Origin of the sequence: Bifidobacterium subtile (assembly GCF_000741775.1) — a bacterium.
Taxonomy (GTDB): domain Bacteria; phylum Actinomycetota; class Actinomycetes; order Actinomycetales; family Bifidobacteriaceae; genus Bifidobacterium; species Bifidobacterium subtile.
On record NZ_JGZR01000003.1, the window covers coordinates 345803 to 403473 of the forward strand.

Here is a 57671-nt window from a genome sequence, read left to right on the forward strand (position 1 = left end):
CATCGACCTCGCAGAGGTCTATCTCGCTTATGTGAGGCGTTATTTCATTGGCCCTTCGAGTATCAAGCGGCCACAATCGCCATCTTTGGCCAACGATAAACACGGCAGTAAAAAAGGAGCGCCTCACATAAGCGAGATAGCGAATCGCGAAGGCATATTCTGCATGCATATACCACGGATTCCATCGGAAATCCTTAACACGCGCCGATTGTACATACGCCCGTTACACAATGTCGGACGCGATTTTACCTGCGCCCGATAGTCTAAGCCCATGATCCATACGACGGGCGTAGGGCGGGAGCCCCGGCAAAGGTTGGTATAGGATATGTCACTGGACGATCAAAGTAGAGGACTTGGTATGGCACAGACGGCACAGAAAGCGAGAATCACTCCGTTGGAGCACTTGGTTAAGGTTTTGCGATTGGGCGAACCCTCGCAGTATCGCGGCCATACCTATATCAACGGCGAAAGCCTGTACTTCCCTACCGGCCGGGTCTATGGCGGACAGGTCATCGCGCAGTCGCTGATCGCCGCATCCAAGACGGTTGTCCCTACGCGTCTGCCGCATTCGATTCATGGATATTTCATCACTGCCGGCGACACCCGCCAGGATCTGCTCTTCGACGTGGAATCGCTGCGCGACGGACGCTCTTTCTCGGCACGCCGAGTGAATGTGACGCAATCCCAAGGCGCGATTCTCACCGCCATCGCCAGCTTCCAAGAGCAGGGGCAGTCGGGCGTGGAGTTCGCCGACCCCATGCCGCAGGACATTCCCGGCCCCGACGAGCTGACAAGCGCGAAGGAGCTGATGACGCCTTACGCCAAGCAGTCGCCATTCGCGAATTACTATGCTGAGAAGTCGCCATTCGACATTCGCCACATCACGCAGACCATTATGCTCAAGGCCGACGAGCATAGCGCCGAACATGACTCCGGCAAGCAGATGGTGTGGATGAAGGTCGATGGCACAGTCGACGTGCCGCAGGTTTTCCATCGCGCGATGCTGGCGTTGGGCTGCGATCAGGTGATGATGGAGCCGGTGCTGCGCCGCGCGGGCTTAAGCATTTCGACGCCGGGCATATCCTATGCATCCATCGACCATTCGATGTGGTGGTATCGCGACATCGACATCAACAACTGGCACCTCTACGTGCAGGACACGCCCACCGCCGCACACGGTCGCGGCCTGGGCAATGCCAAGGTATACACGCAGGACGGCGAGCTGGTGGCCGTCATGTCGCAGGAGGCGATGATTCGCGTGCCCACGGAGGCGTAAATACAAGCAAACAGCACACAGCACAGTTGAGCCATGAAGAGCAAAACCGGCTGAACCGTGAAGCGAAAATCCTGCGGGCTTTTCGTAGGCGAGGCGAGCGGCCGCTAAAGCCGCGAAGGTCGGCGCCCACGGCACGGTCGTCCTGCAGGTGAGGCGTGGTCCCGCCAAGGGGCTGAAGGCAACAACGGAGTTCACGCTCTCACCCTGCAAGTCACGCTACCGTCACAACTCCCGCAGCAACCTGACCCCTATGTGGGTTTTGCATCGTTTGAGCGCAGTTATACGTCACAACTCCCGCACTAACTCAACTCTCCTGCGGGGAATGCGATGTTTCCCTGCGTTCAAACGTCACAATTCCCGCCCCAACCCCATTATCATGCAGGGAATGTGATGCATGGCTGGCTGGAAAGCGTAACTCTCGCATAGCATTCGTTATGGTGTGGGAATTGCGCATCAGCCAAGGCTCTCACCGTTTGCCGGTGCAATTCCCACGCCAGCCACGCTCTTCCCGTACAAAAAACAACGCGATCGACTTCCAAACCGTTACATTTCGTACAGTAGCCGACTACTGCTCGACCGAACGATTAGCAGTCGGCTGCGCGAATCCGCGCCGACGGCCTGCCCCAGTCAGCTTGGGATGCTCGGGGCCCTCACTCGGCGGCAGCTGGCAGAGATGCTCGCCAATGATGCCGACCACCATGTCCGCCAGACTCACCGCGCCAGTGACCGCGCATTCGAGTATCGCCTCGGAGAAGAATGAAGCCTGGGCATGCGGCAGACTGGCCAGTATTTGGCCGCCGTACCACCCGGCAAGCGCCGCGCCCGCCAATCCCAGCGCCTTGGCCAACACGAGCGTGTACACGGCTTTCATCGGATCGAATACGCTGGAGCGTTTCGCCGGGTCGGTCGTGGCATATTTATGCACCTGCCACGCCAGTATCATCACTGCGACGCCGAGCATCGCCAGCAGCACGGCGACGAACCACGGTGCGCCGATCAGCGACAAGTCCATGCGCTCGCCGTATTTGGCGATGCCCGCGCCTGCGGCCAAGCCGAGCAGCAGGGCCAAAAGGTAATACCACCATGGTGTCCGGCGTGCTTTCATTGCGTCTCCCCGATAATCCAGTTGTCGGACAACATCCCTACCTGCATGGCGTCAGGCGCTAGGGCCAGCAGAAATGACACGGGTTTTCCGCCAAGGTTCGCTTCGGGGTCCATATCCAGCCACGGCGCAAGCACGGCTGCGCGGCTGCGCGCCTCAGGCCAGGGTACCGTGCAGTCCGCGTCGTCGAACCGCACCCCTTCCATATCAACGATATCAAGCTCGATAGCGCCCTCATGCGCACGGCGCAGCGCTTGCAGCGTGGCGGCAAGCGGCTTCGGAGAAAGGGTCGTGGTCAGCTGCAGCACAGCGGACATGGCGTCCGGGCCGTCGAGATTGCTGACATGGTACAACGGCGAAATGCCTTCGATCTGCGTGCCGGGAACGGCATCAAGCAAGACCACAGTCGAGCGAAACAGACGCTCGGCGTCACGACTCCTGCTGAGCATGGCGATGACAGTACGCCGGGCAGTAGGCATGCCGGTCCCGGGAGCAGTCGCAGCATCGCCTGATTCGCCGAATGGAGCTGAAGCCGCATCGGCAGGAGCCTCGGCACAAACGTCATCGCCCAAAGTGTCGGCATCGCGTGTTCTCACGCTCGCAGAGGTCGATACGGCAGTGATGGGGACGTCGGCAAACGTGATTGCCGAAGCATTGTCCGCAAAGGGGACGCTCGCATCGTTGCGAGAAGCCGCAGCAGCCGGCGCATCCGCACGAGACGAAGCGTTCGAATCCGGCCGCATCAGGCGTTCGGAGGCCCCATGCAACACGACATCCGCGTGGACATGCCCGCGCAGCCAGTCGAGCCGCTCCTTGCCGAGTCCATCAAACGTAAGCCGAACTTCGGCGCGAACGTCTGTCCTCAGAGCATCTCCGGGATGAGCGCCATCATGTCGAACGGCCTCTGCATCATCCTGAACGGCACGAACGCCACGAACGCCATGAACGCCGAGGGGCGTGCCGTTGTCCGACATGCCCCTCATATGTTGTGCTGAGTCGAACGACACGACTCTACTCCCCCGGCTTCATGCCGACCGAACGCTTAAGCGATTCGGGAATCGGAACCGGCGGGAGATCCGAATCCGGCCGATTGCTGTCCGAAAGCCACTGCTGGCGTTCCGGCGCCTTCTTCAGCGCCGAGAAGATCTGCGCGAGCTCCTTGGCATCCAGCGTCTCCTTGACGAGCAGCTGACGCACCAGCTCGTCAAGCACCTCGCGGTTCTCGTTGATGATGTTCCACGCCTCGGTGTGCGCGGTCTCGACAAGGCTCAGCACCTCGTCATCAATGACCTGCGCGGTCTGGTTGGAGTATTTGCGCGGCTGCAGACCGTCGAAGCCCGCAGCGGAATCGTCCTGGTCCTCCCATTTGATGGCGCCCAGCTTCGTGGAGAAGCCGAATTCGACGACCATCCTGCGCGCGATCTGCGTGGCCTTCTCGATGTCATTGGACGCGCCGGTGGTCGGATCGTGGAAGACGACCTCCTCGGCCGTGCGCCCGCCCATCGCATACGCCATTTGATCGAGCAGCTCATTGCGCGACTGCGAGTAACGGTCTTCGGTCGGCATCACGGCCGTGTAGCCCAGCGCGCGTCCGCGCGGCAGAATCGTCACCTTGGTGACCGGGTCGGTGTGGTGCAGCGCCGCCGCGACCAAGGCATGACCGCCCTCGTGGTAGGCGGTGTTGCGCAGCTCGTTGAGCGCCATGCCTTTCGACTGACGCTTGGGGCCGGCCTGCACGCGGTCGATGGCCTCGTCGATGGCGCGGTCGTCGATGAGCTGCGCGCCGGCGCGGGCGCACAGCAGCGCGGCCTCGTTGAGCACGTTGGCCAGATCCGCGCCCGTGAAGCCCGGAGTGCGCACGGCGATAGCGTGCAAATCGACGCCCGGCACGAAGGGCTTACCCTTGGCATGGACCTTGAGGATCGCCTCGCGGCCTTCCAGATCAGGCGCCTCCACGCCCACCTGACGGTCGAAACGGCCGGGGCGCAGCAGTGCGGGATCGAGTACATCGGGGCGGTTGGTGGCCGCGATGATGATCAGATTGGTGTCGTTGTCGAAGCCGTCCATCTCGACGAGCAGCTGGTTCAGCGTCTGTTCGCGCTCGTCGTGCCCGCCGCTCATGCCCGAACCGCGCTTGCGTCCGACGGCGTCGATCTCATCGATGAAGATGATGGCCGGAGCGTTCTTCTTGGCTTCTTCGAACAGGTCGCGCACGCGCGAAGCGCCAAGACCGACGAACATCTCGACGAAGTCCGAGCCTGCCATCGCGTAGAACGGCACGCCGGCCTCGCCGGCGATCGCGCGGGCGAGCAGCGTCTTGCCGGTTCCGGGAGGGCCGTAGAGCAGCACGCCGCGCGGGATGCGCGCGCCGAGCGCCTTGTACTTCGACGGATCCTTGAGGAAGTCCTTGATCTCCTGCACCTCTTCGACGGCCGATTGCTCGCCGGCCACGTCGGCGAACTTCGTCGTGGGAGTCTGGCCTTCGAGCAGCTTGCCGTTGTTGCGGCGGCCGCCCATGCCGAACATGCCGCCGGCCTCGCCGCCCGTCATCTGGCGCATCATGAACCACATCAGCCCCACGAGCAGGACTATCGGCAGCACCGACATGATCAGGCTCGACCAGATGCTGGTCTCCTGTATGCTCACGGTCCAGCCCTTGGACGGCTCGGCCTGCTGCACCAGCTTGCCGATCGCGGCATCCTGGGAGGAGGTGTAGTAGAACTGCACGTCCTTGCCGTAATTATGCGCCCGATTGCCGTTGGAGGCGTCAACGCTGAAATCCTTGTTCAGCGTGAGCTTGACCATCTGGCGATTGTCGACGATTTCGGCGTAGGTGACGGTATTGCCGCGCAGCAGCTGTATGCCGTACTTCGAATCGATGGTCTGCGAACCCTGGCCCGCGACCATCTGGAACGCGGTCAGCGCAAGCAGCACGAGCACGGCGACCCACAGCCACGGGGACTGCCAGAAGGGGCGCTTGCCGCCTGGGCCGCTGCCATTGCGGAAGGGGTTGCCTAATGGATTGTTGCCGTCGTTGCGACGGTTGGGGTTGCCGGGCGGCGGCGTCTGCGGCGCCTGAGGGAAGCTCATGCCTGTTCTCCTTGGTATACTTCCACCTTGAGCACTGCGATCGAATCAAGGTTGCGGAAGCGCTCATCGTAATCCAGTCCGAATCCGACCACGAATTCGTCTGGGATCTCGTATCCCCTGTATTTCACGTCAACGTGGACCTCATGTCGAGAGGGCTTCTCAAGCAGCGCAAATATCTCCACGGAAGCCGCACCTCGTTTGTTGAGTTCATCGACGAGCCATGCCAGGGTATGACCGGAATCTACGATATCTTCAACGATGATAATGTGCCGGCCGCGAACATCGCGCGACAGATCCTGCCGAATGGTGATCGTGCCTTGGCTGACGGTGCCTGAGCCGTAGCTCGACAGGCTCATGAAATCAAGCTCTGCTGGAATGCTCAGCGCCTGGGAGAAAGCCGCCATTGTGTTGATGGCGCCTTTGAGCACAGCGATAAGCAGCGGATTCTTGCCGCGGTAATCCCGGCTCACCTGCTGAGCAGTCTCCGTGATTTTGGATTCGATTTGGGCTTTGCTGACCAGCTCGTGGTCGATTTCATCTGAGACATCAGCGATTTGCATGAGCACCATCTTGGCACAGGCGAATGACGTGTTTCTTGCGAATCGCTGTGTATCCGCTGGGAAGCGAGACAGGACCCTGTCCATGCCAATCGGAGATCAAGCGATCGATGGCTTCGACATGGCGCGAAGAGGCCGCGATACCCAATGCGGACAGTCCGTGCGCGATGACGCGCCGTCGTATCGCCGCATGCTCGCCGCGCAGCACGTCAACCGACCATGCCAGCGCAGGCGTCGAATCGGCAGGATCGGGGGCAGAGTTGCGGGAGGCGCCTGATGCCGGCTCGAGCACGGCTGCAGCGGCTGCAGCGGCACCAGCCTGTGCGCATGCGGGTCCGGAAAGCACCGCGGACGCTGCGACGTGATCCGCCTGCATATCCAGATATTCCTTGTCGAGAGCCGCCGTCTGCGCCATGGCTGCCAAATGCGACACTATGTCGCTGCCGGAGAAGCGCCGCAGATACGGAATCAGACTATGCCGGACGCGCGAGCGCAGAGGAAAATCAGCCGGCAGCTCCTCGTCGGCGTCAAAACCGTCGCCATTGCTCGGGTCATCCCACCACGACAGCCCCAAATCCTGGCAGATGCCCGTGGTCTGCTCGCGCGTCAGTGACAACAGCGGCCTCGCGAAACGCACGGCGTCCAAGATGAACGACTGCGGCATGCCCGCCAGCGCATCCAGCCCGCCCGAGCGCAGCAGATCGATCACGATGGTTTCGGCCTGGTCGTTTTTGGTATGCGCCAGCAGCACGGCCGAAGCCCCGCAGCGCTGTGCGACCGCAACGATGGCTTGGTACCGGGCCTGCCGGGCGGCGGCTTCGACGCCGCCGCCAGTCTCTTCGACATGCACGCTCCGTACGGCGACCGGGTCCAAGCCGAGCCGCCTGCAGCGTTGCGCGGCCTGCCGGGCGATGGCATCGGAGCCTTGCTGCAATCCGTGATCGACGATCACTGCTCCGCAACGCACTCCGAAGGATGCGCAGACTGTGCGGCTCAGCGCAGCCAAAGCCATCGAATCGCGTCCGCCGGAGCAGGCGACCAGCACCAAGGGGGCCGTGTTCTCCGGCTCATGTTCGCCATGCTGGGCGAACCGTGCGCCCTGCCGCATAATGCCGAGCCGCTCCAAAGTCTCGCGCACGCATCCGGTTCCCGCTCGCAATCGTGAGGTGTACGTCATCAGATCACAGCCCTGCCAGATCGCCTATGAAGGAATCCACGTCGGATTTCGCGGCAATGATATCGTCGGGATCATTGACGATGACGGCGAAGGCGAGCGTGCCGCCGCCGCTGCGCGAGACATTGCCCGCCATAGCGGTCACCGCGTCGAGGCTGCCGGTTTTGACGCGCAGCAGGCCGGCTGCGCCTGCGTTGTCCAGCCGATCGCTGGCAGTGCCCACCAATCCGGGGATGGAAAGCCCCTCCCCCGCGGCGGCCGCACCCGTTGCCGTAAGATTATGCGCCTGCACAGCGGCCAAGGTTCTGGCGGTAACGCGCGAGCCGGGGCTCAGACCGCAGGAATCGGCCATGGTCGACCCGGCCAGATCGATATGCAGGCGTTCGAGCTCCTCCCGAACCGCCCGTACCGCGCCCTGCGGAGTATTCTCGCGTCCCGCCTTAAGCGCTACGAGCCGCCCGAATTCCTCAGCCAAAGTGTTGTCGGAGTGCCGCATCATGAAGGCCATCACTTCGCTCAGCGTGGCGGAACTCACCGAAGCGAGCGGAGAGAGGCCCGCAGGCGTCGCCGCGGCGGCGACCGAACCGCGTACGGCGATGCCTTGCTGCTTGAGCAGCGTGGCGAAGAGTCCTGCCGCATCCGCAGCCGTCCGCTCGGACATCGGCGGGTAGCCCTCGAAGCTGTCAGGATCTGGCGCAACGCCGTCCGGCCATGTTCTGCCGCCGTCCACGGCCATCGATGAGATCGGCGTGTAGTACACATTGTCAGGATTGTTCTGTGCGATGTCTTTCGGAGCGCGTGCCGCACCGAAAAGCGTGTCATCATACGCCAGTGCAACCGTGCCGATGCCGCGCTGGCGCAGCCCCTGCGCGGTTTTCTGGGCCAGTGTCGCCAGCCCGGCGCGGCCGTTGATATGCTTCGGGTCGCTCGCGCCCTTGCCCAGCAGCATGTCGCCGTTGCCCTTCAGCGTTACGGTGACTGCACCGGAGGAAGGCTGATTGAGATAGGTTTCGGTGTTGAAGGTCGCTCCCATATCGAGCGATGAAGCAGCGGCGAGCGCGGTCAGGGTTTTCAGCGTCGAAGCCGGTTCACGCGGTATCCCGGCGTTGCGCTGCGCGACAACCGAGCCATGCTGGTCGGCGATCGCAATGGAATATTGCGTGCCGACCCCATCAGCCGCGGCGAAACGATCGAGCAGCGCGTTGGCTTTGCTGGCGTCGATCGGCGCATTCGGCTCGGCCTTCCCCGCAACGACGGCGCCTGCGGGAAGCGCGGCGAGCGGGGCGGCCTGGCTTTCGAGTTCCGCCGTGTCCGCAGTGAGCAGACCAGGAGCGACACCGGCGACATCGGCGACGATGTAGCCCGCCGCCAGCAGCACGGTGGCAAGCGAGGCCACCACGACAGTGATGATGCGTCGACGCTGGCCTTTGGAGGTGAGCCCTGCGATTCCGGCGACAGGCCTCATATGCCCGGCATCATCCCCAGCATGCTCAATCGGCTGCTCCTGCCCCACTGGCGTCTGCCTCCCTCACGCTGTTTGTTGCTGGTTATTCGCGCTGTTCGCGCGATGTTCCCACGCGATTTTGCGGTTTTACATCATGGTCATGTCATACGCCATGCCATCATATATGCTGTCCCGGCCCTAGCGCCCCTTTTGGGCCTCTTGGCACGAATCAGCGGCGCAAAAGGGGCATGGAACCGCAAGACGCAGGGCAGTCGCATGCATAGGCCGCGTGATACTAGGCAGCGGACCCCAGGCAACTCATTTCTGCAGCGAGGCGAAGGAGTCGAGTGTCGCGACGATTTTGAGCATCCGCGCATCCATCGCCTTGCCGCCCAGCCACACGCCCAGCACAAGCGCCACCACGCCGTTGACCACGCCGACCGGACCGATAAGCCAATACTGGCTCCAGTTGCCGCTCACCAGCAGAATCACCGCGCATGCAATGGTCGGCAAAGCGACGACTGCGGTTCCCAGCATGGTGGCGAAGGGCATGAGGCTCTGGGCCAGCGCACGGCCTTGCGGCGAGGAGAACGGCTTGTCGATCGAAGCGACCGGATATATGAGCACGCAGGAGAGGACCTCCGCAAGCCCCAGTCCGCCAAGAGCAAGGGCGATCGAACCGCCGAGGAATGCGCAGGCGGTGGCCCAGCCTTGCGAGGTTCGCCAGTCACCGGTGAATATCATGATGGCGATGCCCAGCACCAGTATGTAGCCCACGATAAGCGTGCCGTAGACGCGCACCCGGCCAAGACGATCGTCAAGACCCCGAACGCCGATGGCGGCCTGCATCGCGAATCCGCGCCCATCATAGGACAGCCCATTGCTTTCGGCAAGGTTCAGGAAAAGTCCTCCCCACAGGATTGCCTGCCAGATGACGGCCGAGATGCCATGGGCCTGCAACGCGAAGACAACCACGAAGAACAGCGGCATCAGCAGCATCAGCGCCTGCCTGGGGTCACGCTTGAGATTGGTGAACAACCGTGCGGAGACGGCTCCCGACACCGAGTCGGGCATCCATCCGAAGGCTCCGACGCCCTTGACCTTAACGGCCCCCAGACTCGACTCGGAGGTCAGGCGATCGCGGCGCAGGCACCAGGTGCAGCCCATGAAGCACGCCACGCAGGTGGCTGCCAGAACGATTATTCTGCCCAGCAGCGCGATCCAGTTGCCGGCATAGGCGTCGAAGGGCAGCTGAAATGCGGCGCCAAGCGGCGTCCATCCGATGACGGATGCCGCCATGTCATACGTTTGCGGGTCGAAGGTACGCGAATTCGACGAATTGAAGATGATGTTCGGCAATTGGAACACGGAGATGAATGCGAGCATCGCCACGATGTAGAACGCGCTTTTTCCCCGCTTGGATCGCACGAGCGTCGTGGACAGGGCGATTACCAGCTTGGACAGGCTCATCATCGTCACTACCGCCAGCGGCGCGGCGACAATCTGCACGATGACCACGGCTGGCCCTGTCCAGCGGTAGGCCAGCGACCACAGCAGCAGCGACACCACGCCCACAATCGCGGGAATGCCCGTCATCCCCGACACCAGCAGACCCGCCTGCAGGTCGCGGTCCCTGATGCCATACAACGCGAAGCGCTGAGGCCCAAGCGTCGAGCCTTCGCCGATAAGCATCAGCTGCATGAAGATGACGAACACCGTGAGGCTCATGCCCGCCAGCACGACCACCGGCTGCATGATGCCGGTGAACCATGAGTCCGAGGCCTGCGCGGAAACGAACGACTGCGAGCCCAAGGACCATGCGGCGGCGCCAACGCCAATGATCAGGCCCAGCCCGAGAACGGCTGAAATGACGTAGCCGACGGTCTGCCAGGCGGATTTGCGCAGCGTCGCCATGGTCAACGCCCAGCGCAGCCTGACGATGGTCGCTACGGTATTTGTCGTTGCGGAGTTCATTGCGACCCACCGTCCTGCGCCTGTGGCTGCTGCGGGGCAAAGGGCCGCGCATCAGCGGACTGCGGTTGCACGCCGGCTGTATCGCCGCCGTTGAGCCATGCCAAGTGCGCCGCGCTATGCCGACCGCCGACCAGCTGCAGGAAGCGATCCTCCAGGTCCTCGCCCGCAGCGACCTGCGCGATCGTACCTGCCGCGCAGACCTGCCCTTGGTTGATGACCGCGACATGCGTGCACATCCGCTCGACCAGCGCCATCACATGCGAGGAGATGATGACCGTGCCGCCCGTCTGCGCGTATTCGACGAGGATGTCTTTGAGATTCGCGCTGGACACCGGGTCCACGGATTCGAAGGGTTCGTCCAGCACGAGGATGCGCGGACTGTGGATCATCGCCGATGCCAGGCAGATCTTCTTCGTCATGCCCGCGGAATAATCGGAGACGATCGTGTTCGCCGCGTCGGCAAGGTCGAAGGCCGTGAGCAGGTCGCCGGCGCGCTGCGTGACTTCGGCCCGGGCCATGCCGCGCAGCATGCCTGCGTAGATCAGCAGCTGCATGCCGGTGAGCCGGTCGAATATCTGGTCGGGCTGCGGCATCACGCCGATGATGCGCTTGGCGTGGTTCACGTCGCTCCACACATCATGGCCCAGAATCATCGCGTTCCCTGCATCGGGCACGAGCAGTCCGGTGACCATATTGAGCGTCGTGGTCTTGCCTGCTCCGTTGGGGCCGACCAGACCGTAGAAGGAACCGATCGGGATGTCCAGCGCCAGTCCATTAACGGCTATTTTGTTGCCGAAATGCTTGAACAGGCCACGGATAGACACCGCGGCGTTCGCATCCGGCGGATATGGATTGGCAACAGGGTAAGCATTGTCAGGCTGATACGGGTTGCCTGTTGCGAAGTCATTGCCGGGTTGGTACGGGTTATCCGAGGCATATGACGCATATGGATTGCCCGCCGGATAGTTCGCCGCGGCGGGACGCTGTGCGTCGAGATCGTCGAGCGGTCTGACGGACGGCCCGCCTGCTGACTCGCCGGTCGATCCGTTCACGAACCCGTCGTATGCTTCCTGATTCGGCTCATTGGGTAGCGTCCCTTGCGCGAATTGTGCTTCCTCGGTCATCGTCGGCATCCCCCGTCCAGTCGAAAAATCGACAGATCGTTGCTATTCGTCTCCATGCCAACCATACCAGCAGCGCATTAACTGCCTTGCTCTGGCCAGAGCCGCATAGGGTTAGGCGTCCGCGGCCTCCTCGCCATGGTGGACGATCGGCTTCCACTCGGCTCTTGAGAACATGGCCTGGAAGGAGATCGGCACATAGCTGAACATGTAGATCGGGAAGCTGAGCACGTAAGCGAACAGCTCCTTGTTCGTGGCTCCGATATGATCGCGCTCGACCAGAATCGTGAGCGCCGCGATGAGCATCATGCCCAGCACGCCGAGCACCGCGCCGCTCAGCCATCCGGTCAGCGCCGCCAGCTGGCTCGTCCACGTGACGAAGCCGAAGGCGGCGAACAGGCAGCCGAGCAGCAAACGCGCCACGGTGAGCACTGTAAACGGGCAGACCAGCAGCGTGAAGTCGACGGCCGAGAAATCACGCTCCCGCACCGCGCGCTGGATGAGCGCCGGGCCATAATACCGGAAGACCTGCAGGAAGCCCTTGCTCCAACGCAGGCGCTGACGCCAGCTTTGATTGAACGCCACGGGCTGCTCGTCGTAGAGGATCGCGGTGCCGCAGTAGCCGATGCGGTCGCCGTGCAGCACCGAGTCCATGGTGAATTCCAAGTCCTCGGTGAGCAGGTGGAATTTCCAGCCCTTGTTGCGCTGCATGATCTCGCGCGAGAACATGAATCCGGTGCCGCCCACGTGGCAGCTCGACCCGAAGACCATGCGCGAGTTGTTGAGGAAGCGCGATTCGCGGATGAACCACAGGGCCGAGCCGGAGGAGACCCAGTTGTCGGAGAGGTTGACCGAATTGCGATAGCTCGTCAGGATGCGGAAGCCCGCGTGGAAGGCCTTGTTCATCTCCTCGATGTAATGCTTGTCGAGCAGGTTGTCGGCGTCGAACACGAAGTAGGCGTCATAGTTCTCGGCCGCGCCTGAATCGATCATGTGGTCGAGCAGATAGGTCAGCGCGTAGCCTTTGCCGATCAGCTTGTCGTCGAAGCGCTCGACGACGTTGCAGCCTTTGGCGCGCACGACCGAAGCCGTGTCGTCCGTGCAGTTATCGGCCACGAGCCAGATGTCGACAAGCGCTGCCGGGTAAGTCTGCGCACGAATCGAATCGATGAGATTGCCGATGACGTGCTCCTCGTTGCGCGCCGAGATCAGGACGGCGTAGCGCTTGTCCATGGGCGCGGCGGGAAAGCCGATCTGCTTGGAGAACATCCCGGCGAGAATGCATATGATCTGGTAGACCAAGCTGGCGCCGCCGAGTATCAGCATCAAAATGTCGAGTATGGTGAGCAGAACCATCAGCGCCACCTGCTTCTCGGGTTGTCGTCGGAGGCATCAGAGCCTGAATCGGCGGTATCGGAATCAGGGTTATCGGAGGCCGGGGCGCCGGCGTCAGCCTGCGATCCAGCAGCCTGCGACTCGGCGGCAACCCGCGCCCCGGCATCAGCCTTCGATTTTGATTCCTCGCCGCTTTCGCCGGATGCGCCGGCTGATTCGTTTTCATCGGCTTCAGTGCCGCGAAGGGCAGCGCTCCGAGGACTCTTCGAGAGCACGCCCTTGGGGATGGCGACAGTCTTCGACTCCTGAGAATCGTGAGAATCGTGATCGCCGGACATGCGATACAGCTCCTCCTGCAGTTGCCTCAGATCGTCGTTCATCGGCACACGCGCACTCGTGCCGCGGGCGGCCCGAGGTATGCGGCTGCTCACCGGCCGGATGACATGCTCGTTGAAGGCTTCGGCGCCCTCCACGACCTTGGACTTGCTCACCGGCTGCGGATCAGACATCAGCGGAGAATCAACCAGCTCGTAGCGTTTCGTGTAGACCTTGAAAATAGCCTGGATGCTGGCCGTGATGGGCAGCGCGAGAAAGGCGCCCAATGCGCCGAACATCGCGCCGAGCACCAGCACCGACAAGAAGGCGATGGCGGGGTTGAGATCCATCGTGCGCTGCGAGACCTTGGGCGAGAGCAGGAGATTCTCGATCTGCTGGTAGACGGTGATGAACACGATCACGCCCACCGCGTACGGAATGCCGTTCGAGCTCCATGCGAAGATGACCGGCAGCGCGCCGCCGATATAGGTGCCTACGGTAGGCACGAACTGCGAGACGATGCCGCTGAACAGCGCGAGCGGCAGCCAGTAGGGCACATGGATAAGCGCGAGGAAAATCGCCGTGGCCGTGGCGTTGAGCACCGCCAGAATCGTGCGAGAGAACAGGAAGCCGGAGATCTGGTCCTGCACCACGGTCCAGCCGAGCAGGAACCGCCGCTGCGCCACCGGCGACATCCACTGGCATAGGCTCCGGCGCATTTTGGGGCCTGCCGCCGAGACATAGAAGGTCACCATGAGGATGGTGAGCGCATTGAGCAGGAAGCTGAAGAAGCCCACCGTGGTGGTAAGCGCCTGACCGGCGAAATCCGTGACCCACGAAGTCTGCACGTTCTTGAGTATCTCGTTGCCCAAGCTCTCCATCGCCGGCAGCTTGAACGACGTGTGCTCGGCAATGAGCTCGGCGATCTGGTCGTACAGGCCGGGCAGCCCTTTGACCATGGAGAGGACCTGCTGGACGAACATGTTGCCGAACAGCGCGAGCAGGGCGATCACGACCACCATCAGGCCGATCAGGCCAGTCGCGGATGCCGCGCCGCGCTTCCAGCCGTGCCGAATCATGCGCGTCACCAGCGGCTCGATGGCCAGAGCGATGAAGAGCGAAACGACGATGTCGAAGACGATGAACTCAACCTTGCCCCACGACTGCCATACGAAATACGACAGGAACACGGCTATGGCCGTATAGAGCAAGGCCCTGCCCCACCAGTCCGGCGGGCGGCGCGAGTCGCCCTTGGACGGGAACACGGAGGCTAAATCGATCTTCTGATCGTCTTGGGAAGTCATATGACACATTTTACAATCAGGGGCGTAGTCGGCCAGCGGCGGTCGCCGGCAATTGGCGGTTTGCCGCCAAGCGTCCCAGCGTCCGCGCCGCACCCAGACGTCGTGTAGGCAACGCCCTCTATTGTTAATGCCTATGCTGAGTGTTTCGATCGTCATACCCGCATGGAATGAGCAGGACCGCATCGTCGACTGCCTGACCAACGCCACCCGCCAAAGCGTCGCCCCGCACGAGGTCATCGTCGTCGACAACCGCTCGAGCGACGACACCTGTCGCATCGTCGAGGGATTCATGGCCGAAAATCCCGAGGCACCGGTGCGGCTGCTGCATCAAGACAGCGAACAGGGTCTGATTCCGACGCGCAACTACGGGTTCAACCATGCCACCGGCGATGTACTCGGGCGCGTCGACGCGGACTGCATGCTCAAGCCCGACTGGGTCGAAGTGGTCGCCGGGCTCTTCACCGACGACCCGGCGGCGATGGGCGCCACCGGACCAGTGACGTACTACGACATGCCCGCCAAGCATATGGCCTTCCGGGGCGACGACCGCGTGCGGCGCAGCACCTACCGCGCCGACGGCGGGCAGGTGCTGCTGTTTGGCTCCAATATGGCAGTTCGCACGAGCGCATGGAAGGTCATCGCCGGTCAGGTATGCCGCGACCCGGACGACGTAATGCACGAGGACATCGACATCTCGCTGCATCTGCTCGACAACGATATGAAAACCGTCTACTCGCGCAAGATGATCTGCGCCATCTCCGCGCGGCGAATGGACACTTCGCTGATTTCCTTCCGCAATTACATGAAACGTTTCAGGAACACCTTCGCTGCGCATCCCGATCACTGGCGCCGGCACAAAACCGAACGCGCGCTCATCTCCCTGTACCCCGGGCTGCGTCTGCTCTACCCGGTGTATCAGAAATATCTGGACCTGTTGGACGTCAATCCCGCCGAGCGCATCTGGCTCGGCGAGCAGATCGAACTTGCCGAGCGCGAAGGCGAGGATCCGGACTGAACAGCGCCTCCCATGCCTTGAGCGGGGCGAATGGGATGCGGCCAACTCAATACTGACGCCGGAATCCGCCCATTTCTCCTGCCATTTCAGGGCACTGACGAGCTTTCGGCGATCACTGCGCCAAGACACGATCCAAGACACGCAGGTATGAGACAACTCACATTTCAGTCAATCAGGCTCGCTAATATGGTCGGCGTCCCATAACACCTATGGAAGATACTGATATGGCAGAAAAAGTGGCATTCGTGACCGGTGGCGCCCAAGGCATTGGCGAGGCTATCAGCAAGCGTTTGGCGAAGGACGGCTTCGCCGTGGCGGTCGTCGATCTCAACGTCGACAAGGCGGGCGAAGTGGCCCAGGCCATCACGAGCGATGGCGGCGAAGCCATTGCCATCAAGCTTGACGTCTCGGATCGCGACGCCTTCTCCGCAGCCGTGGACGAGGCCGCCGAGAAGCTCGGCAGCTTCGACGTGATCGTCAACAACGCCGGACTCGGCCCCACCACCCCGATCGACACCATCACTCCCGAACTGTTCGACAAGGTCATGCACATCAACGTGGCCGGCACCATGTGGGGCGTGCAGGCCGCCACCCGCAAGTTCCGCGAGCTGGGCAAGAAGGGCAAGATCATCAACGCCGCCAGCCAGGCGGGCGTCGTCGGCAACCCGAACCTCATGCTGTACTCCTCCACCAAGTTCGCCATCCGCGGTCTCACGCAGGTCGCCGCCCGCGATCTGGCCGCCGAAGGCATCACCGCGAACGCGTACGCCCCCGGCATCGTGAAGACCCCGATGATGCTTGACATCGCGCACCAGGTCGGCAAGAACGCCGGCAAGGACGACGAGTGGGGCATGAGCACCTTCTCGAAGGATATCGCGCTGGGCCGCCTGTCCGAGCCCGAGGATGTCGCCGCGGCCGTGGCGTTCCTCGCGGGTCCCGACTCCAACTACATCACCGGCCAGACGATCATCGTCGACGGCGGCATGCAGTTCCACTGAGTTCGAGCCGCTGGGCGTCGGCGGGGTTGGCATTCCAACGAATCCAAACCCCGCTGAGCGGCAGACCGGATCGGCACGGCGAATGCGATTTCGCCGTGCCGATCCGGTCTCAACAGCAGATGAACCCCCGTTTCGCGTTTCCTGACTCATAGTCGGGAGGCGCAAAGCGGGGGTTCGTCCATGTGTACGGTGCCTATGGCCCGGTGCCGCGCCGCAACCGCAGCGCCCTCACATTCCGCTCTCGATCTCCTCCTCGCAGCGTACGTTTCCCTACATGCTTATGAGATCCGTATTGGAAAACGTACGATACCGGCTGCTCAGCGTACGTTTTCCGATACGAACCTTGTCGGCGTGACATATAGCGTACGATGACTCGGCGCAACCCGCTCCCGCTCGCACCTCCACGCACATTCGTCAGCGAAGGACCTTGGGGAAATGTGTATCTCGCTTGTGTGAGGCGTTATCGGGATGCCACGGAGGTCTATCTGCGTTATGTGAGGCGCTATTTCTCGGGGAGTCGGGTATCGGACGGCCCAAAGCCACCATTTTCCGGCGGCGATACTTAGGGTGCTGCGGTTTTAACACCTCACGTAACGCAGATAGACCTCCGCAAGGCTAAGTTAACGCCTCACATAACGCAGATACCCGTCCGAATCATAAAACCGTACACAACAAGACATGGAATTCTCGAATTGACCGAATACCCCTAGGGGTATATTATGCCATTATGAGCACAACAACGATCACCGCGCAGAACCTGCGCGAGACCATTGCCAATCACCCCACCGTGCTGCTCGATTTCTGGGCGTCATGGTGCGGCCCATGCCGCATGTTCGGCCCGATTTTCGAGCAGAGCTCGATCAAGCATCCCGAAGTCCTGCATGGCAAGGTGGACACCGAAGCCGAGCAGGAGCTCGTGGCGCAATTCGGCATCGCCAGCATCCCCACGCTCGCGGCCTTCCGCGACGGCATCCTCGTCTTCCAGCAGCCCGGATTGCTCGCGCCCGCCGCACTGGACTCCCTGATCGATCAGTTGTCGCTGCTGGATATGGCTGACGTGCGCGCGCAAATCAGCGCCCAAGCAGACAAGCAAGAGCAAGCTGCCCAAACAGCCCAAGCGCAAACCGCCGCACAAAACGACGCGCAGCAAGGAGCGCGGCCATGAGAATCGTCATCATCGGAGGCAACGCCGCAGGCATGAGCTGCGCGGCCCGAGCCCGGCGCAACGACGAAAGCGCGGAAATACTCGTGCTGGAACGCGGCGAGCACGTTTCATATGCCAGCTGCGGCCTGCCCTATTATGTCGGCGGCGAGATCACTGAGCGCGAAGACCTGCTCGTGCAGACACCGCATTCGCTGTCCGCCGTGCTGAATATCACCGTACGCACCGGCAGCGAAGTCGTCGCCATCGACCCAGATGCACATACCGTCGAGGTGAGCACAACGGCCGGTCAGGAAACCGTCGCGTATGATGCCCTCGTACTTACTCCCGGCGCAAAACCCTTCATCCCAGACATTCCGGGAATAGGATCATCGTTTGTCAGTACGCTGCGCACGGTTCCGGACGCCGACCGCGTCACGGAACTGGCACGCAATGCTACCTCTGCTGTAGTGCTGGGAGGCGGTTTCATCGGCCTTGAGACTGCCGAAGCCCTCGCCACCCGCGGTTTAGATGTTCATGTCGTCGACCTCGCCGGTCATATACTGCCGATGATGGAACCGGAAATCGCCGCACCGGCAGCCGACCAGCTGCGCGAACTCGGCGTGCAGCTTCACACCGGCGTAAGTGCAACGAGCATCATCGAACGCGTTGCCGACGGCGAAGCTGTTGACGACACGGTTGACGGGAACACTGGCAATACCGACGACAGCACGAACGACAACGGCAGTGCCGGCAGGGCTGACACCGGCAAGATTGTGGACAGCGGCATTCCCAACGGTTCGCATGCGGTGGAGCTTTCGAATGGCGATATGCTGCCCGCCGATCTGGTGCTCGTCTCCATCGGCGTGCGCCCCGACGCCGCCATATTCGAAGCCGCCGGGATACGCTGCGATCGCGGCGCCATCGACGTCGACGAGCACGGCCGGACCTCGATGCCGGGCATCTGGGCGGCTGGCGACGCGACGCTGTCCACGGATTTCGTTACCGGAGCCAAGCGTCCCGTAGCGCTGGCAGGTCCGGCGAATCGAGCTGGCAGACTCATCGCCGACGACATCTGCAATCCGAAAACCGCGCGACCCATTCCCGCGACGCTCGGCACTGCAATCATCCGCATCGGCAAGCTTGCCGTCGCCCGCACCGGAGCCGGATGCGGGGATCTCAATCGGGCAGACATACCTTTCCATGCGATTCATCTGGAAGCCGCGCAGCACGCCGGCTACTTCCCCGGTGCCGCAGCAATGCGGATGCTGGTGCTGTTCGGCGATGACGGTCGGCTGCTCGGCGCGCAGATCGTCGGCGGCGAAGGCGTTGACAAACGCATCGACGTGTTCGCTGCGGCGATACGATCCGGCGCTGCGATTGACGATCTCATTGACGAAGATCTCGCTTACTCCCCTCCCTTCGGCCAAGCGAAGGACCCGGTGAATCTGGCCGGCATGCTCGGCGAGAATGTGCTATCCGGCAAACTGCGCCTGTGGTATGCGCAGGAGCTTGCGAATGTGGTTCGCACCGACTTGATTCTTGACGTGCGCAACCCTGCCGAATTCGCCACTGGCCATGTGCGCAGGGCGCTGAACATCCCGCACACCGAAGTTCGAACCCGGATGGGCGAGATTCTTGACGCAGCTGCCGGGCGGCCTATCGCCGTGATGTGCGCTTCGGGCAAGCGCTCGTACTTCGCCTACCGCATTCTGGTGCAGCATGGACTTTCGGCGCGCAATCTTTCAGGCGGCATGCACGTGCTGCGCGATGCGCTCGGTGACAGCGCACTTACAGACAGCTCGCTGTTCGAGTCTCCCAATCAAGCAGACCAAGCAGACAGCACAGATTCGCACAGCGTATCTGCGCACGAAGGAAAGGCACACGCATGAGCAGCACCACAACAAAGAAGCCCGAGAATCCGCAGCGCGCCGTGCTCAACCGGCTGAAACGGGCGCGCGGCCAGCTTGACGCGGTTATCAACCAGGTCGAGTCAGGCGGCTCCTGCCAGGATGTGGTCATTCAGCTTTCGGCAGTGTCACGCGCCCTCGACCGCGCCGGATTCCTCGTCATCGCCTCGGCGATGCGCGAGTGCCTCGCGCCTTCGAATAAGGAGAATGGCGAGCAACTTGAGCCGGCCGAGGGCAGTGAGTCGATTCGTGACGATGGCGCGACGCATGACAACGCTGCGCAAACCGAAAATCGTGAAGAACGAGAATCGAAGAACACCCATCTCACCGCGGATGAAATCGAAAAGCTCTTCCTTATGCTCGCGTGATCTGCTGCGTAATCACCGGGCTGGCAGCTTTCCCCACAAATCATAAAGCCGCCATCGTCCAAGTCAGCCATCCAACTATCCAGCTGCTGACCAAGCACCCGTCACCAGCAATCCACCAAACGACAACCAGACAACCCAATAATCCACAATCCGCCAATCAGCCAATCAACTAAACGGCAACTCATCAACCCAACAACCCATCAAATCTAACTAACCAACGCAAAACACCCCCAACGAACGGAGCAATATCATGTGCCATGCGGTCACCTGCAAGGTCTGCGGCAAAACCACCTGGTCCGGATGCGGCCAGCACATCGATCAGGTGCGACGCAGCGTCCCCGCCTCGAACTGGTGCAACGGCCGCCACACCCAAGCCGAAATCAACGCCTCAAAATCAAACGCCGGCTTCTTTCAACGCCTCTTCGGCCACTAAGCCAACAGTTGCGGCTCGCGCGTCTTGCAGTGCAGCGAACATGCCTAATTGCGCGTTCGCGCTGCGCTGCAAGGCGTCCGGTTATGACTGTGGTGTGCCATGCTGGAGTAAGTACGAAATGCATGCGCGATCGATGTATGGCTAGCGGATACCATGCGTCCAGCACGAAGTCGAAGCCTGCAGCGCGTACGACCGACGCCCAGCCGCACACGCCCAGCGGCCGAACGCACAAGGAGGCAGCGATGGCAATCTTTCAGCGCGGGACGCCTCTCGACGCAGAGCAGGCGAAGCTCGATCGCAAAGAGGCCCGGTTTCTCGCCAAGCGGCGGCAGTCGAAAGAATCGCCGCTCAACCAGCTGCTGGACGACAAGGTTCCAGACAAGCTGCGCGACACCTTGGATGCGGCGTTCGTCAAGGCCTTCAATCTGATATTTTCCAAGGGCTCGCCAGTCATCGACAAGACCTACAACGCGGATAAGGCACGGCGCGAGTATCAGGTCAACAGTCTCATGGCCGACGACGACGCGAGCAAACGCAATCTCAGGCAATTCTCCAGGCAAGCCAACGGCTCGGCTCGGGTCAATACTGTCGCCTCGACCGCTGCCGGAGTAGGCCTCGGCGTGCTCGGCATCGGCATTCCCGATATTGCGCTGCTGGTAGGTACGATGCTGCGCAGCATCCATCAGATCGCCCTGCAATACGGCTATGAGCATGACAACGATGCAGAGCGCTATTTCATTCTCCTGCTTATCGAAGGCTCAGTCGCCCACGGCGAGCACCTCGACGAGATCGACGCCGATGCCAACGCCTTCATCCATTATCACGCGCTTCCCGATGGTTATGACGCCTCGGAGCAGATTCGCGGCGCGGCATCAGCATTGTCGGACGAGATGCTCTACATGAAGTTCCTGCAAGGCATTCCCATTGTCGGCGCTGTCGGCGGCGCATTCAACGCCATCTCCATGCATAACCTAACCGCTTACGCCAATCTGAAATACCACAAGCGCTTCCTGATTGGTCGGCGGGCAGAGCAGCTGGCCTAAGCGGTGCAAGGGATCCGGCACCTCACCGGCGCTTGACAACCAACAAACGCTACAACACAACCTTCAAAAATCATGCGTCATGCTGCGGCGAACAGCAGAAAGCAGAGCTTATGCGTGATCTCTTACCTCATGGCCCGCACCATGAATAAGCTCAGAGATCTCCCTGCGATAGACGTTGAATTCCACCGAGGTGCTATCGCGGTTCTCGCCAAGTTCGATGGTCTCGACTTTTTTGATATTACCCGCCACACCATTCGCCGCTCCGTCGGCCATCACTACGACGCGGTCGGCCAAGTACACGGCTTCCTCGATGCTGTGGGTTACAAACAGAACGGTGATGCCCAGCTCCTTCTGTATCTTCGAAAGCTGGTTCTGCAGCTGTTCGCGGGTCAGAGCGTCAAGTGCGCCGAAAGGCTCATCCATGAGCATCACGGCAGGCGTGTTCGCTAGGACCCGGGCTATCGCGACACGCTGCTGCATGCCGCCGGAAAGCTCGTGAGGGAACTTGCGGGCGAAGAGTTTGAGCCCTACAAGATCGATGTATTTGCCGACCAGCTTCTTCACTTGGGATCGGGGATACCCTGCCTCCTTAGGCCCGTAGGCGATGTTCTCCTCGACAGTGAGCCACGGGAACAGACCATAGTCCTGAAACACCACACCGCGATCCGGCCCTGGACCGCTCACTTCGGTGGTCTCCACGAGGATTTTGCCTTCTGTGACGCTTTCAAAGCCTGCTATCATACGCAGCAAGGTGCTTTTTCCGCAGCCCGATGGGCCGACGATCGCCACGAACTCACCTGAATCAATATGGAGGTCCACGTTTTTGACGGCGTAAGTGCCGCCGCTGTACTGCTTGCCGACATTCTGTATATCAATCATGCCAGCATGACGCTGAATTGTCCCGATGCGCATATCAGACTCCTTAACAATCGAATTTTCAGGTCACTTGCTGCCGGCAAGAATCGGTCGACGACCCGCGATGAGCCTGACGATCCAAATAATAAGACGGTCGCTCAGAAAGCCCAGAATGCCGATGATGAACATGCCAGCCACAATCAGATCGGTTTTCGACACTTCTTTGGCCTCGGTGATCATGGCACCAAGTCCGACGGTGATACCAGTCATTTCACCGACCACCAGCAGCGCCCAAGCGAGGCCGACTGCGATGCGCAGCCCCCCAATGATGCCAGGCAACGCGGCAGGAAAAACAACTTTCCACAATGCCTTAGCCCTAGACGTGCCCAGCATCGCCGAAGCCTCAAGCAAGCGCTCCGGAACCTGTTCCACAGCAGTAACGGTGTTGAGGATAATGGGGAAAAGCGCTGCCAGAAACACTAGGAAGATTGTGGAGCGGTCCCCGATGCCAATCATGATAAGCGCCAGCGGCACCCATGCGGTCACAGGAATGGGGCGGATCAGATTGATGGTGGGTTCGAGCAGCTCGGAAGCGATCTTAGAACGTCCCATCAGCACGCCGAGCGGAATGCCGGTAATCGCTGCGAGTCCGAATCCGCTAAAAACGCGCACCACGCTGGCATAGGTGTGCTTCCACAGCGTTCCCGAATACGGATCATTGAGGTAGCCGCCGACCGTAAGATCGGCGATTCGGCGAAGCACTGCGGAAGGTGCCGGCACACGAGACAGCCGAATGTCAAAGGGAAGTGTCCACCCGTACTTGACGCCTTGGCTCCACAACACCAAGATCACAATGGGAACAGGCAATGACAGCAGTATTTTAGGTGCGATTTTTCTGATGCGAGACATATTCCTTAAGACTCCTTCCCTAGCGCCATGCGCCTTGATGCGCTGCACGCAGTATCGGACAGTGATTATCTGACGCCGGTCACTTTACGAACTGATCGTCAAGGTATTCCGAGGCAGCCGGAGCCTTCTTGATGGACGATATCGCCACCATCTGATTGGCGAGCTCACCGCACTGCTTCTGGTAGGTGTCGCTCAAATCCCAATGCAGCCACATATTGTCGAGTGCCTTGTCAAGAGCAGCGGAGTCGAAGGTGAACTGCTTCATCACGGCCTGCTTCCACATCGCCTTATCCGAGCTGAGAGCCCCAGTCGCCTTCTTGTGAGCAGCGATAGCGACCTTCACCATGTCCGGATTGCCCTTGATAACCTTGTCGCTGGCAGCCAGCGCAATATTCACCTTGCCGATATCGGTGTTGTAAATCGAGGAGATTTCGCTCGCCCCTGCGATTTTGGCCAGCGAAACGCCCATTTCAGCACCGGCGAAAGCGTCGATATCACCACGAGCAAGCGCCTCGGACATCTCCGAATAGCCGATGTTAACTAGCTGCACGTCCGAATCGGGGTTGAGACCTGCGGATTTAAGCAGCAGACGCAGCGCCATCTCTTGTGAGGAGTTGGGAACATAGCCGATCTTCTTGCCCTTGAGCTGCTCGACGGAAGCAATGTCCTTCTTCGCCATGAGTCCAGAGCCGCCATCGGCACCACCTGCGATGATCTTGATTCCGCCGCCTTGAGCCGCCTGCGAGATGACCGTGGGCACACCCATCAATGCGAAATCAACATCGCCCGTCAGCAGCGCGTCCTTCTCACTATTGGAGTTGTCCATGGGCACAACCTGCACGGTGTACCCCTTAGGAACATATTGCGACCATTCGTAGGCAGCGAACAAGTGAGGCTGGCGTTGTGTGGCCACGCGAATCGATTTGGACGCGGTGTTGTCGGCGGCTGAACTATGGTCAGGCTCCCCCGTGCTGCATCCCGCCAATCCTGCGGCTGCGACGAGGGCGAGCGCCGCTGCCGCCACTCCTGCAACCGTCTTTTTCAGCGTATTCCTATTCATAGCGTGTCCTTACTCTTATTCTGGTTTGTTGCTTGGTCAGTTGTCGCGCAGCCAATTGCATCTGGTGCCGTTCCGCGGTGTTGACCACAGTCATATCGCATGAAGTCTTGTAACAAGTGCGAAGACGCGGCAATAGGCTTGACATTCGTTGCATCCCTCATCTCCATGCGCATCCTTTCCGACTTGGTCACCGTGTGCGACGAGGCAAGAATAAAGGGGCAACATGTCTGTTTCCGCCGCGGACATCAACGGTTACGCACTTTTAACCCAAGGGAAATACGCGGCATACCAATCGGCAGTTCCTACAAGAATTGGTACGGCCATCATGCCAATATCACAATATGCAAGCATCTACTACCCTCCCCCCCGAGAATCAGTTCAAGGTCCCGGATGGTTCCATCCCACCGCTGAAGTTCGTCAGCCACAGCGTCAGCGCTCAGGTCGCCGATCATATTGAACAGCTCATCATGGTCGGTACCTTGAGACCCGGAACGCGACTGCCGGCTGAGCGCAAGCTCGCTGAACAATTCAAGGTATCGCGCGCGTCAATTCGCGAGGCGCTCTCCGAGCTTGAATCCAAACACCTTATCGAACGCGTTCAGGGCCGAGGCAGCACGGTGCTCGACCCCATGTCGAATACTCGGCGGCTGGCCGCCTTGATGAAGGCCACCGACACCGACCTGCGCAATGCCATCGAGCTGCGCGAATCCGTGGAACCGCAGATTGCTGCGCTCGCCGCGCAGCGGGCACAGCCTATTCATCTTGCCGCTCTAAGCAGCACCGTCGATCAGGAGGCCGATGAAAGCATCAGTTCGAAGCACTCCATGCAACTCGACATTCGCTTCCATCTGCTGCTTGCCCACGCCACAGGCAACACCATGATGCTTACGGTGCTGCAGTTCTCCTTCAAATGCACTGAACATGTGCGCGAACGTTCCCATCAGACGGCTGCGGGCAGGCGAATATCGCTTATCGGTCATCAGCTCATCGAAGAAGCGGTGAAGGCGCGCGACCCTGAGCAGGCAAAGCATGCGATGATCCGCCACCTCGCGGATGTGCGCGACATCAGCACCTTAGTGCAATAAAGACTGTAGTGATTGACACGCGATTTGATGCACATGAAGGGTTTTTACATCGAGCCTGTACGGCGTTGATTCTTTGCGTTTCGCCATCGCAGGAACTCAGCGATTCAGTCAACTTTCGCATACACTGAAAGCAGTATACGGGCAGTCAAAATCGTTGCTGCGGCACCCATAATGGGGGGGCGAGATGAGCGAAACAACACACGAGATGGGCGGTGCTGTCAGCATAGCCTCCACGAGCAAAGCGGACCTCGCGAATATCCCAAGCAGTACTGGGCGCGGCGCAAACGGTACCGGTTTCACAAATATTACAGCTCCCCCGCCCAACACGGACTCCGCTCTCAAGGCCAATGTGCTGGTCATCGGGAATTCCGGAGTCGGCAAGTCCACGCTGATCAACGCGGTGCTCGGCGAGGAAGCGGCGCTTGCGGGATTCGGCATGCAAGGCACGACCAAAGAACTGCGTGTCTACGAGAATGCGACGCTGCCTTTCCGACTCATCGATACGGCCGGATTCGAGCCGTCGTTCTTCAAGCGCCGCGCCGCGATCCGCGCAGTCAAAAACTGGTCCAAGAACAATGCCAAGGCGGGCACAATCGATACGCGGATCAATGCGATCTGGTTCTGCATCGATGGCACGTCGAGCAAGCTCTTCCCCCGCACCATCCGCAGCCTGTCGCAGGCGACGTCGATGTGGCCATCATTACCGGTCATCGCGGTGATCACGAAATCGTATTCGGTTCCCGACCGCCAGCGCAATGTCGAACTGGTCACCAACGCCTTCTCGGCGCAGCCCCATCGCACGAATCTGCGCAAGATCATTCCCGTCGTCGCGCAAACCTACACGCTCAACGAGGACGCCTACGCCGCACCCGAAGGCATCGCGGAGCTGATCGACGCGACGAACGACCTGCTGCCGGAAGGCTATAAGGCCGCCGAAAAGGACATCGCGCGATTCAAGCTCAATCGCAAGCGCGTGCTCGCCCAGAGCGTTGTGGCAGCGGCCACAACCAGCGGCGCGGTAGTGGGCGCCGTGCCGATTCCCTTCCCCGACGCCGCGATTCTCGGCCCTGTCGAAATCGCGCAGATCAACGCCCTCGCGCGGATATACGGCATCACCAAGAACGAGGCCTCACGCAAGTTCTTCGATTCGATCGTGCAAGTCGGCACAGTATCGTTGGCTGCGCAAGGAGCGATCAGCGCACTCAAGGCCATCCCCGGTGTCAACCTCGGAGCCGCGGCGCTGAACGCCGTCATCGCTGGCAGCATCGTTGCCGCACTCGGCGAAGGCACTATCCTCGCCTTCGAGCAGGTTTCGCTGGGCAACAAAACCGTCGCCGACATTGAATGGGTCCGCGGGTTTATGCAATCACGCCTCTCCGCGGATTTCGTTGCCACAGCCAGAGCCGCCCTAGCCAAATCCGGCGACGGCATGAGCGCCAGAAAGATCGCGCAGATTGCGCTTGGGGCGTTTATCGCGGGGAGGGGCAAGAAGAAGTAAAAACAGGGCGGATTTCACCGCCACCACACAAGATCTTCTGCTGGCAGTCGGACGGATTCGTGGCCTTCGGTAGCGGCCTTGCCGATTGACATAATGAGCACCGGCACGTAGCGTTCGACATCCAAGCCGAAGGCCTCGGCGACCTTATCCTGGTCAAAGCCGCCGATGGGGTTGGTGTCGTAGCCGTGTGAACGCGCGACGAGCATGAACTGCATGGCGAACAGGCTGGAATCGATTTTGACGATGTCGTTCATCCTGCTGCGACTGAACTTCTTGTATGCGGAGGCAGCCACCGTCATCTGGGCCTTCGCCACCAGACTGGGCATGATGCCCCGCTTGGCCGCCTCGCCGTATATCCGATCCGCGTATTCATAGCAACGCATATCGCCAAATACCACGATCATCGCCGACGACGTCTTGTTCTGGCGCCTATTGAACTGCAGGAGCGGAGCAAGCGTCGCCTTGCCCTCGTCCGATTCCACGATAAGGAATCGCCACGGCTGCATATTCACCGACGACGGCGCCTTGGCCGCCTCATCGAGCATCGCAAGCATCTCCTCGCGCGATATCTTGACCTTGGGGTCATATTTGCGGATGGATCGTCGTCCTTCAAGTATCTCGGTGAAATCGTTGGTGGCGAGTTGCGTCATGATGCGGGAATCCTTTGCGTGGGTGGCTGCGGATTTGCGGTTGCTAGTGTTGATATGCCGTCGGCTTCTTTATAGCGGCACCGTTTCAATGAGCTGTGCTTCTATGGTAGACAAAATCCTAGATACGATATCGCCGAAAGCATGGTCAACGTTTCCAAACGGACTTCCGCACAGCCTTCCGAAGAAAGCAGCACATACAGCGAATACATCTCAGAGACCACTGTCATGCAGCGGCAGCCTCGACGTCTCTGCCGGACCAAGCGATAGAGAAGTATCGATCTATTTCGACATTGCCGCTTATTCCACGGTCAATGTCGAAATAGATCGATACTTGATAGGCTGCTGCGACTGTATCAATACCGTTTCTTGCTGCCCCGTCAAACCAGAGCTGACGCCATCTCCTCGATATCATCTCGCAGCATCGGTCGCAGCGCTTTCGCATACTGGACGATTTCGCCATCAAGCAACGCCAGCGTGCACTGCTTCGCCACATCGCCACGAGGAAAGCGCGCAAGCACTATCCCCGCGAGGAATTCGCCAATTTCGGAGACTTTCCGCCGCTTGTCGTCAGCGCTTTTCGCCGATCCGCCCGACTGCTTCCCCACGTAGCCATCCTGCTCGTCAAGCATGACTATAGGCAGCATCGGCAAGCCTTCCATCTCGACGATTTCCGCCATGCTCTCAAGCAGCGCCACGCCTTCGTCGAAGCGCGCGACGTTGCGCTCATTGAACCCTTCGATCAGCTCACACGCATTGTCCGCGCCCAGCAGCGACCGGGATACCTCGCGCAGATGCACCACATTGTGCCACACCGAGTCGTCGTCAGCTGCCGTTCCCGCATCATACTTCTCTCTACCCTCCTCCCCTTGCTCAATCGCCACCAGCACTTTGGCGGCGTCAGGCGTAGTGCGGTCCCACAACTCGCGATATCCCGCAATCGCATGCCGCGCGTCATAAAGGTAGCGCACACTGGCCTGCGCGTACGCCGGATCCTTGTAATAGTCAGCGTGGTCTGGCACGGTTTCCTGAGTATCGTCCCGCGTGTCGTCCTGAGCGGTTTCCTGCCCAGTTTTCAGCCCAGATTTTGGAGCAGCTTTCGACGCAGCCGCCGACGCAATTTTCGACCCAGCGTTCAGCGCATCTTTCGACACGCTTTCCGACACATTTTCTAAACCACCAGACAATTCACGCGCGAACTCCTCATTCGCCCGAACCTGAAGTTTCGCCAAAGCCGCCACCACCCGCCGGAAATTCATGTCCGGCGCGGCACCCATTTCCAGCACCTTGGGATCCTCGCGCAGCATGCACATGCCGATGGCGGGCTCATGCAGCAGCATCAAGGCAGCGTCGATGTATGGATCGCTGCCATCGCTCCAACGCATCAGCGTATACGCCGCGAGCTTGTGCATTTGTCGGCAATGCTCCCTGATCACCTTCTGCTGATTGCGCTTCGACCCGAACCGTTTTGGCCCTTTGAGGCGGCAGCGTTTGACCAGTTCGCTGCGATGGATCGTCTGGATATATATCGGCGTGTTCTCCGAAGGTTCGCCAGTGAACATAGCCACCGTGGAACCGTTGACCAGACCGTAGAGCCATACGTTGATCCCGTATGTGCGCACGACGGAAGAGCAGCCCTGAATGAACTCCTTGCGCTGCCCGACGAGCGCACCGTCGAAGGATGCTGCCGCCACCATAATCGTCATCGCCCAGCCCGTATCGGCGAATACATCATGCGCCAGCACATAGAGCCGATGGTCCACCGGATCGTATGTTTCCGGCTCTGCCATAGCCTTGCGCAATGCCCCCGGCGAGGTCACCTCCTCAAAGCGCCGCTCCAACTGATTGACGGTCTGAAGAAACTCCATCGTGTCCACAGAAAACCCAGTCATCGCTACTCTCCACATTCCCGATTCGTCGCCATTGCCGATTTATCGTGTCGTCGGCGCTGCTCGGTGCGCGCCTCGTGCATCAACGGTGACAGCTAGGCGGGGTTGGCGCAACTCGCCTCGTGGAAAATGTGGATATGTGGATAACTTGAATTCAGTGTCGGCATCACTCGTCCCTGCGCACACAAACTTCCAAATTCCGCAGGCCATTCTTTTCAATAATCTTTTCTGAACAGATTATATTCTTATCAGATACGATTAATGAAAAGAATCAATGGTCTGGAGGCAGCATATTCCTACCATCCAAAGAGTCCCTTAAACGCACCTGTATTCCGGATTTATATACTCACAAAATACAAGAATGTCAGATATATTTCGTAGCTGAATCCATGAACTTCGTATCTATCTACGAAATATCGTATATATGTCTCAAAACATGTCCTATATTTTGTAGTTTCGTGTACCTACTTCTTACAAATAGATCAGGGGCTGTCTGCTATTTTGTTCTTCACTTATTGGTTGCAATGGTGTCACACTCACTGATAATTCCGAAGGAATCGAAGCTCTTAAAACCGCATGGAAGTCCTGGGCGTTGCCTAAATCACACAGAGTTGCCAATGCTATTCCGGCCTTCGTAAGCATGTAGTTAGCCGGAGCAACATCTCTGTTCTCTCCCCCTTGGTTCATAATCGTGATCATTTCAGCAGAAGTAGCTAAAGTTCGTATTGAATTAAGGGGCGTACGGATGATATGCCATGCGCTTGCGCTCAAAAGACCAGCTTCGACGAGATTTTCAGCTTGATCTACAGTGAAATTACCATTATTGTAGGTGCCATCCTCATCTTGATTCAAGAAGATATAAACCACATGGCTAGCATCTTCCGGATGATTTATATCGTATTGACGTGCACTATATGCGCATAGTGTCTTGAACGATTCCGCCTCGGTCTTGTCGAGCGTGGAAAGAATCGTAAGCAGTCTCCTCGGAAATGTTGTCGGAGAGTTGACTTCTCCTGCAAGAATTTGCGACCATAGTTTCTGCAACTCTGGATCGCTGCAACGGCCGGCTTTGTCTTCAAAATCATCTATCCAGTCAGAATCCACTTGCTCGGATTTCTCTGAATCCTTTATAAGTGGAACCGAACCACTGACAATACTTTCTAAGTTATCAATATGCCCTAGATTCTTATAGAGTGAATACCGGAGTAAGGCTTTTTCTTCATCGGATAGGTCCTTGTTTGAATCGACATCGCTCAGTAACTTTGTCAGTTGTTTTAAATCGCGTTTAGCGCCCCTTCTATTACTGCCCATGGCGATTTCTGGGAATAACTTATTCAGGACGCCCGCACCTTTGACAGTGGCGTCCGCTCCATATTTCAAAATTTGTCCAGTCGCAGGATCCATACGTGTAACTATATCTATTTCTACGAACAACGACGAAATGCTGTACCTAAGAAGAACTCGATTCCTCGATACACATCCATCATCTGCGCCGCCCCGCACCGTCCAACCCCATCTTCCCAGCCAAAACGTATTATGGAACCTTGTTAAGGAGGTGCTAGGTGGCACAGGTCAAGTCGAGGCAACGCGTTGAGGAGCACGGCGAAGTGTTCACTAACGAACGCGAGGTCAACGCGATGCTCGATCTGGTGAAGCAGGAAACAGAGCGCATTGACAGCCGTTTCCTCGAACCGGCCTGCGGAGACGGTAATTTTCTTTCGGAAGTGCTTCGCCGCAAACTGGCTGCAGTCAGCAAACGCTATGGCAGGAGCCAGTTTGATTACGAGCGATATGCGTTCGTGGCGGTTTCGTCAATTTACGGCGTTGATATCATGCAAGACAATGTCGAGGAATGCCGCGACCGCCTATTCAGGCTTGTCGATAAGGCTTATACGCGCAAATTTAAGGACGACTGCAGAACAGAGTTCCGCGAGTCAGTACGTTATTTGCTAAACGAAAATATCTTGTGCGGTGACGCTCTTACCCTGACAACTAATAACGGCAATCCCATCGTGTTTCCCGAATGGTCTCTTGTGTCAGGAGGCAAAGTCAAACGACGTGACTACACCTTCGATTCCATGTTGAATGCATCAACTGATGCGCCGACATTCGATATGGTTGTAAATCTGGAAGTTGATAGCGAGGATGCACGCAAAGCCATCCCCACACCGGTCAAGGAGTATCCTTTGGCAAGTTTTTTGGAGGTAGCCAAGCATGAGTAGCGGTTTAAATCTCGGTAACAAGTCATACAACCCGGATGTGTTGTCCTGCTTGGCGAACCTATCCAACGACGAGGTATTCACCTCACCGCAACTTGCCAATCAGGTGTTGGATATGCTGCCCAAGGATATTTGGCATGATAGTTCGGCTACATTCCTCGACCCGGTTAGCAAGACGGGAGTATTCCTTCGCGAGATAACGAAACGTCTTCTGCAAGGATTGGAAGATGAAATTCCTGATCTTCAGGAGCGAATCGACCATATCCTGAACTACCAAGTGTGGGGAATTGCCATCACCGAACTGACTGCACTGCTGTCACGTCGTACGCTGTATTGCTCGAAGAAGGCAAATGGCGAGTACTCCATCGCCGATTCATTCCGCAGCGGTGACGGGCATATTCACTACAAAGCAGGACAACACATGTGGGACGGCAAGAATTGCATCTACTGCGGGGCCAGCAAAGAGCAATACGACCGCAGCAGTGATTTGGAAAGCTATACCTACGAATTCATTCACACCTATAATCCCGAGAGGATCTTCGATAATATGCAGTTCGATGTCATCGTCGGCAATCCACCTTATCAGCTCAGCGACGGTGGATTCGGCAAAAGCGCTGCCCCTATTTACCAGAAATTCGTACGTCAGGCGAAAAAACTGAATCCTCGATATCTCTCCATGATTATCCCTTCGCGTTGGTTTTCTGGCGGTCGCGGGCTAGATGATTTTAGGATAGAGATGCTTTCAGATAAGCATGTTCGAGCATTGACAGATTATGAAAGTTTCAAAGACATATTTCCGGGTGTCGATTTAGCCGGAGGCGCCTGCTATTTTCTTTGGGATCGTGATAATACAGGGAGCTGTGAGATCACCAATGTTAGAGATGACAAAGAGACAAAAGCCATTCGTTTTCTAGATGAGTTTCAAGTGTTCGTTCGCGATAATAAGGCTGTTGACATTATTCGAAAGGTACGCTCAGAACATTCCGGACGCTATTTGGATGAAGTTGTATCGTCGTCTAAACCATTTGGTCTTCGAACATTCTACAAGTCACAAAAAACAGGTGTTCCGTGCCATTTCATCCAGAGAATAGGCGAGGGCTTCGCCAACCCCACTGATGTAAGTGATCAGTTTCGTTTATTGAACAAGTGGAAACTGCTCGTTCCTCGCTCGCCAATTGCTGGGCAAACCGATTTTTCCAAAGCCGTTAAATTCTACTCAGATCAGAACACGGCAATTGTTCCGCCTGGAACATGCTGCACTGAATCTTTCTTGGTAGCTTATTCTGCAGAAACAGAGGAACAGGTAGTCAGTTTTAAGTCATATCTCTTTAGCAAATTTTCGCGATTTTTATTATTGCAGGCCGTTACATCACAAGATGTGACTAAGCGACGCTTTCTTTTTGTCCCTGACTTAGAAAAATATGATCATATTTATACAGACGAGGAACTAATAAAGAAATTCAGAATAACAGATGAAGAATGGGACTACATGGATTCTCGGATTTCGAACACGGATCGAGTTGAACTACTATGAATAGTTTCTTTCCACTACGCCCCGACACAGAGCCAGAGATCTATGCGTATGCAATTGACGATAGCCATCACCAAGGCCAGTTGAAGGTCGGATATACAACTCGTGATGTGCGAGCACGTATCGCAGAGCAGACAAAGACTGCACAAGTACCATTCACAATTGTGCTTGAGGAGAGCGCAATGCGTGACGATGGCTCCACATTCGATGACCATCCTGTGCACCAATTGCTTAGCCAGCAATTTACTCGTATGGGCGGTGAATGGTTTGTTTGCTCGATCGATGATGTGAAGGCTGCGATAGCAGCCGTGCGGGAAAATCGTGACTCGATGACGCGGCGAACACAAAGTTTCATCATGCGCCCCGAGCAACGCGACGCTGTGGAGAAAACAAGGGATTATTTCAACCGATTCAGGCAAGATAATCTCAATGAGCCGCCGCGTTTCCTATGGAACGCGAAAATGCGTTTTGGTAAGACGTTCACCAGCTACGAATTAGCCAAGGCAGAGGGCTACAAGCGGATACTGGTGCTGACCTTCAAACCAGCAGTGGAGAATTCGTGGCGTGATGATCTTGAATCCCATAAGGATTTTGAAGGTTGGCAATTCATCTCGCGCGAGACAATGCTGGCATACGAGACAGCAGATAAATCACGCCCTATCGTATGCTTTGGTTCATTCCAGGATTATTTAGGCAAGAACGCAGCAGGAGGTATCAAGGCCCGTAACGAATGGGTTCACGAGATCAACTGGGACTTGGTCATCTTCGATGAATACCATTTCGGAGCATGGCGGGACAGCGCGAGGGAGTTGTTTGAGCAAGAAGACAGTCGTGAGCAAAATGACAACATGAACAGCGTCGCCCAGATCATCGATGAAAGCTTCGCCCAAGGTGACACTGATTTTCTTCCTATCACTACAGGGGCATATCTATTCCTCTCAGGCACACCTTTTCGCGCCATTGCTAATGGAGAATTCATCGAGGAGCAAATCTTCAATTGGACCTATTCTGACGAGCAGCAGGCGAAAGAGCAATGGGACGCTTCGAACGGTTCTAATCCATATGCGTCGTTGCCGCGAATGGTACTGATGACATATCAGATGCCCGATCAGATTCGTGAAATAGCCTCTGGAGGCGAATTCAACGAGTTCGATCTCAATGAGTTCTTCCATGCTGAAGGCGATGGCGATGAAGCCCATTTCAAACATCGCAGCGAAGTACAAAAATGGATCGACTTACTGCGCGGTGGTTTTGCCGAAACCACGGTGGACGAGCTTAAGCTTGGCGCAACAAAACCACCCATGCCGTATGGCGATTCACGGCTGAAGAATATCCTGTTGCACACCTTCTGGTTCTTGCCTTCGGTCTCATCATGCTATGCGATGAGGAATCTGCTCAATGAGCAGCAGAATGCGTTCTTTCACGATTACACAGTGAATGTTGCCGCCGGTTCTGCTGCGGGCATCGGGTTGGAAGCGTTGGAGCCTATTCGCAAGTCGATGGCAAAACCACTTGAATCCAAAACCATCACTCTGTCATGTGGCAAACTGACCACAGGAGTGACTGTAAAGCCGTGGACTGGTATCCTGATGCTGCGGAATCTGAAAAGTCCGGAAACATATTTCCAAGCGGCGTTCCGCGTCCAATCACCATGGGCGATAGACAATCCAGACGGTATGCATCCTAATGATCAAGAGATTCTCAAGCAGGAATGCTATGTGTTCGATTTTGCACCGACTCGTGCACTTCGCCAGATAGCCGACTATAGCTGCTCCTTGCATCCCGATGACACGGCATCACCAGAACAAAGCGTAGGTGAATTTATCCATTTCCTGCCCGTTCTCGCTTACGACGGCAGCAGCATGAGACGAGTGGACGCTACTGATGTACTCGACATCGCATCTGCTGGCACTTCGGCGACTTTGCTGGCCAAACGCTGGGAGAGTGCTCTGCTGGTCAACGTCGACGACCTGACTCTGCGCAAACTGATGAACAATGACCGGGCAATGGATGCGCTGATGAGCATCGAGGGCTTCCGCAAACTCAATGACGATCTCGAAAAGATCATCAACAAATCTGACGAAATCAAAGAGATAAAAGGCAAAGACGAAAAGCCCTCGACTGCTGAAAAGAAACAGCTCAGCGAGGACGAGAAGGAAACCAAGAGCTTACGCAAGCAAGTCCAAGAGAAACTAATCAAGTTCGCGACCAAAATCCCGATCTTCATGTATTTGACTGATTACCGCGAGCAAACGCTTAAGGATGTCATCACCAAACTCGAACCAGACCTGTTCAAGAAGGTCACCGGTCTCACCAAGGACGATTTCGATCTGCTCCTCAGTCTCAATGTCTTCAATGGTGCACGCATGAACGATGCCGTATACAAATTCAAACGTTACGAGGACGACAGCCTCTCATACGCCGGCATCGACAAGCACGAAAACGATACCCATGTCGGGCTCTTCGATACCGCCGTGCCCATGCAAGAGTTCGAGGAGATGTAGTTTCGTGAGTAATTTAAGCAAGCACCCTTCTAATCAGGAGCTACTGATTCATTTTCATGAATCAGTATTGCAATATGACAGCTTCATGGAAGTGATTCCTTTAAAGACGCAGCAAGCCATACCCGCGAATCTCCCTCCCTTGGATGTATGGAGCAATCCAGATGTTGCAAAATACTGCATTCGGGCAAGTTTGCTACGCAAATATTGGGCTTCGAGGGAAGAACTACGCCTCGACAAAATAACAACAGCAATGCAGACAATACTAGATGAATCTGCTGATTCAGAAAGTCAGCAATGCCACCATTGGAGCACAATCATAGAAGAGATAGAAGATTCGTTCCTTCGGCAATACCCTGATGCACTTGGAGGCAAAGATCGGATACCTGATCATACCGGCAAAGAACAGGAATATAATACTGTCCATCATCTTGTGTCCGAAAACCTCTATGGAACACTTATGCATGGCGACTATCAGAAATGGATCAATGTTCGTGGTCATGACTTTGCAAACCTAGTTGCGATTTCAACTGATGTAGCAGAGCTGGAAGGTTTTATCCATAAGCTTTATGACATTTGCGAAGATATGTTCGACAAAGAAGTTTATGTACCGGACTATTCACGCATTGAAAGGGATTCGCCTGAACAAGTCTGTCTATCATCCATGAATGTTACCGACAGCTCATATACAACCGCACAAGGAAAATCTGATGTTTAACGTTGTGAGCAGTTTACTCTTGGAAAAGATAGGACGCTGCAGACTCTCCAAATTCAGATCGCGCTAAACCGTGTGGGGCAATTCTATTCGCCGCATGGTGCATTCAGCCTTCTCCTCTTCATAATTTTCAGTTATCTTAACTTCTGAATTAAACACTACAAACCTGATCACGTCTATTCAAGATAGCCAGAAGAAGATTCAGAACATCGATATTTCAGAATATGAATTCCGATGGAAGATAGCTCTGAATCGATATTGGAGGCACATTTGCCTGAAGGACATAGCGTGACATGAGAATATAAAATAACAAGAGCGAGTTCTTCGTTTCGCATACCCTGAGAATCGAATCCGGTGACGGCAAAGCGTCAATACCTGATCCGTTGGAATCAGAATTTGCCACAATCCCACGCTGAAGAACACAGCTCATATCAATGCGCTGGTGAATCGGAATGCCAACATTCGCAGCATTCAACTCTCCTGAAAGATTTTCTAAAATTGGACCATCAAATGCCACGATAAAATATAATGGAGGGAACGCATTCCACTCCTTTCCATAAGCATAGGTAACATGCTGTATGAGCGACTCCTCTATGTAATAGGCAGATCGATCTAACGATTTTAATATTCTTGCACTTTCAGCCAAAGTTGGAATATCACTAAGTTGCAATTTCGTCTTCGCTTCAATTGCCGCGATTACACCTTCGACTGGAATAATGCGGTTCTCATCAGCTTCATCAGAAAACAGAATTGGAGTTCGCTGTGCATCGTACAGAATCACGTCAAGCTGTTTACTCATCGAACCATGTCGATCAATAACTTGTCCATGTGCGATACCAATAGAATCAGGCAAATGATCGCGAAGAAACTTACGTACAGCATTTTCCACAGCCTCACCTTTAGTGAGATGATGTTCGAAGCTCTGCCTACTAGCCTCCATCGAACCAGTAAGCTGTCTAGAAACAGCAGTCATGATATCAACCAATGTTGTCATGATTCGAGAATACACTGAACGATGCAAATTCCAAGGCTACAGTTCTCCGGATACGGTTACCATCCGCGAAAACCGATGCAGCCTCTCACACAAAGAAATCCTCATCAATCCCGACGACCCGATACGTATGCGTCACCTGGACGCCGACTTCGTATTTGATCATGAGCTGGGTGAGTTGATGCCCGTCAATGAGTATGACCCGAGTGGGCACGTTGCGCGCATATTCGACCGCACCTTTTGAGAAGGTGTTGGTCGTGATGAACAGACCGCGATCCGCTTTCCCGCTCAATGCTCCGACGAAACCTTGGACCTCGGACCGTCCAACAGTGTTCGACTGCAAATATCGTTTTGCCTGCACGAAGATCTGGTTCAGGCCGAGAGCATCCTGATCAATGATCCCGTCGATGCCACCGTCATTGGTCAGCTGCGTGACCGTGCCCTTGCCATGAGCGCCGCCGTAGCCCATCGCTAGAAGAAGATCGACGACAGTCTTCTCGAAGAACGCAGGCTCTTTTCCTTGCAATCGCGACAGCAAGGCCGCTGATACTTCATCATTGATGCGTGCGATGCCCTGCTGTATTTGTTCGGTGGGATCGAGGTGCGTATCCGTGTCGGTTTCCACGGCATTGTCGCCAGCATCAGCGTCGCCGACATCGCCGAACGTTCCCGTCGATTTCTTCGTTACCCACCACCGGTCATCTGGTTTCGCGAGCACTCGCAGGTCCCTTTCCGCGATTCCCTGAGGATGCGAACGCAGTAAATCCCGGCCCCTTTCGGTGATGCAATACTGCGCGCGTGCAGGACGATCTATGGCGTCGACACGATTCAGGTACGAAATCGACCAGCCGATCCTGTTCTCAGCCATTGAATCGCCACTAGCCAGCGCGACCGAACGCTGCTCAGCATCGAGCTGCGCAAGGGACAAAACCGCCCTGCGTAAATCACGTAAGGCGAAAACAGCGCCAGAATCTAAAGCCCTTAACACAAAGACATTGAAATCCTCCCACGACGGGATCGCATTCATTTTGCAGCCTCCAACTCCACATTCGCCCAAGCCTCACCTGCCTGATTTTCGCAGCTGATGCTCACTTTACTCCCACTCAGCCATCCCAGGTATAGACGGTAAATACAGCCCAAATGCTCTGCAAAACATGATGTCAGAACGCCAAACAAAACGCCGCGCAGCGTCACCTAACCGGAGATAACGTAGACCCAGTTCCAGTGGCGCAGCACGGCAACAGTATTTGTATATCCTAGATATTTGCGTATACACGCGTCTGCTACTTCACGGCGTCATTTCCTCTGCACACGATGCAAAGCGACATCGTATCGGAGGTCCCTCTCACCTCCCAATCCCCCGCGCCGCCTGCTGCGCGGCGACATTGATGATGTTCCAAGGGCGGTTGAGACCGGGCTGGAAGAAGAAGTCGGCGTAGGCGAGATCTTGCACGGTGGCGTGCAGCTGGATGGCGAGCGCGATCGCGTTGATGTTGGCGGTGGTGTTCTGGGTGCTCATGATCTGGGCGCCGAGCACGCGGCCGTCTTCGGGCGCGTAGGTCAGCTTGAAGTACACGGGGGCGTTGCCTGCGCTGTCAGGAACGAACGGCGGGCGGTAGAGGTCACCGACGAAGACGGATTTCGCGGTGACGCCGTAATCCGAGGCCGTGCTTTCCTTGATGCCGGTGGAGGCGAACTTGTAGTCGAACACGGACAGCGCCGACGAGCCGGATACCGGGGTGAACGATATGTCTTCGCCGAGCGCGTTTCGCGCGGCAATTCTGCCTTGCCTGCGTGCGTTGGTGGCCAGCGCGATATGCGCCTTGCCGCCGGTCGGGGCGAAGCGGACCTCGGTGGCGTCGCCGACCGCATATATATCGGCCGCGCTTGTCGCTTGATGATCGTCCACAACAATCAATCCATGCCCGTCGCGCTCCACCACGCCGTCAAGCCAGTCGGTGTTGGCGCGCACGCCGGCCGATTCGATGACCAGATCCGCCGGGTACGTGGCCTTATCGGTGACGACTCGCGCAATCTTGCCGTCAACGCCCTCGAAACGCTGCACGCACTGACCGGTGGCCGGCGTGATGCCGTGCTCGCTGAGCGTGTCGGCGAGGATATCGGTGAACTCGGCGTCCAGGTATGCGGCCAGCACTCTGGGCTGCATCTCGATGACGGTGACGCGCTTGCCTGCCTTGGCGAACACCTCGGCGGCCTCGATGCCGATGTACCCAGCGCCGATGATCACCACGTCGTTGATGTCCGGACTGACCGTGGCCGCTTTGAGCTTGATGGCCCAATCCCGGCCGCGCATCGCATAGATATTCGCCAGATCACTGCCCTCGACGGGGATGCTGGCCGGCACTGCGCCCGGGCTGAGGATGAGCTTGTCATAGGACTCGTCGCGCTCGTCCCCTGTGGCGTGGTCGACGACATGCACGTTGTGCCGCGCCGCCGCCACCGAAACAACCTCCTGCTGCGTGAACACATGCACGCCTTTGGCGCTTTCACCCTCCTCGGTGGCGTACCTGACCGAATTGACATCCTTGACGTCTCCCTCAAGATACAGCTGCATGCCACACGAAAGGAAGGACAGGAACGATCCCTTCTCATACCATTGGATCTCGGCGTCCGGAGCATCCTGCAGCACCTGCTGCACAGCCTCGTACCCGCCATGCGATGACCCGACAACGATGATCTTCTTCGGTTCGCTCATTATGAGAGCCTCTCCTATTGTTGTATTTTCTCTGTTTGATTTGTATGTCATGCATCTGCTATTTCTGCTATTTGCCTGACATGACTCTGCTATGACTCTCTCAGCTCCAGCCGTCGCAGGCACCGCAGGCAGGGACCGCTTTGCGCACAGACTACTGCAACGGGCAAGCGCCGTCGCCCGCAGCCATATCTGTTCATGCAGCCGGAAACATACCGTCATCGGCTGCGCACTATGTTGTATTATCCCGTGACAAATCACCGAATCAATGCGATGATTCCAGAGTAATTGTCACACCTTTCACGGTAGCCAAAGTTTCGCATTAGTCAATGCGAGAATGGCTTGACGATGTCCCACGGGCTCGCTGGATGCTTGTCCGCGGCCTTGCGCTGATTCATGAAAGCCTGCACTCGACTTCCACGCCACGCCAGCCGACGCAATTTCGTTTCTTCCATAAGCGAAAGCCCTTGACACGGCCATCGGGAGCATTGGATGGCTGCGCCGCCGTGGTCTCACACGCTGCTGCAACGCCATTGTCGGGCGTGCCGTTCCTGCGATGCAGTCGAGACTGTGGCGAACACAAAAAACAACCGTGCGATCAGCAAGACCGATGTGAATATGAAAAACTACAAGTATGAGCCAGAAGCGCCATTCTCATGTTCAAAAGTCTCCACAGCCCTGGCATTTCGGCGCTTCAGAGCATTGACAGCGAACCACACGCGCGTCATATCATCCATATCTGTGAGATTGACGCCCAGCAATTGCTGTATTTTCACCACGCGATTCTCTACCGTGTGATGATGCACTCCTATACGGGTTGCGCATCGCGCCAGATTGAAGGAACACTCGACGAGCATCTCAAGCGTGTCAAGCAGTACTTGCCGTGTATGCCTGCTTTTTGAACCCGCGTCTGTCAATGGCTGCAACAGCGCATCGGCATAGGCATCCGCGATACAGGGCTCCACCAAATCGAGCTGGTTCAGCGTTGCTATTCGCTCCATCTCCATGACTGTGGGGAGTCGCCCGGACGCCTCGCTGCCAGAATCGACATTGCGACGCACAGTGCCGAGCGTTGTCGCATTTGCAAACTCCCCCAGCCGCGAGGAAACCCGCGCCTCATCAAAGGCCCTATCGAGCTCGGTCCAGGGCCGTGGCGTTGACCGTCCAATGGTGCGATTCAGGTCTTTGGTGGTAGCAATAACAGCTTCTTGGACAACACTTCGATCCGAGGGGTTGCACAGCATCCAGAATCCGGAATCGTAATAGCCGAATATGACGCCGTGGGGAGCATATCCTTGGCTGGAGGTTCCTCGAATGGTATCGACCCGCGAAGAAAGCATGGAACAGAGGGAACGTATCGACGGCTCGTTCTGCCCGATGTCCGGTATATGGTGGACTTCCACCGGTTCGGCTGGTATGCCGCCCCATAAATCCCGAGCCATCTGTATGACGATGTCGGCGTGCCCATGCGCCGCATGACTGAGCACAATCGAACGCAGATGGTCGATCCGTCCGCTTTGCGACTGCTGCTGCGGCATACTCACCGACAGTATCTCTGCAGCAACAGTGGCAACTGACCGCAGAGTCATATCCGATTTATCAGAGCGCGGTATTCCAGCAACGACAAATCCAAATATCTCCTGCTGCTCGCTAAAAACTTCACAGATGCAGCAGTCCAGCCCATCACGAAGGAAAAACATGGTTTTCGGCCGATATCGCGGATTCGGCTCCATAGCGCATCGTGCGATGAATTCCAATCCAAGATTGCGCGCCAATCCACGTGGCGCGATGTGCGAGCTGTCAATCACATCGCCGTTGGCAGCAAGGAACGCCGCCCATCCTCCTACTGATTCGGCGGTTTTCAAAATAACAGAGTGTATGGGATACTCGCTGTTCGCCGCTGCAATCAGCCGCCGCTGCGCCGAATAGGTGGCACGTATCGTCGCATACTCATCATCGACAATCGAGCGGTACACCTCCTTCTCTATCGATTGAAAAGGAATCTCCAAAGGTACTTCGAACAGCGGAAGCTCATTGTGACGTGCCGCTTCAATAAGCGGCACCGGTACCGTATCATGTTTGATGCCAGTGCCGAACCCACATGCAAGCACTCCCGCCTCGTACATACCGCGGACATACTCCTCGCACAGTAGCTGGTATTGATGCGTATCCACAGAATGATTGCCTTGCGGATCTTTGTTCCGCTCCTTTGGCAGGTTCAGCCCGACAGTCAGGAGAATCTCCCCTGGCTCGGAGAACGCGCGGGAATCCATGATCTCGCTTTGATGTACCCACACAATGTGGTGTTCCAAAGCATGAACATCCGTATCTGTCATCGGACGTAAATGCAATGCATCGATCTGTAAGAGTTCTTGTACGGTAAGCGACATGTAACCAGTATGTTATTCCCTTGGTTTCCAGTCCATGAATTCGATTTTACATGGCTATTACGTCCATTGTGCGCGCGAGAAAAGGACGGCACGATGACATACATCAGCTTGGAACGAATACTTCTCAGAAAGGACGCTCATGCCAATGGCTGTCACATACAACGAATACAAGCAATATCTTTCTCCTGCTCTGGCGAAAACAACTGATCTCGTCATTGAACGCGGAAGCGGGAGCTACGTATGGACCGAGGACGGTGACCGTTATCTGGACTGGGTTCAAGGAATCGCAGTGAACGCGCTCGGGCATAGTTACCCCACGGTCGTAGAAGCCATAACCAAGCAAGTGCGCAAGCTCACTACGGCATCTTTCAATATGGTTAACTATCCGACCACTCTTAAACTCGCTAAGCGCATTGCGCAGCTGGCTCCCGGCGAGCTATCAAGCGTGTTCTTCTCAAATGGAGGAGCGGAAGCCACCGACGGTGCCCTTAAACTCGCCCGCGCATATACCAAAAGACCTGGCATCATCGCATTCAAAGGATCATTTCATGGACGCACGATGGGCGCTACCTCAGTAACAGCATCCAACTCGAAATACCGCAAATCAACAGAACCTTTGGTCGGCGGCATCCACTTCGCAGCATATCCGTCGGTCGATCAATGCCCAGCAGGATACGATGAAGAGCAGCGCAGCGCCTGGTGCATAGACGATATCCAGCACATCTTCGACTACATTTGCGCCCCGGACGAGACCGCTGCGATTCTAGTGGAACCCGTTCAAGGCGAAGGCGGCTATGTAGTACCGCCCGTATCCTTCATGCAAGGATTGCGCGAACTGTGCAGCCAACACGGCATCATGCTCATTTTCGACGAAATTCAGGCCGGATACGGCCGCACTGGCACCATGTTCGCATCTGAGCATTTCGGCGTGACTCCCGACATCATGACTTTAGGCAAAGCCATCGCCGGAGGCATTCCTGCAAGCGCTGTGGTCAGTACCGAGGCAATTATGAACGAGTGGCATCCTGGCATGCATGGAGGAACCTTCGGCGGCAATCCGGTTATGGGAGCTGCTGGGTTGGCAGTGCTCGATGAATTCGAACAATCGAGCATTCTGGACAATGTCAATGCCCAAGGAGTCTATCTGCGCAATAAGTTGGAAAGCCTACAGGCGAAGTACCCGATTGTCTCCGATGTACGCGGCCTGGGCCTCATGCTGGCCATCGAACTTAATCATAGCGACGGCCGCCCGGGCGGTGATCTGGTAGAAATTACGCGCTCCCAAGCATTGAAGCGGCACATGCTTACGCTCTCCTGCGGCGTGCGAGGAAACGGCATGCGCATGGCCACACCGCTGAACGTTACTCAAAACATTATCGACGAAGGTATAGCAATCCTCGACGAAAGCATCGCAGTCGCCGAACAGAACGATTAGATACGCTCACGATTGTCACGCACAGCCACCGCTCACAACTACCAAGGAGGAAATCATGGCCACTGTCGCAGAAGAGGAAACGAGGCAATCTGTCATCACCTATTTCAACATTTCCGGCGGACTCGAATATGAGAACAACCTGCTGAAGCAATGGGGACTCTCCCAACGCATTGTGATCCGCGAAGCCACTACCGCGACGCAGCATGATGATGATTTCATCGATGCTGTGCGCGGCAGTGACGGCGTCGTGACGGAGTACTTCACTATCACCGATAACGTCATGGACCATTTACCCACACTGAAGGTGATTGGGCTGCAATCAATCGGCACCGATATGGTCGATAAACCTGCCGCTACCCGTCATGGCATAGCGGTCACGAATTCGCCAGGTTTCTGTCAAGAGGAAGTTGCCACCACCGCTGTCGGGATGATCATCGATCTGGCCCGTAATATTACATTCTATGATCGCGATGTGCGCGCTGGAGCATGGGAGCCTCTGGACGGCCCAATGCCTCACCGCCTGCGCGGCCGCACGGTGGGACTGGTTTTCTTTGGCGGCATACCTAGGCTGATGGCTCCTGTGCTCAAATCCCTTGGAATGAACGTCATCGCCTTCGCGCCTACCAAAACTGCCGAGATTCTAGCTGCCGCAGGCGTTGACAAAGTAGACACCCTTGATGAGCTGCTTGAACAGTCCGATTTCGTGTCTTTGCACACGCCACTCATTAAAGAAACACATCACTTAATTTCCGAACGTGAACTCAGTCTAATGCGTCCAGGTGCCTTCCTGATTAATACCGCACGAGGCGGTGTTGTGGATGAGCAGGCGCTTGTAGCGGCGCTCAAAGAAGGACGCATCGCCGGCGCCGCAGTCGATGTCATTGAAGATGAAGATAGTGAGCAGTCCGAATTAAAAGGGCTGAGCAACGTCGTCATCAATCCCCACGCGGCCTTCCTATCTCAGGAATCATTCTATCAAGCTAGGGAAATGACCTTGCGCGGAATGGTGGACCTCCTGATAGAAGATAAACCTCCGCGTTATCTGGTCAATCATGACTGGCTGGATGCGCACACGAAAAAACAGTCATGAAAACGTTTGTTCGTTGAGCAATCATATAGAGAGGAGAAAAAACAATGCTTGATACCATTGTTATTCCGGTTCTTATGGGCCTACCACTTACTCTGCTGCTCTCTGCAAGCGCATTCCTGCTCGGTTTCATATTCGGCATTCCTCTTGCCTTAGCGAGCGTGTCCAATATGCCACTGCTGCGTGGGTTGGCTCGCTTTCTTGTGTGGGTCGAACGCGGAGTACCTCCACTCGTGTGGCTGATGATGCTGTACTTCGGAGTGCGGATAGGCACGCTTAAACTGACCTCGTTACAGGCAGGAATCCTAGGATTGACCATCGTCTCTATGGGATATCTGTCAGAAATTTTCCGTTCAGGGTTTCAAGCCATTCCGCATGGCCAGTTCGAGGCAGCGTCCGCGTTGGGGCTGGGATACACGACGCGATATCGCAGGGTCATTTTCCCACAGGTGATATCCACCATGACGCCATCTCTGACCACATATTTCATCGGGCTGCTCAAGGATTCTACGCTAGCTTCCGCCATCGGCGTGGCAGAGATGGCATTTCAGGCGAGTTTAGTATCCCGCCAGTCATCGCAAGCCGGGGTCACGCCGTTCTTTGTGGCCGCTGTGTTTTACATACTCGTCAGCGTTCCCATAGCGGTACTGACGCGCAGCATGGAGCACCGAACACCAGGGGGCGTCAATGAGTGAAACATCATGGGTAAGCGTATGGATCGCAGTATTCCCCGAGATGATGAAAGGTGTCAGACTCAGTCTGCTTCTCACCATCGTTGTCATCGTGATTGGTATGCCCTTAGGACTGGTTCTTGCCTTGGGGTCGGGAAGTCGTCTGCGTGTACTGCGGTGGGCCTGCTACGTGCTGGTGGAGATAGGGCGCGGCACGCCGGCGCTGGTTACCCTCTATATTATCTACTACGGGTTGCCGCGCGCCGGGCTGACCTTCACGGCATTCGTTTCGGCGGTCATCGGACTCGTCATCACGACTGCAGCGTATTCCTGCGAATACATCAGGTCAGGCCTCGGCTCAGTACCGCATGCACAGATTGAAGCTGGACTCGCACTGGATCTCAGACACAGTGACATCTACCGCAGAATCGTCATTCCGCAAGGCATGCGCATAGCCATCCCAGCTCTCCTAGGCTATTCCATACAGCTGTTCCAGATGACTTCGTTAACTTACAACATCACGCTGCGAGAGCTTACTGGCGTCTCCTACTCGTTGGGGCTGCGAACATTTCAATATTTGGCGGTTTTTGCCCTGGCAGGACTTATCTACGCGATTGTTTCAGGACTATGCGCCTGGCTGATTGGCAAACTTGAGCACGCCATTGCACTGTAGCCGCCAAATCACAGCCGCGCACACCACTGGGAAAGGAGGTTTCCGACACATACAAACGACGCCATTGTGGCTTCGCATATTGCTTTGAGTCCTATTTTCCAAACATTGTAATCACGATGAAACGAGGAACAATGAAAAATCCAATGCACCCGATATTGGCCGCTGCGGTCGTCACATTGATGATTGGCACGATGGCAGCATGTGGCTCGCCATCAGGCTCCGGAGCATCGTCTTCGAGCTGTAAACCGGCGCATGATTTCAGCACAATCACCAAGGGAACACTGACCGTGGCAATCCCCGAGCTGCCCCCATTCACCAGCTACAAGAACAACAAGGCGACAGGCATCGACCCCTCCATCGTCAGCAGTATCGCGAAGATGGAATGCCTGAGTGTTTCCTATTCTCAGGTAGCCTTCGCCGAAGCCATACCCGCAGTCCAGTCAGGGCGTGCGGACATCGCCATCGGTGATTTCTATCGTACCAAGGAACGAGCGCAGGTCGTCGGCATGTCCGACGCCATGTATGCCGACCAATTGGGTATTGTCTCCAAAACGGGTGCCAGCTCACTTGCCTCTCTTGAATCGAAGAAGGTAGGTACCGTGGATGGATATCTGTGGCTTGACGATACCAAGAAAATATGGGGAGACAATCTGACCATATACTCGTCAAATGTCGAGATGAGACAGGACCTCGAATCCGGCCGTATTGCTGCTGGATTTGATTCGTATGCCACCGCTGTCGCCTATTCTAAAGGTAAGGATTACCAGTCTAAAGTTGCGCAAAAGGATAAACGAGTCGACTCAACCATTAACGGAGTCCAAGCGGGCATCCCATACACCAAGACGAACGAAGACCTCGGCAAGGCATTGAATGCCGATATTGGCACGCTGCGATCAAAAGGAACGCTAGCGAAGATCTTCTCCGATCTAGGCATGGACACCAGCGCCACGAAGATAACAAGCAGGCCACTTATATAAGTCTCGCCCCCCCCCCCCCCCTATACATACACCTATATTCATCGGGTGACGGACACGTTCCGTCACCCATATTTTGCACAGTTCATGCAGGAGAAAACAGCTATGGCAACGCAAACGCAACATGAAAATGAACTGATTCTGGAAATAGCATCCTTGTCGAAACGCTTTGGCGAAAACACGGTGTTCTCTGACGTTTCACTACGCGTGCATCAGGGAGAAGTGTGCTCTATTATAGGCCCGTCTGGGGCTGGGAAAAGCACTTTTCTGCGCTGCATCAACCTGCTCGAACAGCCTGACTCAGGCAATATGTGGATTGCCGGTCAGTACATCGAGGCGGGCAGAAGAATATCGGGGTCCGATATGGTGCAGCTGCGACGCAACGTCGGCATGGTGTTTCAGACATTTAATCTGTTTCCGAACATGAGCGTATTGGAGAACATCGTTTTCCCCGAACAGAAAGTGTTAGCCCGTTCCGCCGCCGACAGCAAGGAGGTAGCGATGGATCTGCTCAACAAGGTCGGTTTGGCGAATCGAGCGAACGCCCGACCCACGCAACTATCCGGAGGACAGCAGCAACGGGTGGCAATAGCCCGGGCTCTTGCGCTCGAACCCAAAATCATGTTGTTTGATGAGCCGACCTCTGCGTTGGATCCTGAGGTAGGACTCGACATACTCAATGTCATGCAAGATGTAGCCAGCAGTGGCATGACGATGCTGGTAGTCACCCATGAGATGCGCTTTGCCCGCGAAATAGGCGATCATCTGGTGGTCATGGCCGAGGGCAGCATTCTTGAGGAAGGCAATCCCGATGCTGTGATGTCGAATCCACAGCAAGAACGAACCAAGCGTTTCCTCAAAGCAGTAATCGACCGTTAACTCCCCGGATGGATCGTTTGATGCAAATGCGAACGGCGGTTTGCCTGAATTGCAGCACCGACGCAATAGCCACTGGCTATGTATAACAAAACACGAAAGGCTCATATTATGGACATACAGACAATCACCGTAGGCAATACAGTTGCTGCCTATAGTCACGCCACCGTTGCGAATGGACTTATTTTCACGTCGGGATGCACACCACACGACCCTGATACAGGCAAAATCCGAGGAAAAGGCATAGCCGAGCAGACACGTCTATCGATAGAACTACTACAGGATATTCTGCACCAAGCAGGCTCGAATCTCCATCATGTGCTTCAAGTACAGGTTTTTCTCGATGACATTGAACGCGACTACGATGCCTTCAATGACGTGTATATGGGCATGTTTCCAGCTCCTTATCCACCGCGCGCAACGGTAGGTGCCAAGTTGCCCGGATACACAATCGAAATGGTGGTGCGCGCCGCAGTCATTGGTTGAACCACTTCGGATGAGATACGTATTGCGCAGTTCCTGCGACTGCGGCTAACGATATCGCATTCACCAACATAATTTCAGCTTTGAAAACAAATAAGTCAGCCGGGCGCAAGCCGACAACACGCCGTCTTGCGCCCGGCTGCGCAATTATGTAAGATAGGCGAGTTTGTTAGCCCCCTTCGTCTAACGGTTAGGACACCAGACTTTCAATCTGACAACGAGAGTTCGACTCTCTCAGGGGGTACTTTGCAGGCACAGAATATGTGCCCTTCCGCCGAGAATGAGTACCGATGGCTGTAATTGATGGCAAACCCCGCCAATTATTCTTGAGCATATCTATATCCCTCTCTATAAACCCAGACATTTTTTGCTTTGACATCCGACCGTAACGACTCTACTCGTCACACCGCCCGATACGCGAAATCATGGATTACACGGCCTGCTGTGATGCCTTTCTTCTCGAAATTGGTCAGCACACGGCCCTCGAATCTTGGCGACTCGGCAAATTCGGCATGCGGCAGGCTCACGGCTTCGTCGGCGTTGCCCTTGCCGACATGTTCGAGCGGCAGACTGACTGTGACGCCTCCCAAGTTTTCGAAGTCCGTGCGGTCATCCATGACCTCGTGCACATGCAGCGCGTAATCCTCGATGTCGGTGGCGATGCGCCACACGCCCCCGGCGGCCAGCGTGCGATGAATCTGCGCAGCCAGCTCATCCTGCACGATGCGGCGCTTGTGGTGGCGCATCTTAGGCCAGGGATCGGGGAAGAACGTCCAGACTTCGCCGACCAGGCCATCTTCCGTCGCTTCGAAAAACTCCGGGGCATTGACCTGAGCAATACGCAGATTGCCTAGATCACGCTTGCCCGCGAGCAGCATCGTGTGCGCCACGCCGGGGTCATAGACCTCAAGCGCCAAGAAATTGGCCTCCGGACTTGCTTGCGCCGCGGCGACGACGTTCTCGCCCTGCCCCGTGCCGATTTCGACAATCAGCGGATGCGCATTGCCCCAGCTCCCTCGTACGAACTCCTCATCGATGCGCAGCCCGGCACGCATCGATAGCGAGCCGGGAGCCTTGTTGACATCAAGCAGATAACGGTCATGATAAGCGTCCCACGCCCGCTGCAGCCGGTCGTCAAGCCGTCCCGAGCGGCGCACGAAGGACAGCACCGGGCGGGCGGGAAAATGCTGTGCCGCTTCACCCGAGGTCGTTAACCCAATGCGCACCAACGCGCCGGCTGCGTCGTCAAGCCCGGCTTCCGCAACGTCGGCAGCGTCATTCGCACCGGTTGCATCAGCCTTGCTGTTCGCTGCGTTCGCCACGCCGGATTCGCCGCCCATTCCCGATTCACTCATACCGTCCATTTATAGAGGAAGCGCTGGAGCGGCTTCTACCCAATCGGCTTCAGCGACAGCATCCATTGGCTCGTAGGCATCGGTAGAAGAGCGTCGCGGAAACATGGATGCGCCGAGCGCAGCAGACAGTCCCTTGACCGAATACGCCGCAACCGCGTCGCAAAGAGTCACGGGGGCACCGCGTAGGGAGCCTGAGCAGAGAGGCACCGCGTAGACGGTGCCGTATAAACGTGCCACGCAGACGGTCACGCCCCTTGTGTACCGCTAATCCGCGCTTCACCGTCACGAAAGGGGCCTTGCCTTCTCGATGATGCCCCAAACGTGACGCTGACCCCCAGTTAGCGTCACGAAAGGGGCAGCCCGGGCAGCCCTGTCTTGAATGCGACACTACAACCCGGTTAATGTCATGTTTAAGACATAGTCCCAAAGTTCCAATGACCCAACACCAGCCCTTCCCAAAAATGGCAGTGCCCGCTCAATCCAAGAGCTGGGCTACGGTTGGATTGGCTTTTGCACGGACGGTTTCCGTGCTATAGTCAGAGTGTATATAAAGTAACAAAATAGAGCATAAGTGAACAAATGCTGCAGCGGCTGGTCTGTTTGCATCAGTATGGCCACCACCCGACATTATCGCTTATCATCAAGGAAGGTCAGACATGACAGTTCTCGTTACCGGCGGGTGCGGCTACATCGGCGCGCACGTCGTTCACGCGCTCCATGAGGCGGGGCAGAAAGTCGTCGTAGTTGACGACTTGAGTTACGGCAAGCCGACACGCATCGAGGGCGCACGCTTGTACGGCATGGATATCGCAGCTCCAGGAGCCGGCGAGCGCCTCGCACAGATTCTGCGCGACGAAGAAGTCGACGCGGTCATCCATTTCGCCGCGCGCAAGCAGGTGGGCGAGTCCGTGGAGAAGCCGCTGTGGTATTACCAGCAGAATCTGAACGGCATGCTCAACGTGCTCACCGGCATGGTCGACGCGGATGTGAAGAAGCTCGTGTTCTCCTCTTCGGCCGCGACCTACGGCGTTCCGCCGGTCGACGTGGTGCCCGAGGATGTAGTGCCGATGCTGCCGATCAACCCGTATGGGCAGACCAAGCTCTTCGGCGAATGGATGGCCCGCGCATGCGAGGAGCGCTACGGCATCCGCTTCTGCGCACTGCGCTACTTCAACGTCGCCGGCTGCGGCCCGGTCGAGCTTGAGGATCCCGCGATTCTGAACCTCATCCCGATGCTGCTCGACAAGCTCAGCCAAGGCAAGGCGCCGGCCATCTTCGGCGACGACTACCCCACCGAGGACGGCACATGCGTGCGCGACTACATCCACGTCGCCGACCTGGCCGACGCGCATATCGCCGCGCTGCACTATCTTGACCGCGACGAGCGCAAGTACGACGCCTTCAACGTCGGCACCGGCGAAGGAACATCGGTACGCCAGATCGTCGACGAACTGCGCAATGTCACCGGCCTGCCATTCAAGGAGGCCATCAAGCCGCGCCGCGCCGGCGACCCGCCGCATCTGATCGGCTCGCCCAAGCGCATCAACGAGGAGATGGGCTGGCATGCGCAGTACGGCGTGCACGACATTGTGCAGTCCGCATGGGACGCATGGCAGGCCAACCCGGGGCACCACATCGACGTGGAGCACTGGTCGCAGGAGGGCTGAGTTTCCGCGAGCGCTTTGACTGGCCTTCGCGGCTAGAAACTAGGATGGTGGCCCTACACAGGCGAACTGCGTAGGGCCACCATTGTTAGTACTACATTCAGCTATCCGCGCATGCACATAATGACAAGGCTACTTCATCACCCGCAACAACCGCTTTGCTCGGACAGGTACCCGCCCGCAACAACCACGAATAAATCTATTAAGCACATCGACGGGCAGAGTCGCCCAAGCGGGGCTTTCCATCGCATAGCCAACTGATGCAAGCTGGCGAAATTGCAGCGATCTCACAAAAGCGAAGCTGGCTCATACTTTCTCCATGTGCTTAATAGATGAAAAAAGTGCTTAATAAACATCTACGCAGTACATGAATGCGGCAATCCGTCATCGCCGTCCACTGAATGTCGTCTATTAAGCACTTTTTTCGTCTATTAGGCACTTCGCAAAGTAGACGACGTTTTCAGCATTCGACACTTTGGCGCAATACCACGGATTCTGGGCGCCGACGCACAGATAGCGAGGACTGTGCGGCAGTTCGATTTCTTGAAATCCGCTTAGTAAATTCGCGAAGAGGACCGGAGCCAAGCACACGGGCGAATAACGCAATATGCAAGCGATAATCAGGCTCTGCAAGCCGTCCGCAACCGCATGGCAGACTCCCGCCCAGACAAGAAGAGCTTGCAAACAGAACTCAGCCAGTTCTGCGCGTTTCATACGTGGCGCGTAGACTCGAAGCCATGACCGGTTACAACCCAACTCCAACGCCCCAGCAGCCTTATGGTCCCGATTTCAACCAGGCGAACACCAGTCCCTCGAACTCCAACGCTGCGCCCCAGATGGGGCAGCAGCCGGGGCCCCAGCAGGGCGACTATGCGCAGACCCCATATCCGCAGACTTCATACACGGGGCAAACCCCATATCCGCCGCAAGGCCCCTACGCCCAGCCGGAACAGGGCAGCGGCCAACGCAATGGCGGCTATGCGCCGTACATGCAGACTCCCCCGCAGCAGGCCTATGACCCTAGGCAGCCATATCCACCGCAAGGCGGCTATTACCCGCCTATCGAGCAGCCTTGGAACGCGTTGTGCATCGCCGGATTCGTGCTGTCGTTCGTCTTCGCCCCGGCAGGTCTGGTGCTCTCCATCATCGCCCTCGTGCAGATCAACAGAAGCGGGGAAAGAAGCAAGGGAATGTCGATTGCAGGCATCGTCATCGGCGCAGTAGGCACGGTCGCGTCGATATTCATGCTGATCGGCATCATCACGGCATTCAACAATATCGACAATCTTGATAGCTATTACGATTCCAACGGCGACAGCTCATGTTCTCCCGGGGACTACGGCTGTGACGACGATCAAGACGATGAGGATATCGGCGGCCCCTATGGCGACACACGCGACATCGCATGGAACAATAGCTCGCCGCACGGCATTGTGTGGAATACGGTCGATCTGCGCGATTTGCAATAGGAGGCGGCGGCCAGAACTCCGTGTCGTCACCGGCTTTCCCAACTCCTCTCATCGTTGCAATGCCGGGCTTTATGGTGTGTTATCACGATGGTTACACAGGTGTGACACGCGAAGACACACCGCTACTTGCGCGGGATTGATATCTGAGTAATATAGCTACTCGGCTGCTTGAAAGAGTAAGCCACGGCCCCGTAGCTCAGTTGGTTAGAGCGCCGCCCTGTCACGGCGGAGGTCACCGGTTCAAGTCCGGCCGGGGTCGCTGGGATGGTTGAAAACCCGGTTCTGCCGGGTTTTTGATTATTCATGGCTCTGTAGCTCAGTTGGTAGAGCGAGCGACTGAAAATCGCTAGGTCAGCGGATCGATGCCGCTCGGAGCCACCACATGAAATCCCTCAGTCCTCGGAAACATTGGGCTGGGAGGTTTCGCAGCATTGCACCGGCGATTTCGAATATCCGGTACAATATTGTCGAACATGAGGAGTCGTAACAAGTTGCTAAGCGTTGTACTTCTTGTCTGCCAGGTGCTGGCCGCCCTTATTTTATTGATTATAGGCATCGTGCAAAGTTCCCCGATGCAGGTGATCATCGGGATATTGCTTTTAATTCTCGATCCCATCGTCTGGCATTATGCACATATTCGAAACAAACACGAGTAGACGAGTCCCGCCACAATTCTTCACAAGGATGTCAATGTGTCCCTGCAAGTGACTGCAGGGACACATTGACATCAGCATCAGCATCCTGCGGACCGCACAATCCTCTACCTCGCGCCCGATTCATAGTCTCATCACACCTCGCGCAAGGTCACGAACCGCTTGCGTATCGTGCGCAGCGCGGCTGGCAGCGTCACGCTGAAGCCTATCAGCCCGACAATCCACACCGGATACTGCACCAGCGTGGCGACGCGCATGACTTGGCTCGTGTATGCGCTCGGGTCGGATGCGCCTTGCATGTCGAGCAGTGCGCCGACGCCCAGCAGCACGATCGCCGAAGATACGAAACCGCCCGTATTCGCGAATCCGGTGGCCGACCCGATGCTGTTGATGCTGTTGCCGTCACGGGCGAAGTCCAAGGCGATATTCGCGCATGGTCCCCCGCTTGCCAGCGCTACGATCAGCAATCCCAGCAGAACGGCGTGATGCGGCCCGGGAGTCAACAGCACCAGCGTCCACAGCAGAATCTGCGAGCCCATGGAGACATACACCATAACCGCCCTGCCGTAGAGCGGATGAATGCCTGCCAAGCGTCCGAGCACGATGGCCCAGACCACATTGAGCACCATGCCGACAGCCAGATACGAGCTGGCCTGACCGGGTGAGAAGTGCTCGACGGCGATAAGAAAAGGGAGTCCCCACAGCTGATTGAGCATATTGCTGGGAAACCAGGTCACGGCATGTATCCAGAATCCGCACCACGTCGCCGTCGATTTGAGCGCCTCGACGAGATTCCGCCATCCCGCCGCGAATCTCCCCTGCCGCTGGATGCGATTGCCGCTGCGCCACTGCGGCGTGTCATGCACGCCCATGAACACGCCGACGGATATGAGCACGCCGATAGCCGCCACCAATAGAAAGGCACGTTCCCAGCCTGCCAGATGCAGCAGCCACGCGAAAGGATAGAGGGATATGAGCTGGCCCACGCCGCCTACCTGGCCGGTGAGCTGGTTCATCAGCGGCAACTGGCGCAGCGGAAACCACGCGGCGACCAGTCGGATGACCGAGATGAACACGAGCGCATCCCCGCCGCCGACGAAAGCTCGGCCCAGCACGGCAAATGGGATGCTCGGGCTCAGCGCGACCAGGCACTGCCCCACCGACATGAGCAGGCATCCCGCGCCAATCAGCCGTTTCGCGCCGTAGGAGTCCAGCAGGATGCCGGCGGGAATCTGCATGGCGGCGTACACCAGCAGCTGCAAGTAGACGAAGGACGACAGCGCCGCGCTGCTGACACCGAAATGCTGCGCTGCGACGATGCCCGACGCCGCGAACGAGGAACGACACGTTATCGCGAACACATAGCCAGCCATGCCCAGGCCCCACATCGCATAGGCCTGACGCCGGGAAACGCCCTTGCCCCGGCTGGGGTTGCTACCGTTGCCGTTGCCAGCAGCGCCGCTGTCGACAATGCTGCCGTTGACGGTGCTCGTGCTGGCGGTGCTGTTGCCAATGTTGACTGTGCTGGCAGTGCCGACAGCACCATTGCTAACGCTGACATTGACGTTGCTATCATCCGTCGTCATATCCGACGGCGGCTCCGGAACCTCGCGATTTGTTGTGGCAATACGCATGCTTTGCAATACCTGTTCGTTTCCCCTAGTGCAGAGGCTGTGCTTCCGTTCGCATCTGCGAAGGTCGCACCTCCCGCACCGTCACGTCATTCCAATCTTCAGTCAGCCAAATGACAGCCGAGCGGCCAGCAAAGCCACGCGCATAACCCGCACGACGCATCCGCTACCCGATACAACATTAGCCCGCACCATTTACAGCCGGACCCTGCCGCCACGCAGCCCTATACGCACCGATAATCAAAACGAATACCATGCCGTCAGGCCGCGTGCCGTTCGTATCGAATCCGCGCAGCCAGCATTGTGCTGTTTGTGTTATTCGTGCCGTTCATGCAGCCCGTCACTCGCATCACGTTTCAATCGCACGAATGACGCCCATCACAGCAACGACCCTGCTGCGCTGCCGACGACGCCATTCGTCAGCACCACGACATCGCCGCCGACGCCGCCTCCCACACCGGTGAACACCGCCGTGATGCCTACCGCGTCGGCTCCAACCAGCCGAGCCGTCGGCATCCCGCCGCGCCATTGCTCGCCCGCATTCCACTGGTCGGCAAGCACGCCATTGACGAATACCCGACAGGCATACCCGGATTCCGGCTTGGCGAGCCGCACTTCATATTCCAGTTTTCCTGCCGCAATCCGGGCGTGAATGCGGCCTTCCACCAGTGGCCTGGGCCCGCTCTCAATGCCAGAATCGAAAGCGATGCGTGCATGCCGTTCCAGCGTCGGAGCGCGCGGCGGCCGTCTGCGCAAGCCGGTGCGCTGCTCGTATTCGTACGCGGCGGCCAGCAGCAGCGGGTCGCTGCCGGACGGCCCGGCGAATGTCAGATTGACCGGCATATGCGTGTCATCCATGATGCCCATCGGCACGTTGACCGTGGGAATTCCCAAATGCCTGATCATGCGGTTGCCGTTGGAGAATCCGCAGCCATCCTGGCACGCCTCGACGTTATGCGCCTCGTCGACATCCGCATCGGCACGTCCGATATTCCCGTTCGCCGGGAATATCAGCACGTCGAGTTGTTCGGCCCGCATCCATTCCTCCACGTGCGTGCGCCGTATCGCTTCGAGGCCGCGCAGCCCCTGCTCTAGCTCCGGGGTGTTCAAAGAATGAAGCAACCGGCCCGAGCGGATATACTTTTGTGCATCCTGATAGAAGCCATAGCGCCGTTTCGTCCGGTAATCGACGGAATTGAGCGGATTGGGGAACACGTCGTCGGCATCCACATCGAGCAGGCTGCGCGGGCCGATATGCGCGAATCCGGAAAGAAACTCTTCAAGCGCAGAAGCATTGAGCTGCAGCCATTCGTGCTCCATCCAATCGTGCGGGATCAGGCCTTGATCGGCGAACGCGCGCAACGTGCGAGGAGCGCTTTCGTAGTAGTCGCGCACCGGGAAGCCCGTCCAGCGCACCTGCGCGCCGGCCGACCGCAAATCAGCTATCGCCTGATCCAGCAGGCGATTGATGCTCGGCCTGGTGTACACGCCCGGCATCGCGCCCGCTGTCCGGCCCGTATATTCGAGCACCACGCCGATGCGCAGCCCCGCGAGCGCACCTGCTCGGGCGGCATCCACGATATCCGCAAACCCGCGCTCGTGGATTTTTCGCGCGTCGTCAAGCGGCACGAACTGCTGCCGTCGCCACATATCGCCGCGCGTATCCGGGTCATCCACGGCAAGAGTTTGCAGTAGGCGAAGCAGGTCGTCAACCGTTCTGGTATGCGGCACCACGACGTCCTTGGTCGCGTGCAGCACCCAGTTACCGCGCATCGAAATCACGCCGCGCGAGGGCGTGTAGGCCACCACCGCGTTATTGGAGGCGGGCGATCTGCCGGACGACACCGTCTCCTCCCCCATGCCGAATGCGGCGAAACTGGCTGCGGTGGACACCGCCGAGCCATTCGAGGAGCCGGAATCCCACGCTGCCGCCAGATAATCGGCGCTATATGGGCTTTCCGCGCGGCCGTACACTCCGCGCTGCATGCCTCCGGCTGCCAGCGGCGGCATATTGGTTCTGCCGATGAGGATCGCCCCGGCGGACCGCAGCGTCTGCACAGCGAAACTGTCTTCCTGCGCGACCATATTGCTAAACGC

General features: G+C 57.3%; 47 protein-coding genes and 3 tRNA genes (1 of these 50 cut by a window edge). 26 read left to right on the forward strand and 24 right to left on the reverse strand.

Annotated elements, in window-relative coordinates; all coding sequences use genetic code 11:
- Window positions 1-358 precede the first annotated feature (358 nt).
- Window positions 359-1276, forward strand: a complete 918-nt coding sequence (locus tag BISU_RS03255) for an acyl-CoA thioesterase (protein ID WP_024462644.1) — start codon at window positions 359-361, stop codon at window positions 1274-1276.
- Window positions 1277-1841: 565 nt separating this feature from the next.
- On the opposite strand, the gene BISU_RS03260 is transcribed toward BISU_RS03255, so the two are convergent.
- From BISU_RS03260 to BISU_RS03310, 10 genes are all read right to left on the reverse strand, one after another.
- Window positions 1842-2381: a DUF3180 domain-containing protein gene (locus tag BISU_RS03260; protein ID WP_024462643.1), complete on the reverse strand. Its 540-nt coding sequence runs from the start codon at window positions 2379-2381 to the stop codon at window positions 1842-1844.
- Window positions 2378-3352: a 2-amino-4-hydroxy-6-hydroxymethyldihydropteridine diphosphokinase gene (locus tag BISU_RS11480; protein WP_233419500.1), complete on the reverse strand. Its 975-nt coding sequence runs from the start codon at window positions 3350-3352 to the stop codon at window positions 2378-2380. Before BISU_RS11480 ends, BISU_RS03260 begins: the two co-directional genes overlap by 4 nt.
- Window positions 3353-3389: 37 nt before the next feature.
- On the reverse strand, window positions 3390-5468 hold the full coding sequence (gene ftsH, locus BISU_RS03275; RefSeq protein WP_024462640.1) for an ATP-dependent zinc metalloprotease FtsH: 2079 nt from the start codon (window positions 5466-5468) through the stop codon (window positions 3390-3392).
- Window positions 5465-6028, reverse strand: coding sequence for a hypoxanthine phosphoribosyltransferase (gene hpt, locus BISU_RS03280; protein ID WP_024462639.1), 564 nt, complete (start codon window positions 6026-6028; stop codon window positions 5465-5467). Before hpt ends, ftsH begins: the two co-directional genes overlap by 4 nt.
- Window positions 6015-7202, reverse strand: coding sequence for a tRNA lysidine(34) synthetase TilS (gene tilS / locus BISU_RS03285; RefSeq protein ID WP_024462638.1), 1188 nt, complete (start codon window positions 7200-7202; stop codon window positions 6015-6017). Before tilS ends, hpt begins: the two co-directional genes overlap by 14 nt.
- Window positions 7203-7206: 4 nt before the next feature.
- Window positions 7207-8664: a D-alanyl-D-alanine carboxypeptidase/D-alanyl-D-alanine endopeptidase gene (gene dacB, locus BISU_RS03290; RefSeq protein WP_051245945.1), complete on the reverse strand. Its 1458-nt coding sequence runs from the start codon at window positions 8662-8664 to the stop codon at window positions 7207-7209.
- 297 nt (window positions 8665-8961) lie between these two features.
- Complete coding sequence (locus tag BISU_RS03295; RefSeq protein ID WP_024462636.1) at window positions 8962-10617, reverse strand: hypothetical protein; 1656 nt, start codon at window positions 10615-10617, stop codon at window positions 8962-8964.
- A complete protein-coding gene (locus BISU_RS03300; RefSeq protein ID WP_024462635.1) occupies window positions 10614-11441 on the reverse strand; it encodes an ABC transporter ATP-binding protein in 828 nt (275 codons plus the stop codon). The genes BISU_RS03295 and BISU_RS03300 overlap by 4 nt, the downstream gene beginning before the upstream one ends.
- A gap of 411 nt (window positions 11442-11852) precedes the next feature.
- Window positions 11853-13094, reverse strand: a complete 1242-nt coding sequence (locus tag BISU_RS03305) for a glycosyltransferase family 2 protein (protein ID WP_024462634.1) — start codon at window positions 13092-13094, stop codon at window positions 11853-11855.
- Window positions 13094-14692, reverse strand: coding sequence for an AI-2E family transporter (locus BISU_RS03310; protein WP_024462633.1), 1599 nt, complete (start codon window positions 14690-14692; stop codon window positions 13094-13096). Before BISU_RS03310 ends, BISU_RS03305 begins: the two co-directional genes overlap by 1 nt.
- 133 nt (window positions 14693-14825) lie before the next feature.
- Here BISU_RS03310 and BISU_RS03315 point away from each other — a divergent pair, with 133 nt between their 5' ends.
- The 7 genes from BISU_RS03315 (at window position 14826) to BISU_RS03345 (ending at window position 21600) form a co-directional block, all read left to right on the forward strand.
- The gene (locus BISU_RS03315) at window positions 14826-15707 is read left to right on the forward strand and encodes a glycosyltransferase family 2 protein (RefSeq protein ID WP_024462632.1); all 882 of its coding nucleotides are present in this window, start codon (window positions 14826-14828) and stop codon (window positions 15705-15707) included.
- Between the two features lie 224 nt (window positions 15708-15931).
- Entirely contained in the window at window positions 15932-16705 is a 774-nt protein-coding gene (locus BISU_RS03320) for a (S)-acetoin forming diacetyl reductase (RefSeq protein WP_024462631.1), read from the forward strand.
- Between the two features lie 727 nt (window positions 16706-17432).
- Window positions 17433-17870, forward strand: a complete 438-nt coding sequence (locus BISU_RS03325; RefSeq protein WP_024462630.1) for a thioredoxin family protein — start codon at window positions 17433-17435, stop codon at window positions 17868-17870.
- Window positions 17867-19738, forward strand: a complete 1872-nt coding sequence (locus BISU_RS03330) for an FAD-dependent oxidoreductase (RefSeq protein WP_024462629.1) — start codon at window positions 17867-17869, stop codon at window positions 19736-19738. Before BISU_RS03325 ends, BISU_RS03330 begins: the two co-directional genes overlap by 4 nt.
- Window positions 19735-20124, forward strand: a complete 390-nt coding sequence (locus tag BISU_RS03335; protein WP_024462628.1) for a metal-sensitive transcriptional regulator — start codon at window positions 19735-19737, stop codon at window positions 20122-20124. Before BISU_RS03330 ends, BISU_RS03335 begins: the two co-directional genes overlap by 4 nt.
- A gap of 250 nt (window positions 20125-20374) precedes the next feature.
- Complete coding sequence (locus BISU_RS03340; RefSeq protein WP_024462627.1) at window positions 20375-20557, forward strand: hypothetical protein; 183 nt, start codon at window positions 20375-20377, stop codon at window positions 20555-20557.
- A gap of 242 nt (window positions 20558-20799) precedes the next feature.
- On the forward strand, window positions 20800-21600 hold the full coding sequence (locus BISU_RS03345; RefSeq protein ID WP_024462626.1) for an EcsC family protein: 801 nt from the start codon (window positions 20800-20802) through the stop codon (window positions 21598-21600).
- 108 nt (window positions 21601-21708) lie between these two features.
- Here BISU_RS03345 and BISU_RS03350 read toward each other — a convergent pair whose 3' ends face one another.
- From BISU_RS03350 to BISU_RS03360, 3 genes are all read right to left on the reverse strand, one after another.
- Window positions 21709-22479, reverse strand: coding sequence for an ABC transporter ATP-binding protein (locus tag BISU_RS03350; RefSeq protein WP_233419501.1), 771 nt, complete (start codon window positions 22477-22479; stop codon window positions 21709-21711).
- A gap of 63 nt (window positions 22480-22542) precedes the next feature.
- Complete coding sequence (locus BISU_RS03355) at window positions 22543-23412, reverse strand: ABC transporter permease (RefSeq protein ID WP_226839087.1); 870 nt, start codon at window positions 23410-23412, stop codon at window positions 22543-22545.
- Window positions 23413-23443: 31 nt separating this feature from the next.
- On the reverse strand, window positions 23444-24424 hold the full coding sequence (locus BISU_RS03360; RefSeq protein WP_024462623.1) for an ABC transporter substrate-binding protein: 981 nt from the start codon (window positions 24422-24424) through the stop codon (window positions 23444-23446).
- Between the two features lie 341 nt (window positions 24425-24765).
- On the opposite strand from BISU_RS03360, the gene BISU_RS03365 reads away from it, so the two are divergent.
- Window positions 24766-25509: a FadR/GntR family transcriptional regulator gene (locus BISU_RS03365; protein ID WP_024462622.1), complete on the forward strand. Its 744-nt coding sequence runs from the start codon at window positions 24766-24768 to the stop codon at window positions 25507-25509.
- A gap of 184 nt (window positions 25510-25693) precedes the next feature.
- The gene (locus tag BISU_RS03370) at window positions 25694-27007 is read left to right on the forward strand and encodes a GTPase (protein ID WP_226839088.1); all 1314 of its coding nucleotides are present in this window, start codon (window positions 25694-25696) and stop codon (window positions 27005-27007) included.
- 14 nt (window positions 27008-27021) lie between these two features.
- Here the strand turns inward: BISU_RS03370 and BISU_RS03375 are convergent, their stop codons facing one another.
- The 3 genes from BISU_RS03375 to BISU_RS11940 form a co-directional block, all read right to left on the reverse strand.
- Window positions 27022-27657 carry a nitroreductase family protein gene (locus BISU_RS03375; RefSeq protein ID WP_024462620.1) on the reverse strand — a complete coding sequence of 212 codons (636 nt, stop codon included), beginning with the start codon at window positions 27655-27657 and terminating at the stop codon, window positions 27022-27024.
- A gap of 377 nt (window positions 27658-28034) precedes the next feature.
- Window positions 28035-29546, reverse strand: a complete 1512-nt coding sequence (locus tag BISU_RS03380; protein ID WP_152599250.1) for a hypothetical protein — start codon at window positions 29544-29546, stop codon at window positions 28035-28037.
- Window positions 29547-30014: 468 nt separating this feature from the next.
- Window positions 30015-30947, reverse strand: a complete 933-nt coding sequence (locus BISU_RS11940; protein WP_081672583.1) for a DUF2806 domain-containing protein — start codon at window positions 30945-30947, stop codon at window positions 30015-30017.
- A 158-nt stretch (window positions 30948-31105) separates the two neighbouring features.
- Between BISU_RS11940 and BISU_RS03385 the strand changes: the two genes are divergently transcribed.
- The 4 genes from BISU_RS03385 to BISU_RS12445 are packed head-to-tail and all read left to right on the forward strand — an operon-like array spanning window position 31106 to window position 36512.
- Window positions 31106-31765 (forward strand): hypothetical protein, encoded by a 660-nt coding sequence (locus tag BISU_RS03385; RefSeq protein ID WP_024462618.1) that lies wholly within the window; start codon window positions 31106-31108, stop codon window positions 31763-31765.
- A complete protein-coding gene (locus BISU_RS12780; RefSeq protein ID WP_024462617.1) occupies window positions 31758-33296 on the forward strand; it encodes an Eco57I restriction-modification methylase domain-containing protein in 1539 nt (512 codons plus the stop codon). The genes BISU_RS03385 and BISU_RS12780 overlap by 8 nt, the downstream gene beginning before the upstream one ends.
- On the forward strand, window positions 33293-35797 hold the full coding sequence (locus tag BISU_RS03395; protein WP_024462616.1) for a GIY-YIG nuclease family protein: 2505 nt from the start codon (window positions 33293-33295) through the stop codon (window positions 35795-35797). The genes BISU_RS12780 and BISU_RS03395 overlap by 4 nt, the downstream gene beginning before the upstream one ends.
- A gap of 4 nt (window positions 35798-35801) precedes the next feature.
- Entirely contained in the window at window positions 35802-36512 is a 711-nt protein-coding gene (locus BISU_RS12445) for a hypothetical protein (protein WP_152599252.1), read from the forward strand.
- A 214-nt stretch (window positions 36513-36726) separates the two neighbouring features.
- Here the strand turns inward: BISU_RS12445 and BISU_RS12450 are convergent, their stop codons facing one another.
- The 4 genes from BISU_RS12450 to BISU_RS03415 form a co-directional block, all read right to left on the reverse strand.
- Window positions 36727-37503, reverse strand: coding sequence for a DUF6602 domain-containing protein (locus BISU_RS12450; protein ID WP_152599254.1), 777 nt, complete (start codon window positions 37501-37503; stop codon window positions 36727-36729).
- Window positions 37504-37588: 85 nt separating this feature from the next.
- Window positions 37589-38527, reverse strand: coding sequence for a restriction endonuclease (locus tag BISU_RS03405; protein ID WP_024462613.1), 939 nt, complete (start codon window positions 38525-38527; stop codon window positions 37589-37591).
- Between the two features lie 318 nt (window positions 38528-38845).
- Complete coding sequence (locus tag BISU_RS03410; RefSeq protein ID WP_024462612.1) at window positions 38846-40216, reverse strand: FAD-dependent oxidoreductase; 1371 nt, start codon at window positions 40214-40216, stop codon at window positions 38846-38848.
- 623 nt (window positions 40217-40839) lie between these two features.
- A complete protein-coding gene (locus BISU_RS03415) occupies window positions 40840-42603 on the reverse strand; it encodes a PucR family transcriptional regulator (RefSeq protein WP_024462611.1) in 1764 nt (587 codons plus the stop codon).
- 145 nt (window positions 42604-42748) lie between these two features.
- On the opposite strand from BISU_RS03415, the gene BISU_RS03420 reads away from it, so the two are divergent.
- The 8 genes from BISU_RS03420 (at window position 42749) to BISU_RS03455 (ending at window position 49046) form a co-directional block, all read left to right on the forward strand.
- Window positions 42749-44038, forward strand: coding sequence for an aspartate aminotransferase family protein (locus tag BISU_RS03420; protein WP_024462610.1), 1290 nt, complete (start codon window positions 42749-42751; stop codon window positions 44036-44038).
- A 55-nt stretch (window positions 44039-44093) separates the two neighbouring features.
- On the forward strand, window positions 44094-45128 hold the full coding sequence (locus tag BISU_RS03425; RefSeq protein WP_024462609.1) for a C-terminal binding protein: 1035 nt from the start codon (window positions 44094-44096) through the stop codon (window positions 45126-45128).
- 44 nt (window positions 45129-45172) lie between these two features.
- Window positions 45173-45820 carry an amino acid ABC transporter permease gene (locus BISU_RS03430; RefSeq protein ID WP_024462608.1) on the forward strand — a complete coding sequence of 216 codons (648 nt, stop codon included), beginning with the start codon at window positions 45173-45175 and terminating at the stop codon, window positions 45818-45820.
- Complete coding sequence (locus BISU_RS03435; RefSeq protein WP_024462607.1) at window positions 45813-46469, forward strand: amino acid ABC transporter permease; 657 nt, start codon at window positions 45813-45815, stop codon at window positions 46467-46469. The genes BISU_RS03430 and BISU_RS03435 overlap by 8 nt, the downstream gene beginning before the upstream one ends.
- Window positions 46470-46585: 116 nt before the next feature.
- On the forward strand, window positions 46586-47446 hold the full coding sequence (locus tag BISU_RS03440) for a substrate-binding periplasmic protein (protein ID WP_081672582.1): 861 nt from the start codon (window positions 46586-46588) through the stop codon (window positions 47444-47446).
- A 45-nt stretch (window positions 47447-47491) separates the two neighbouring features.
- Window positions 47492-48322 (forward strand): amino acid ABC transporter ATP-binding protein, encoded by an 831-nt coding sequence (locus BISU_RS03445; protein WP_264298187.1) that lies wholly within the window; start codon window positions 47492-47494, stop codon window positions 48320-48322.
- Window positions 48323-48430: 108 nt separating this feature from the next.
- A complete protein-coding gene (locus BISU_RS03450; RefSeq protein WP_024462604.1) occupies window positions 48431-48805 on the forward strand; it encodes a RidA family protein in 375 nt (124 codons plus the stop codon).
- A 169-nt stretch (window positions 48806-48974) separates the two neighbouring features.
- Window positions 48975-49046, forward strand: a tRNA-Glu gene (locus BISU_RS03455).
- Window positions 49047-49203: 157 nt separating this feature from the next.
- Here BISU_RS03455 and trmB read toward each other — a convergent pair.
- A complete protein-coding gene (gene trmB / locus BISU_RS03460; protein ID WP_226839089.1) occupies window positions 49204-50157 on the reverse strand; it encodes a tRNA (guanosine(46)-N7)-methyltransferase TrmB in 954 nt (317 codons plus the stop codon).
- A 656-nt stretch (window positions 50158-50813) separates the two neighbouring features.
- Here trmB and galE point away from each other — a divergent pair.
- Window positions 50814-51824 (forward strand): UDP-glucose 4-epimerase GalE, encoded by a 1011-nt coding sequence (galE, locus tag BISU_RS03465; RefSeq protein ID WP_024462602.1) that lies wholly within the window; start codon window positions 50814-50816, stop codon window positions 51822-51824.
- 408 nt (window positions 51825-52232) lie between these two features.
- Here the strand turns inward: galE and BISU_RS03470 are convergent, their stop codons facing one another.
- Complete coding sequence (locus BISU_RS03470; RefSeq protein ID WP_024462601.1) at window positions 52233-52535, reverse strand: hypothetical protein; 303 nt, start codon at window positions 52533-52535, stop codon at window positions 52233-52235.
- 23 nt (window positions 52536-52558) lie between these two features.
- Between BISU_RS03470 and BISU_RS11485 the strand changes: the two genes are divergently transcribed.
- The 3 genes from BISU_RS11485 to BISU_RS03485 all read left to right on the forward strand — a co-directional run bounded on the left by BISU_RS11485 (window position 52559) and on the right by BISU_RS03485 (window position 53671).
- Window positions 52559-53290: a DUF4190 domain-containing protein gene (locus BISU_RS11485; RefSeq protein WP_051921996.1), complete on the forward strand. Its 732-nt coding sequence runs from the start codon at window positions 52559-52561 to the stop codon at window positions 53288-53290.
- Window positions 53291-53475: 185 nt separating this feature from the next.
- Window positions 53476-53549 (forward strand) — tRNA-Asp (locus tag BISU_RS03480).
- Window positions 53550-53595: 46 nt separating this feature from the next.
- Window positions 53596-53671, forward strand: a tRNA-Phe gene (locus BISU_RS03485).
- A gap of 406 nt (window positions 53672-54077) precedes the next feature.
- On the opposite strand, the gene BISU_RS03490 is transcribed toward BISU_RS03485, so the two are convergent.
- Window positions 54078-55529, reverse strand: a complete 1452-nt coding sequence (locus tag BISU_RS03490) for an MFS transporter (protein WP_161787757.1) — start codon at window positions 55527-55529, stop codon at window positions 54078-54080.
- A 423-nt stretch (window positions 55530-55952) separates the two neighbouring features.
- Window positions 55953-57671: the 3' portion of an amidase gene (locus BISU_RS03495; protein ID WP_033503249.1), read on the reverse strand. Its footprint extends 315 nt past the window's final position; only the last 1719 of its 2034 coding nucleotides appear in the window; its start codon lies off the right edge, out of view — the gene reads right to left on this strand; its stop codon occupies window positions 55953-55955.

Coding starts and splice junctions, on each gene's coding strand:
- BISU_RS03395 (WP_024462616.1), top strand. CDS start 33,293: ATGAATAGTTTCTTTCCACTACGCCCCGACACAGAGCCAGAGATCTAT.
- BISU_RS03345 (WP_024462626.1), top strand. CDS start 20,800: ATGGCAATCTTTCAGCGCGGGACGCCTCTCGACGCAGAGCAGGCGAAG.
- hpt (WP_024462639.1), bottom strand. CDS start 6,028: ATGCAAATCGCTGATGTCTCAGATGAAATCGACCACGAGCTGGTCAGC.
- BISU_RS03420 (WP_024462610.1), top strand. CDS start 42,749: ATGGCTGTCACATACAACGAATACAAGCAATATCTTTCTCCTGCTCTG.
- BISU_RS03430 (WP_024462608.1), top strand. CDS start 45,173: ATGCTTGATACCATTGTTATTCCGGTTCTTATGGGCCTACCACTTACT.
- BISU_RS03425 (WP_024462609.1), top strand. CDS start 44,094: ATGGCCACTGTCGCAGAAGAGGAAACGAGGCAATCTGTCATCACCTAT.
- BISU_RS03320 (WP_024462631.1), top strand. CDS start 15,932: ATGGCAGAAAAAGTGGCATTCGTGACCGGTGGCGCCCAAGGCATTGGC.
- BISU_RS03375 (WP_024462620.1), bottom strand. CDS start 27,657: ATGACGCAACTCGCCACCAACGATTTCACCGAGATACTTGAAGGACGA.
- BISU_RS03405 (WP_024462613.1), bottom strand. CDS start 38,527: ATGAATGCGATCCCGTCGTGGGAGGATTTCAATGTCTTTGTGTTAAGG.
- BISU_RS12780 (WP_024462617.1), top strand. CDS start 31,758: ATGAGTAGCGGTTTAAATCTCGGTAACAAGTCATACAACCCGGATGTG.
- ftsH (WP_024462640.1), bottom strand. CDS start 5,468: ATGAGCTTCCCTCAGGCGCCGCAGACGCCGCCGCCCGGCAACCCCAAC.
- BISU_RS03350 (WP_233419501.1), bottom strand. CDS start 22,479: ATGATTGATATACAGAATGTCGGCAAGCAGTACAGCGGCGGCACTTAC.
- BISU_RS03410 (WP_024462612.1), bottom strand. CDS start 40,216: ATGAGCGAACCGAAGAAGATCATCGTTGTCGGGTCATCGCATGGCGGG.
- BISU_RS03330 (WP_024462629.1), top strand. CDS start 17,867: ATGAGAATCGTCATCATCGGAGGCAACGCCGCAGGCATGAGCTGCGCG.
- BISU_RS03490 (WP_161787757.1), bottom strand. CDS start 55,529: ATGACGACGGATGATAGCAACGTCAATGTCAGCGTTAGCAATGGTGCT.
- BISU_RS03260 (WP_024462643.1), bottom strand. CDS start 2,381: ATGAAAGCACGCCGGACACCATGGTGGTATTACCTTTTGGCCCTGCTG.
- BISU_RS03440 (WP_081672582.1), top strand. CDS start 46,586: ATGAAACGAGGAACAATGAAAAATCCAATGCACCCGATATTGGCCGCT.
- trmB (WP_226839089.1), bottom strand. CDS start 50,157: ATGAGTGAATCGGGAATGGGCGGCGAATCCGGCGTGGCGAACGCAGCG.
- BISU_RS03310 (WP_024462633.1), bottom strand. CDS start 14,692: ATGACTTCCCAAGACGATCAGAAGATCGATTTAGCCTCCGTGTTCCCG.
- BISU_RS03365 (WP_024462622.1), top strand. CDS start 24,766: ATGCAAGCATCTACTACCCTCCCCCCCGAGAATCAGTTCAAGGTCCCG.
- BISU_RS11480 (WP_233419500.1), bottom strand. CDS start 3,352: ATGTCGGACAACGGCACGCCCCTCGGCGTTCATGGCGTTCGTGGCGTT.
- BISU_RS11940 (WP_081672583.1), bottom strand. CDS start 30,947: ATGGATCCTGCGACTGGACAAATTTTGAAATATGGAGCGGACGCCACT.
- BISU_RS03325 (WP_024462630.1), top strand. CDS start 17,433: ATGAGCACAACAACGATCACCGCGCAGAACCTGCGCGAGACCATTGCC.
- BISU_RS03295 (WP_024462636.1), bottom strand. CDS start 10,617: ATGAACTCCGCAACGACAAATACCGTAGCGACCATCGTCAGGCTGCGC.
- BISU_RS03360 (WP_024462623.1), bottom strand. CDS start 24,424: ATGAATAGGAATACGCTGAAAAAGACGGTTGCAGGAGTGGCGGCAGCG.
- BISU_RS03305 (WP_024462634.1), bottom strand. CDS start 13,094: ATGGTTCTGCTCACCATACTCGACATTTTGATGCTGATACTCGGCGGC.
- BISU_RS03470 (WP_024462601.1), bottom strand. CDS start 52,535: ATGAAACGCGCAGAACTGGCTGAGTTCTGTTTGCAAGCTCTTCTTGTC.
- BISU_RS03380 (WP_152599250.1), bottom strand. CDS start 29,546: ATGACTGGGTTTTCTGTGGACACGATGGAGTTTCTTCAGACCGTCAAT.
- BISU_RS03315 (WP_024462632.1), top strand. CDS start 14,826: ATGCTGAGTGTTTCGATCGTCATACCCGCATGGAATGAGCAGGACCGC.
- BISU_RS03255 (WP_024462644.1), top strand. CDS start 359: ATGGCACAGACGGCACAGAAAGCGAGAATCACTCCGTTGGAGCACTTG.
- dacB (WP_051245945.1), bottom strand. CDS start 8,664: ATGAGGCCTGTCGCCGGAATCGCAGGGCTCACCTCCAAAGGCCAGCGT.
- BISU_RS11485 (WP_051921996.1), top strand. CDS start 52,559: ATGACCGGTTACAACCCAACTCCAACGCCCCAGCAGCCTTATGGTCCC.
- BISU_RS03335 (WP_024462628.1), top strand. CDS start 19,735: ATGAGCAGCACCACAACAAAGAAGCCCGAGAATCCGCAGCGCGCCGTG.
- BISU_RS03370 (WP_226839088.1), top strand. CDS start 25,694: ATGAGCGAAACAACACACGAGATGGGCGGTGCTGTCAGCATAGCCTCC.
- tilS (WP_024462638.1), bottom strand. CDS start 7,202: ATGACGTACACCTCACGATTGCGAGCGGGAACCGGATGCGTGCGCGAG.
- BISU_RS12450 (WP_152599254.1), bottom strand. CDS start 37,503: ATGACAACATTGGTTGATATCATGACTGCTGTTTCTAGACAGCTTACT.
- BISU_RS03435 (WP_024462607.1), top strand. CDS start 45,813: ATGAGTGAAACATCATGGGTAAGCGTATGGATCGCAGTATTCCCCGAG.
- BISU_RS03340 (WP_024462627.1), top strand. CDS start 20,375: ATGTGCCATGCGGTCACCTGCAAGGTCTGCGGCAAAACCACCTGGTCC.
- BISU_RS03450 (WP_024462604.1), top strand. CDS start 48,431: ATGGACATACAGACAATCACCGTAGGCAATACAGTTGCTGCCTATAGT.
- BISU_RS03415 (WP_024462611.1), bottom strand. CDS start 42,603: ATGTCGCTTACCGTACAAGAACTCTTACAGATCGATGCATTGCATTTA.
- galE (WP_024462602.1), top strand. CDS start 50,814: ATGACAGTTCTCGTTACCGGCGGGTGCGGCTACATCGGCGCGCACGTC.